The sequence below is a fragment of the Microbacterium sp. GCS4 genome (assembly GCF_001262495.1).
In the GTDB taxonomy this organism is placed as follows: Bacteria; Actinomycetota; Actinomycetes; order Actinomycetales; family Microbacteriaceae; genus Microbacterium.
The window spans coordinates 338,227-392,538 of sequence record NZ_LGYE01000001.1; the positions used below are offsets into that span (position 1 = coordinate 338,227).

A 54,312-nucleotide genomic window follows, 5' to 3' on the forward strand; every position below is an offset into this window, starting at 1 on the left:
GGCGCGAAGCCGATGATGGGCTCATCGCCGTCGATGCCGAGCGCGCGGATCTTGCGCACGCCCGCCTGCGCGTCCCCGGATGCGGATTCGGCACTCCACACGCTGCCTGCCAGCCGCAGGACGGCGAGCTCCGCCGGTGTGAACTCGATGTCACCGGGAAGGTCGTATTCCGCCTGAGGAATGCGATAGCGGGCCTCGCGGAGATCGTTGGGGTCTGCCTGATCGCCGAGCGTCTCGACGGGGACGCCGAGTGTCCGCAGCTCGTCCTTGTCGCGCTCGAACATCTTCTCGAGGGCGTCGGCGCGAGCGCCGGCATCCGCTCGCTGACGGTACCCCGACACGTTGTCGAGGATCTGCTGCTTGGTGAGCCCGATCTCCGTGGCCATGAGCGCCACGACGAGGTTCGTCAGGCGCTCCTCCGCGGGGATACGGGCGGCCATCAGCGCGCCGTCACCGCACCCAGGATGTCGATCACGTAGGCGAGGGCGGGACCGCTGTCGGACGCCGGAGTCACCACGAGCACCTGGGAGCCGACGGTCTCGCCGACGAGCGCCTGAGCGACCTCGGGAGCCGTGGAGGGAAGGTCGAGGCTGGGGTTCGCGCCCCACGTGGTGGTCTTGACCTCGCGGTCGTCCCAGCCCACGACAGTCAGGTTGAGAAGCGGCGTCTGGTCGGCCTCGACCTTCGCACCGTCGCCCTTGATGAGCGTCTGCGTCGTCAGCTCGTCAGGAGCATCCGTGTCCGGGATGATCACCCCGGGGGTGCCGTCCGCGGCGCGCACGACGGTGGGCATGTTGCGCGCGTCGTTGAACTGCAGAGCCCCATCGGCCCGCGAGGGGTACACCTTGAGGAGGTCGACGACGACGATCGCGGCGTCGCCGTCGTCGAGGCCCAGGCTATTGCGCGTCTCATCGGTCACGCCGTCCGCCGGGATGCCCGCGACGATCCGCGAGCCGCCGGTCGCGCACTCCAGCACAGAGGCGAGACCCGGGAACTGCGGTGCGAGGGTCGCGATGTTCGACAGGCTCTCGGAATCGTCGGCGTACGGCGACTGGAACACCATCTCCCCGGTCGTCGCACTGTAGATCGAGAGCTCGGTCGTCATGACCTGCGTCTCGTTCACGAGCGGGATGCCGTCGCCGACCACGATGTCCTCGAAGGACGTCTTCGGGAACTTGACCGGCGAGAACACCTCGACGTCCGGGGCGGACCCGAATTCGCCCTCGACCGTCACGGCGCTGGAGACGGCGTCCCCGTTGCCGGCGCGATCGCACGAGTCGCCGGCGAAGGACGGGGCGGCAGCGCACCCGCTCAGAGCGAGGGCGGCAAGGCTGAGGGTGGCCAGAACGGCGGACGTTTTACGCACGCGCTCCAGTCTATTCCGTCAGGGGCTCCGATTCGCGCGAAGCAGCAGCGATACGCGCGCCCTCCGCGGCCTTTCCGGCCTCCCGTGCCCGCTTGCGGAGGTTCTTGTCGGTGATCTCCCTGTCCCCCACCGCGCCCGGAGTCCAGGCCTCGACATCGGCATCGCCGTAGCTGCTCTTCGAGGCGCGACGCTTGACCGAGGGGGCGACGGCCCCCGGAGCCAGACGACGCGCCGTGAGCAGGAAGCCCGTGTGCGCGACCATCCGGTGATCGGGGCGCACCGCGAGACCCTCCACGTGCCAGCCGCGGACCATCGTCTCGGACGCGTCGGGGTCGGTGAAGAGGCCGGTGCCGCGGATGTACTCGGCGACCCGGGACAGCTGCGTGGCGGTGGCGACATAGCAGAGCACGACACCGCCGGGGGTGAGGGCGTCCGCCACCGCATCCATGCACTCCCAGGGCGCGAGCATGTCGAGCACGACCCGGTCGACCGTTCCATCCTCGAACTGCGCAGGGAGCTCCTCGGCGAGGTCCCCCACGATCACGTCCCAGGTCGAGGGCGTCTCCCCGAAGAACGTCTCGACGTTCGCACGCGCCACGTCGGCGAACTCCTCGCGTCGCTCGAACGAGACCAGACGGCCTTCGTGGCCGATCGCCCGCAGCAGCGAGAGCGACAGCGCACCGGAGCCCACACCCGCCTCGACGACCACGGACCCCGGGAACACGTCGGCCTGCATGACGATCTGCGCGGCATCCTTCGGGTAGACGATCGCGGCGCCCCGCGGCATCGACATCGCGAAGTCGCGCAGGAGCGGCCGCAGTGCCAGGTAGTCGTGCCCGGAGCTGTTCGCGACCACCGAGCCGTCCGGGAGGCCGATCAGGTCTCGGTGGCGGAGCACACCCTGGTGCGTATGCAGCTCGCCGTCCTCGCGGAGCGTGACGGTGTGCAGACGGCCCTTGGGACCCGTGAGCTGGACGCGGTCGCCCTCGCGGAACGGTCCGCTGGGTCGGTGCGCGCTGGTCGAGGTCATCGGGTGGCTCCCGTCATGGAGTTCTTGCGGTCGAACAGGTCGACGAGGTCTGCGGCGGTGCGGTCCTGCAGCGTCGGCCACAGCTCGTGCGCGCCCACATGGTCGAGCGGCACGATGTGCGGCACGCCCAGCGTGACGGCTCCCGAGGCGAGACCGGCACGGAGGCCGGTCGGCGAGTCCTCGATCACGACGGCATCCGCGATGTCGATGTCGAGCAACGACGCGGCCGTGAGGTACGGCTCGGGATGGGGCTTGGGGCGCGAGACGTCGTCGCCCGCGACCACGATGTCGAACGCGTCGAACTCGATGAGCTCTGCGACGCTCATGGCCATCCGACGCAGCGACATCGTGACCAGGCCCGTCGGGATCCCCGCGGCCTTGAGATCGAGAAGCAGCTCGCGTGCTCCCGGCCGGAACGGCACTCCCTGTGTGCGCAACGCGTCCTGCACGCCGTCGGTGAGCAGCGAGATGATGGCTTCCGCCTCCATGTCCACACCGGCGTTCTGCAGGATCACGGCGCTGTCGATCAGGCCGTTGCCGACGAGCTGCAGAGCCTGCTCATGGGACCACGTGCCGCCGAACGACTCCACGAGGGCCGTCTCCGCCGCCATCCAATAGGGCTCGGTGTCGACCAGGGTTCCGTCCATGTCCCAGAGGATCGCGCGGGGCTGTCTGCTCACCGGTCCATGTTAGCCGTGGCGCAGCCCGGTCCCCGCGCGGGCGGACTAGCCTGGAGGGATACCCCACCGGGTTCGCGAAGGGAGACCACCATGGACGTCCTCGGTTCGCGCATCATCATCGCCGCCTTCGACGGCTGGAACGACGCGGGAGAAGCCGCGAGCGGAGCGATCGCTGCGCTGCGTGAGATGAGCGAGTACGACCTCGTGCACTCGATCGACCCCGAGCTGTACTTCGACTACCAGTACACGCGCCCCGCCACGAAGATGGATGCCGAGGGACGCCGTCAGCTCACCTGGCCCGAAGCGGGTCTGTGGCGCCCTCGGGATCCAGGGCCGGGTCCCGAGTTCTGGGTGCTCACCGGCGCGGAGCCCGCGCGCACCTGGCAGGCGTTCGCCTCGGAGTTCGTCGACGTGGCGCTGCGCGACGACGTCTCGGGACTCGTGACGCTGGGGGCGATGCTCTCCGATGTGCCGCACACCCGCCCGATCTCGATCTTCGCATCGAGCCAGAACGAGCAGGTCCGTGAGGCCCATGGTCTCGAGCGCTCGCTGTACGAAGGGCCGGTCGGCATCCTCAGCGTGTTCGAGCACTTCGCCGAATCCGCCGGCATCCCCACCGCGAGTCTGTGGGCGAGTGTGCCGCACTACGTGGCGTCCGCCGCTCCCTCGCCCAAGGTCACGCTCGCTCTGCTCGACCGCCTCGAGGAGCTCACGGGTGTCGACGTGCCGCGCGACCATCTCCGCACCGAGGCGGCTGCCTGGGAGGCGTCCGTGGACGCCGCCGCGGCCGACGACGAGGATATGACCGAGTACATCCGTCAGCTGGAGCGCACGCGCGACACGTGGGACTCCCCCGACGCCTCCGGTGACGCGATCGCCCAGGCGTTCGAGCGCTACCTCAAGCGCCGTGGCGACGGCCCGTCCGACCGCAAGGGCTGACCGCAAAGGCTGACCGCCGCCTCGGGCGCGATCAGGGGGCGATGACGCCGGTGCCCAGCAGCACGAGCAGAACCGTGCCGAGCAGGATGCGGTAGATCACGAACGGCAGGAAGCTCCGCTTCGAGATGTAGTTCATGAAGAACGCGATCACGCCGAGAGCCACGACGAAGGCGATGCCGGTCGCCGCCAGCGTGTCTCCGAACGAGAAGAACGCCGGCTCGTCCCAGCTCTTGAACACCTGGTAGAAGCCACTGCCGAAGACCGCAGGGATCGCGAGCAGGAACGCGTAGCGCGCCGCGGCGGCACGTTCGTAGCCGAGGAACAGACCCATCGTGATGGTGCCGCCCGACCGCGACACACCCGGGATCAGTGCGAGCGCCTGTGCGAAGCCGTAGGCCACACCGTGCGGATAGGTGAGGTCCTCGAGCGTGCGGCGCTTGGCGCCGACGTAGTCTGCGACGCCCAGCAGGATGCCGAACACGATGAGCATGACGGCGACGATCCACAGCGACCGGAACACGCTCTCGATCTGGTCCTGGAAGAGCAGACCCAGGACCACGATCGGGATGCTGCCGATGATGATCATCCACCCCATGCGCGCGTCGGGATCGCTCTTGGGCGCCTTGCCGATCAGCGACCGGAACCACTGGCGGATGATGCGGACGATGTCGCGCCAGAAGAACACCACAACGGCCGCCTCCGTGCCGATCTGCGTGATCGCGGTGAACGCGGCACCGGGGTCCTCCCCCGAGGGCAGGAACGTCCCGAGGATGCGCAGGTGCGCGCTGGAGGAGATCGGGAGGAACTCGGTGAGTCCCTGGACGATGCCGAGGATGAGCGCTTCGAACAGATGCATGGAGGGCCTTACGGGGTGTCAGGTGACCGCGACGGACGCGGAAGCGCTCAGTAGGTGCGCAGCAGATCGGCCAGCACCTGCTGACCGAAGACAAGCGATTCTACGGGGACTCTCTCGTCGACCCCGTGGAACATGCCCGTGAAGTCGAGGTCCGCAGGGAGACGCAGCGGTGCGAAGCCGTAGCCCGTGATGCCGAGGTAGGCGAGTGCCTTGTTGTCGGTGCCCGCGCCGAGCAGATACGGGATCACCGGCACGCCCGGATCGTGTCGTCCCAGCGCGCCGACCATCGCGTCGACGAGTGCGCCGGCGAACGGCGTCTCCATCCCGATGTCGCGAACCACGGTCTGGATCTCGATGTCCTCGCCGACGATCTGCTGCAGCTCCGCGAGGACGTCGTCCTCGGTTCCGGGGATCACCCGCACATCGATCAGGGCCTCGGCGCGCTCGGGGATCACGTTGTGCTTGTACCCCGCCTTCAGCACCGTCGGGTTCGTCGTGGTGCGGAACGTCGAGCGCAGGAACGCCTCTGCGGGTCCCGCGGTCGCGGCCAGGGCGTCGGGGTCGTCGACGGGAAGCCCGCTGAGCTCGCTCAGGCCCTCCAGGAGCGCCTCGGTCGTCGCCGTGAGTCGGACCGGCCACCGGGTGCGCCCGATCGCCGCGACCGCTTCAGCGAGGCGTGTGACGGCGTTGTCCTCGTGCAGACGGCTGCCGTGCCCGGCGCGGCCCTTCGCAACGAGCCGGATCCAGATGAGGGCCTTCTCCCCCACCTGCAGGAGGTAGGCGCGACGGTCGTCGACCGAGATCGAATAGCCGCCGACCTCGCTGATCGCCTCTGTGGCGCCCTCGAACCACTCCGGGTGGTTCTGCACGACCAGCGCGGAGCCTTCGACTCCGCCGTTCTCCTCATCGGCGAAGAACGCGAGGATCAGATCCCTCTCCGGCTGCTCACCGGCCCGCAGGATGTCCGCGACGGCGGTGAGGATCATCGCGTCCATGTTCTTCATGTCCACGGCGCCGCGGCCCCACAGCATCCCGTCCTGCACGACACCCGCGAAGGGATCGACGGTCCAGTCCTCCGCCATCGCGGGGACGACATCGAGGTGTCCGTGCACGACCAGTGCCGGCTTGCCGCGGTCGCGGCCGGGGACGCGCGCCATCACGTTCGTACGACGCGGGATCGGCTCGTAGTACTCGACCTCGAGTCCGAGCCCTTCCAGATACGCGCCGACGTATTCGGCGGCCTCCCGTTCGCCCTTCGCGTCGCCGCCTCCGAAGTTGGAGGTGTCGAACCGGATGAGGTCCCGTGCGACGCGCACGACCTCGGGGAGGGACTCGTCGTTCATGTGGTCCAGGCTATCGAAGCACCGAGGCGCGCCCGGGCGGCAACGTCGGTTTCAGGGTGCGCTCCACGCCGTGCTAGTGTAAATCCTCGTTCGGCAACGAACATCCAACACCTGCGCGGGTGGCGGAATGGTAGACGCGCTACGTTGAGGTCGTAGTGCCCGATAGGGCGTGGGGGTTCAAGTCCCCCTCCGCGCACGGACAGGCCCCGGAAGATCATCGGATCTCCCGGGGCCTTCTTCGTTCCCGGATCTCGGCGGGCTCGCGTCGGATCAGACTGCGCCGACGCCGAACACGAGGCCGAGCACGTACGTGATCGCCGCGGCGCCGAAGCCGATGGCGAGCTGGCGCAGCGCTCGTCGGAGAGGCGGACCGCCGGACAGGATGCCGACCATCGCACCCGTCGAGAGCAGGGCGACTCCGACGAGGACGAGGGCGACGATCACCGCGGTCGCACCCTGCAGGCCGAAGATCCAGGGCAGCACCGGGATGATCGCCCCGGAGGCGAACAGCAGGAACGAGGAGATCGCGGCCGTCCAGTCGCTGCCGACGATCTCGTGGTCGTCCCCCGACCGCACGGGCACCGGTCCCGTCGCCGTGCGCTCGACGCCGGCGCGGGCGGCCGAGACGATCCGTCGAGCGCGCGCGAGCGCCTCCTCCTGGTCGATGCCCCGTGCACGGTACACCAGCGCGAGCTCGTTCTCGTCGATGTCGAGGTCGGCGGCCGTCGCGGCGGCGTCCTCGTTCGCCTCGGTCGCGGCGAGCAGCTCCCGCTGAGACCGCACGGAGACGAACTCCCCCGCCCCCATCGACAACGCGCCGGCGAGCAGGCCCGCGATGCCGCTGAACAGCACGAACCCCGAGCTCACCCCCGTCGCTCCGATGCCCAGCACGAGGGCGAGGTTGCTGACGAGTCCGTCGTTCGCTCCGAACACGGCCGCACGGAACGATCCGGAGAGCCTGCGACGCCCCCGGGCGGCGAGTCCCCGGACGACCTCGTAGTGAACCTTCTCGTCGGCCCGCATCGCGGGCGTCGCGTACTGCTCCGAGTCGTACGGCGACCGCGCCTCCGCGCTCTGCGCGAGCGCGAGCACGAAGATCGATCCGAAGCGCCCCGCCATCCAGCCGAGGAGCCGGGAGCGGAGCCCCGCGCTCGGCAACTTCGCGGGCTCTCCGCCGAGGAGATCGAGCCAGTGCTGCTCGTGTCGACGCTCCGCCTCGGCGAGGCTCAACAGGATCTCCCGCTCCTCCCCCGTGCGGCGGCTCGCGAGCTTCTGGTAGACCAGACCCTCTGCGCGCTCCTCCACGAGATAGCGAGCCCAGCGGCGTCGATCCGCCGCCGTCTCCTGAGCGGGTGCGGGACTGGTCATGCGGTCTCCTCCTCGGAGCGTGCGGGCGCTCTCCACGCTAGCGTCGTCGCTCCCGTGCGATGAGCCTGGGGCAGGGATTGCCAGGATTTCGGCGCGGTGAAGCCGACTCCGTCAGGAGCGCACCCGCTTGCGCAGCACGTCGATGCGCGCCTGCAGCTGGGTCACGGTCGCCTGCGCGACAGCGGGCCCTCCGCAGATGCGTCGCAGCTCGGCGTGCACAGCCCCGTGCGGCTCGCCCTTCTGGCGGGCGTAGAGACCGACGAGGCTGTTCAGGAGCTGCCTCTGCTCCTTGAGCGTGCGGTGCAGCGGGGCGGGCAGCGTGGTCGTCTCGGTCGGACTTGCGGACGCCTCACGCGCCTCCCGCAGACGCGACTGGCGCGCCTGACGCTGCATGAGCAGGTCGTGCACGTGCTCGGGCTCGAGGAGGCCCGGGAACCCGATGAACTCCTCCTCCTCGGGCGTTCCCGGTTCGGCGAGCTGACCGAACTCCTTGCCTTCGAAGACCAGGCGGTCGAAATGGGCGACCGAGGACAGCGCTTGATAGCTGAACTCCTGGGTGAGCGCGTCGGAGGCGTCGTCCTCGCGGTTGGCGCTCTCGAGCAGCGAGTCCTCGAGGCCGCCGTCGTCCTTCGACTGACGATCGAGCGCATGATCGCGCTGCTTGTCCATCTCGTTCGCAAGACCCATGAGCACCGGCACCTGCGGCAGGAACACGCTCGCGGCCTCGCCTCGGCGGCGGGCGCGCACGAAGCGTCCGATGGCCTGCGCGAAGAACAGCGGCGTCGACGACGACGTGGCGTACACCCCGACCGCGAGGCGCGGGACATCGACGCCCTCGGACACCATGCGCACCGCGACCATCCAGCGGTCGTCGCTCGCACTGAACTTCTCGATGCGCTCTGACGCGGTGGCGTCGTCCGAGAGGACGATCGTCGGCTGCTGTCGTGTGATGCTGTGCAGGATCTTCGCGTAGGCGCGAGCGACGGTCTGATCCGTCGCGAGCACGAGGCCGCCGGCGTCCGGAACGTGATTGCGGACCTCGGTGAGACGCCGGTCGGCTGCGGACAGCACCGCCGGCATCCATTCGCCCTCAGGGTCGAGCGCAGTGCGCCAGGCCTGAGAGGTGACGTCCTTCGTGTTGTCCTGACCGAGGTGCGTCTCGAGTTCGTCTCCCGAGCTCGTGCGCCACCGCATCTTGCCCGCGTACATGTGGAACAGCACGGGGCGCACGACGCCGTCGGCCAAGGCGCGACCGTAGCCGTAGTTGTAGTCCGTGCGGGAGATCCGCGCTCCGGACTCGTCGGGGTGGTACTCGACGAACGGGATCGGCGCAGTGTCGCTGCGGAACGGCGTGCCCGAGAGCAGCAGACGCCGCCTGGCCGGGCCGTAGGCGTCGCGGATCGCGTCTCCCCAGCTGAGAGCGTCGCCGCCGTGGTGCACCTCGTCGAGGATCACGAGCGTCTTCGCGTCCTCGGTCAGATGGCGGTGCACCGAGGACTTCGCGGCGACCTGCGCGTACGTCACGACCGCTCCGTGATAGTGCCGTGCGGGCGCCCAATGGCTGTTGCGGAAATGGGGGTCGAGGCGGATGTGCACGCGCGCCGCGGCGTCGGCCCACTGCGTCTTGAGATGCTCGGTCGGCGCGACGACGATCACGCGATTCACCTCGCCCATGCGCATGAGCTCGACGGCCAGGGTCAGGGCGAACGTCGTCTTGCCTGCGCCCGGGGTCGCGGCGACGAGGAAGTCGCGCTGATCCGCCTCGAAGTACTGCTCGAGGGCCTCCTGCTGCCAGGCGCGCAGCTTGTTGGCGGTTCCCCACGGGGCACGCTGAGGAAAGGACGGAGAGAGCATCGGAACAACGATAATCGCTCCCTCCGACATCGGCGCACGCCGTCGCCGGTGTCGGGAGGCGGAGTAGGCTCGGTCACTGCGCGACCTCCACCGACGGACGCGCGCGTTCGCGAAGGAGAGCTGGATGACCGACCAGGATTCGACTCGGACCCCCTATGTGGCCAACGAGACGCCGCATCCGTGGCGTCGTTTCGTCGCCGTAGGCGACTCGTTCACCGAGGGCATCGGCGACCCCGATCCCGCCGTGCCCGGCGGCAACCGCGGGTGGGCCGACCGCGTCGCCGAGGTGCTGTCGCAGGATGTCGACGACTTCGCCTATGCGAACCTCGCCGTGCGCGGCAAGCTCATCGCGCAGATCGTCGAGGACCAGATCGAGCCGGCGGTGGCGCTCCGCCCCGACCTCATCTCGATCTGCGCCGGAGGCAACGACGTCATCCGCCCCGGCACCGACCCGGACGCGATCTCGGTGCAGCTCGAGGATGCCGTGGCGCGGCTCTCCTCGACGGGCGCAGCCGTGATCCTCTTCACGGGGATCGACACCCTCTTCACGCCCGTGTTCCGCCCCTTCCGGGGAAAGGTCGCGATCTACAACGAGAACATCCGGGCGATCGCCGATCGCCACGACTGCATCGTCGCCGATCAGTGGGCGCTCAAGACCGTGCAGGACATGCGCTTCTTCGACGACGACCGGCTGCATTACAACGCGCTCGGCCACCACGAGATCGCACGGATGGTGTTGCGAGCCCTCAACGTGCCGAACGACCTCGAGTCGATGCAGCCCGAGACCATTCCGCTCCGGACTTGGCGGGAGGCCAGGGCGGAAGACCTCGGCTGGGCGCGAGAGCACCTCGTCCCCTGGGTGCTCCGCCGTCTGCGGCACCAGTCCTCAGGGGATCACGTCGCCGCCAAGCGCCCGGACGCGGCGCCCTACCTCTCCCTCTCCGACGAGAGCTGAGCCGGGTCGACCCGGCTCAGTCGTCGCCGAGCGCGTACAGCGCGACGGCTGCCGCGGAGGCGACGTTGAGCGAGTCCACGCCTCCGCGCATGGGGATCGTGACGACCCGGTCCGCGAATGCGAGCTCCTCCGCAGACAGGCCGTCGCCCTCCGAGCCCATCAGCAGCGCGACTCGATCCGGCCGCCGGCGCGCGTACTCGCGCAGGGAGACGGCGTCTTCCGAGAGAGCGAGCGCCGCGACCTCGATCCCCTCGGCGTGCAGAGCGGACACCGACTCCTGCCAGTCCGACATCCGCGTCCACGGCACCTGGAACACGGTGCCCATGCTCACCCGCACGCTCCGGCGGTAGAGCGGGTCCGCGCAGCGAGGGGCGACGAGCACGGCATCCGCGCCGAGACCTGCTGCGGCACGGAAGGCGGCGCCGATGTTCGTGTGATCGCCGATGCCGGCGAGGATCAGCACCAGTCGCGCGTCACGGACCACCGCGGCCACATCGGGAAGCACCGGTCGGTGCATGGCCGCGAGGGCGCCGCGGTGCACGTCGAATCCTGCGACGGACTCGGCCACGGCATCGGGGACCTCGTACACGGGCACGTCGACGTCGCGCATGATCGAGCGGATGCCGTCGGTCCATCGTCGTTGCACCATGACCGATCGCGGACTGTGGCCGGCTCGCACGGCCCGTTCGATGACCTTCGCGGATTCGGCGATGTACAGACCGTTGGCGGACTCGGTGCGCATGCGCAACGCGGTGTCGGTGAGGCCCCGATAGTCGTCGAGGCGCGGATCGTCGGGGTCGGTCACGAGGTGCAGGTCCACATCCCTACTGTGGCATCCCGCGCGCCGAGGTCGGCCGCCCGCATCCCGGTGTCGCCGCCACCGCCTAGACTCGAGGAGGAGGTCCTGTGAGCGCATCGAGTCCCGTCGAGCTGTCGGCCATCGTCGCTCGCACCGCAGAACTCCTCGCCGGCCGCAGGATCGCGCTCCTCACCGGGGCCGGCATCTCCACGGACTCCGGCATCCCGGCCTATCGAGGCGAGGGCTCCCGCACTCGCAGCGATCCCATGACGATCGACCGCTACCTCGGCGACGAGGCCGCGCGCCGTCGCTACTGGGTCGGCGGCCACCTCGGCTGGCGCGCGTTCGCCCGCGCCGAGCCGAACGCCGCGCACCGCGCCCTCGCCGCAATGGAGTCCACCGGCCACGTGACGGGCGTCATCACCCAGAACGTCGACGGACTGCACCTGCGGGCCGGAAGCTCGCACGTGATCGAAGTGCACGGCACCATGCGCCGCGTGACCTGCCTGCACTGCGGCCAGGTGTTCGACCGTCGCGACGTCGCGACGCAGATCGAAGACCTCAATCCCTGGATCACCGTCCCCGAGAACGTGAAGCTCGCGCCCGACGGCGACGTGCTGCCCGAGAGCACCGAGGGCTTCGTCGTGCCCGTGTGCACCGTGTGCGGCGGGATGCTCAAACCCGACGTGGTCTTCTTCGGCGAGTACGTGCCCCAGGACCGCTTCCGTGCGGCGGAATCGCTGCTGCGCTCGAGCGACGCGCTCATCGTCGCGGGGTCGTCGCTCGTGGTCAACTCCGGGGTGCGGCTGGTCGAACGCGCGCGACGCCGCAGCATCCCCCTCGTCATCATCAACCGTGAGCCGACACGTGCCGATCCGTGGGCGGACATCACCATCGCCGCCGGTACGGGCGACGTGCTCCCCGCCCTCCAGGAGCTCCTTCCATGACCCTCATCACGCTCGTCCGTCACGGCCAGACCGACTGGAACCTCGCCCGTCGCATCCAGGGCTCGACCGACATCCCGTTGAACGAGACCGGCCGGGCCGATGCCAGGACCGCCGCCGGCCTTCTCGCCGACACGACTCACCACGCCATCTACTCCAGTCCCCTCGTGCGTGCCCGTGAGACCGCGGAGATCATCGCGGACGAGCTCGGACTCGACGCGCCGCACCTCGTGCGGGACGTGCGCGAACGCGAGTTCGGCGAGGGCGAGGGCATGCTCGTCGCCGACTACCTCGAGCAGTACGGCGACTGGCTCGCCCCCGTGCCCGGCGCCGAGACGCTCGGCGCGGTGGCCGATCGCGCCCTGGCGGCCATCGACGCGATCGCCCGGGACTCCCGTCGTCGATCCGCACCATTGGCCGAGTCCGTCATCGTGGTGGCGCACGGCGGCGTGATCCGTTCGCTGATCGATCATGTCTCCGGGGGCACGCTCCCCCGCGTCGGCGATGTGCTCGCCAACGGATCAGTGCATCGTTTCGAGGCGTCGCCCGGCTCGCTCCGCCTCCTGGAGCACGCGATCCTCGTCTGAGCCCGCGGTCTGAGTCCGCGGTCAGTGTGCGCGGTTGATCACCGCGCGCGCATGCCGGAGCACGGGTTCGTCGATCATGCGGCCCCGGAAGCGGAAGACACCGCGTTCCGTCCCGGCGGCCGAGAGCACGTCTCGCGCCCAGGACACCGTCTCCTCATCGGGGGCGTAGGCCGCGCGGATCACGCCGACCTGGCTCGGGTGGATGCACGCCGTGGCGGCGAAACCCGACGCCGCAGCATCCTCCGCCTCGCGGCGCAGCCCGTCGATGTCGTCGATCGCGATGTGCACCGCGTCGATGGCCGCCTTCTCGTGCGCACCCGCCTCGATGAGCACACGAGAGCGGGAGTAGCGGGCGACGTCACGGTACATCCCGTCGGCGGTCCGACTCGCGGTCCCACCCAGAGACGCGACGAGATCCTCCGCGCCCCACATCATCGCGACGATCCGCGGATGCGCGGCGATCCGATCCGCGAAGTGGACGCCGCGGGCCGTCTCGCACAGGGCGAGCAGGTCGAATCGCTCGTCGAACGCCGATAGTGCGGCCGGATCCTCGGTCTTCGCGACCATCACGGTGCGGAAGTCCGTCTGCGACAGGGTCGACAGGTCGGAGACGAACGCCTCCGTCCCGGGGGCGTTCACGCGCACGATCACGCGATCCGGATCGAGGTCGGCGTCGATGAGGTTGCCGCGGGCGGTGGCCTTCGCCTCGGGGAGCACGGCGTCCTCGAGGTCGAGGATCACGGCGTCGGCCTTCTCGAGTGCGCCGCGGAAGCGCTCAGGGCGATCGGCCGGGCAGAACAGCAGCGCAGGTCCCAGAGCGAAGGTCATCGGTCGTCTCCCTCGGGGGCGCAGCGGACGAGGACCGATCGCGTCGCCGTGGCCACGACCGTGCCGTCCTGGTTACGGCCGGTGTGCGCGATCCGCACGATGCCCTGCCCCGGTCGGGAGGCCGACAGCCGCTTCTCGACCACGGTGCTCTCGGTGTAGAGCGTGTCGCCCGCGAACAGCGGATGCGGGAACGAGACCTCTCCGAATCCGAGCTGCGCGACGAGCGTGCCCTGCGTGAGCTGCGCCACGGAGGCGCCCACCATGGTCGACAGCGTCCACATCGAGTTGATGAGCCGCGCGCCGAACGGCTCCTGCGCGTCCGCGAAGGCCGCGTCCAGGTGCAGGGCCTGCGTGTTCATCGTCAGGGTCGTGAAGAGCACGTTGTCCGCCTCGGTCGCCGTGCGCCCGGGACGATGCAGGTAGCGGGCGTCGAGGGCGAATTCCTCGAACCACAGGCCGCGCTGCACGACGTCCTTCGTCGGCCCGTCACTGCTGTTCGGCTCTTCTGTGTGTCGCATGCCGTCCACGCTACCCGGCGAGCCCGAGGGCCCGAGCGATCACGAGAAGCTGCACCTCGGTGGTGCCCTCGCCGATCTCGAGGATCTTGGAGTCGCGGTAGTGCCGGGCGACCGGGAACTCGTTCATGAAGCCGTTGCCGCCGAAGATCTGGGTCGCATCGCGGGCGTTGTCCATCGCCGCCTCGCCCGCGACGAGCTTGGCGATCGCGGCCTGCTCGGCGAACGGCCGACCGGCGTCGCGCAGGCGAGCCGCATGGTGCCACGCCAGGCGGGCCGTGTGCACGCGTGCCCGCATCCGGGCGAGCGTGAACTGGGCGTTCTGGCGGGTGCTGAGCGCGCTGCCGAAGATCGTGCGACTCTTGGCGTAGTCCACCGCGGCCTCGAGGCATCCCTCCGCGGCGCCCGTGGAGAGAGCCGCGATCGCGATGCGTCCTTCGTCGAGGATGCTGAGGAAGTTGCGGAAGCCGCTCCCGCGTTCTCCGAGCAGGTTCGACTCGGGGACGCGGGCGCCGGTGAAGGTCAGCGGATGCGTGTCCGAGGCGTTCCAGCCGACCTTGTCGTAGGCCGCCTCGACCGTGAAGCCGGGTGTGCCGTTGGGCACGATGATCGTCGAGATCTCCTTGCGCCCCTCGGAGGACCCCGTCACGGCCGTGACCGTCACGAACCGGGTGATCGGCGTGCCGGAGTTGGTGATGAACTGCTTCGAGCCGTCGATCACCCACTCTCCGCCGTCCAGGCGCGCGGTGGTGCGCGTGGCACCCGCGTCGCTGCCTGCTTCGGGCTCCGTGAGACCGAAGCCCGCCAGGGCATTCCCCGCGAGCAGATCGGGAAGCAGCTCCTGCTTCTGCTGCTCGGTCCCGAAGCGGAAGACCGGCATCGCGCCGAGACTCACTCCGGCCTCGAGCGTGATGGCGATCGACTGATCGACACGGCCGAGCGCCTCGATCGCGATGCCGAGCGCCATGTAGTCGCCGCCCTGTCCGCCGTACTCCTCGGGGAACGGCAGCCCGAACAGCCCGAGGTCGCCCATCGCCGCGACCACGTCCATCGAGAGCGTGTGCGTGCGATCCGCCTCGTAGGACTGCGGCGCGACGACGGTCTCCGCGAACTCCCGCACCATCCCTGCGAGTTCGCGTTCCTCGTCCGTCAGCTGCTCGTTCATGCGCTCTCCTCCGTCGTGACTCGCGCGACCGCCTGGTCACGTCGTACCTGGTCTCCTACCGAGACGAGCAGATGCACCGTCCCGTCCCGCGGAGCGACCACCTGGTGCTCCATCTTCATCGCCTCGATCGACACGAGCGGATCGCCGGCCCTGACCACCGCTCCCTCCGTCGCATGCACGGCGACGACGCTGCCCGGCATGGGCGCAAGCCCCTCCGGGCCGCCGGCCGCGGCCTCCTGCTCGCGCGCAGCGAGCCGATGGCGAAGGCGTGCGCGGCGGTCCAGCGGGCGCAGACGCGCCGTGCGCCCGTCGGTGCTCACCCACACCGCCCCGTCCGCATCGACGGCCGTCGCGATCCCGGACCCCACGGATCCGGCTGATGCCGCCTCGATCACGTCGCCGCTATCGGTGAGGAACGCGAGAGTCGATGCAGTCGGATCGGAGAGCGAGAGCCACACCGATCCTGCCCGCTCGATCGCTCGTCGCGAGTGGGCATGCGCCGAATCGCTCTCCCGAACCCGAGCGGCAGCGGCCGACAGCATCTCCGGAGACGGCGCCTGCTCCGCGACCGGGAGCAGGGTCTCGATGATGCCGGTGTCGAGGTCGCCCGATTCGACGCGCGGATCTCGGCACAGCTCTCGGAGGAAGGCGATGTTCGTGTCGACGCCCAGCACGACCGTCCGACCGAGCGCATCGTCGAGGCGTCGGAGCGCGGTCGCACGGTCCTCCGCGACCGCGACGACCTTCGCGATCATCGGATCGTAGAACCCGGTCACCTCCGATCCCGTCTCGACCGCTGCATCCACCCGCACTCCCTCGGGGGCGTCGAACAGGAGGACACGGCCGGTCGACGGCAGGAAGCCGCGCTCGGGAGATTCGGCGTAGATGCGTGCCTCGATCGCGTGACCGTGCAGCGCGGGTCCCTCGTCGAGTGCGCCACCCGCGGCGACGTGCAGCTGCAGTGCCACGAGGTCGAGGCCGGTCACCTCTTCCGTGACGGGGTGCTCGACCTGGAGCCGGGTGTTCATCTCGATGAAGAAGACCTCGTCGGGACTGTCGGCGTCGATCAGGAACTCGACGGTCCCGGCCCCGACGTAGTCGACGCTCTCCGCCGCCTGGATCGCGGCGCGCAGCAGACGGTCCCGCGTCTCGTCCGGTATGCCGGCGGACGGCGCCTCCTCGATCACCTTCTGGTGACGACGCTGCAGAGTGCACTCGCGCTCCCCCAGCGTGATCACCGTTCCGTGGACGTCGCCGAAGACCTGCACCTCGATGTGGCGCGGACGGCGGATCAGTCGCTCGAGGATCAGCGCGTCGTCGCCGAATCCCGCCTTCGCCACACGTCGCGCGGAGGCGAGGGCGGCGCTGAGCCCGGTGGCGTCCGAGACGACCTCCATGCCCTTTCCTCCACCGCCTGCGCTGGGCTTCACCAGCAGCGGGTATCCGACGGCGTCGGCCTCTTCCGCGATCTCGTCGTCGGACAGCCCGCGGGCGTCGAATCCCGGGACCACCGGGACTCCCGATCGGACGACGTGATCGCGGGCACGTGCCTTGTCGCCCATGATCTGCAGCGCATCGATCCCGGGTCCGATGAAGACGATCCCGCTCTCGGCACACGCCTCGGCGAGGCCGACGCTCTCGGACAGGAACCCGTAGCCCGGGTGGATGGCCTGCGCCCCCGTGCGACGCGCAGCGGCCACGACGGCATCGATGTCGAGATACGACTCCGCCGCAGGGGCGGGCCCGATGCGCACGGCCTCGTCGGCCTCTCGGACGTGGGGGGCGTCGGCGTCGGCGTCGCTGTAGACGGCGACGCTGCGGATGCCGAGCGCCCGGAGGGTGCGGATCACGCGACGGGCGATCTCCCCTCGGTTCGCGACGAGCACGGCGGAGAAGGAGGAAGCGCTGGGGGTGGCGGGAGCGGTGTTCACGGGGATCACATCCGGAAGAGGCCGAAGCGGGGTTCGGGCAGTGGGGAGCGGGAGATGACGTCGAGCGCGAGTCCGAGGCGGTCGCGGGTCTGTGCGGGGTCGATGATCCCGTCGTCCCAGAGCCGCGCCGTGGCGTAGTAGGGCTCACCCTGGGTCTCGTACTGCGAGCGGATCGGCTGCTCGAACGCGACGCGCTCCTCGGCATCCCAGGATTCGCCGCGGGAGGCGAGCTGCTCCTCCTTGACGGTCGCGAGGACGGATGCCGCCTGCGGGCCGCCCATCACCGAGATGCGGCTCGCGGGCCAGGTCCACAGGAAACGAGGCGAGTAGGCGCGGCCGCACATCGAGTAGTTCCCGGCTCCGAACGAGCCGCCGATGATGACCGTGAGCTTCGGCACGCGGGTGCTCGCGACAGCCGTGACCATCTTCGCCCCGTCCTTCGCGATGCCGCCGGCCTCGGCATCCGATCCGACCATGAATCCGGTGATGTTCTGCAGGAACAGGAGGGGGATGCCGCGCTGATCGCACAGTTCGATGAAATGGGCGCCCTTGAGCGCGGACTCGCCGAAGAGGACGCCGTTGTTGGCCACGATCCCCACCGGGTGACCGTGCAACCGCGCGAACCCCGTGACGAGCGTGGTGCCGTACTCGGCCTTGAACTCGTGGAAGGTGTCGGCATCGATCAGGCGCTCGATCACCACGTGCACGTCATAGGCGGCGTTCACATCGACCGGGACGACGTCGTACAGAGACCCGTGCTCGGCGGGGGCGACCGAATCGACGACGTCCCAGGCGGGAGCGAGCGGCGCCGGGAGGGTCGCGACGATGTCGCGCACGATCTCGAGGGCATGCTCGTCGTCCTCCGCGAGGTGGTCGACGACTCCGCTGCGTCGCGCGTGGAGCTCACCCCCGCCGAGTTCCTCGGCGCTCACGACCTCGCCGATGGCCGCCTTCACCAGCGGCGGACCACCGAGGAAGATCGTGCCCTGTCCGCGGACGATCACGGTCTCGTCGCTCATCGCCGGCACGTAGGCGCCGCCGGCCGTGCAGGAGCCGAGCACCGCGGCGATCTGCGGGATTCGCTCCGCCGACATGCGCGCCTGGTTGAAGAAGATGCGTCCGAAGTGGTCGCGGTCCGGGAAGACCTCGTCCTGCTGGGGAAGGAACGCCCCTCCGGAGTCGACGAGGTACAGGCAGGGCAGCCGGTTCTCGAGTGCGATCTCCTGCGCTCGGAGGTGCTTCTTGACGGTGAGCGGGAGGTACGTGCCGCCCTTGACGGTCGCGTCGTTGCAGACGACCATGACGTGGCGGCCGTGCACGAGTCCGATGCCGGCGATGACTCCGGCCGCCGGCGCCTCTCCCCCGTAGAGTCCCTCGGCAGCGAGGGGCGCGATCTCGATGAACGGACTCCCCTCATCGAGAAGACGGGCCACGCGTTCCCGCGGGAGCAGCTTGCCGCGGGCGACGTGTCGCGCGCGCGAGGCCTCCGGTCCGCCGCGTGACACGGTGGCGAGACGGTCCCGCAGCTCTGCGGCGAGGGACTCCTGGGTATCGGGCATCGTGAAGTCCTCCTCGACCCACGTCGCGCCTCGGTAACGATCTGGCGCACTCGACGATATTCCGGTTAGTGTGCACTAACCCGTTGCATCAGGTTAGCGAGGATTAACTGAGATGACAAGCCCCGTCACGGCCCGCGACCGCGCCAAGGCCGAGCGTTCGGATGCGATCCTGCGCGCCGCCGCCCACCTGTTCGCCGAACGCGGATACAACGGTGTGAGCCTCGAGGACATCGGCACCGCCGTCGGCGTGTCCGGCCCCGCGGTCTACCGCCACTTCGCGGGCAAGCAGGCCCTGCTCGGAGCCGTGCTCGTCCAGGTCAGCGAGGACCTCGTCACCGGCGGCACCGACGTCGCCGACGCGGCCGTCGTCGACGACGCGCGCATGCGGGCTCTGATCGCCTTCCACGTCCAGTTCGCCCTCGGGCACGCCGACGTCATCCGGGTGCACGACCAGGAGGTCGCCCACCTCGCGGAGGACGACCGCGCCGCGGTCCGACGCCTGCAGCGCGCGTACATCGAACTCTGGATCCGCACCCTGGAGCCGCTGGTCGACGCAGCCCCCGAGGAGCTGCGCCTGCGGGTGCAGGCCTGCTTCGGTCTCATCAACTCCACGCCGCACAGCACGCGCGCCGCGGTCCGTCAGGACCCCGCCACCGCGATCGTGCTGATCGCGATGGCGGAGGCCGCGCTGCGCGCCGCTATCTGAGGAGCATCGCCCGCCCGGGCTCCTCCAGCACGTCGGCGACATCCTTGAGGAAGCGCGCCCCTTCGGCGCCGTCCACCAGACGGTGATCGAACGACAGGCTCAGCGTCATCATCTGGCGCAGCGCGATCTCGCCGCGATACTCCCACGGCTGACGTCGCACGGCGCCCACCGCGAGGATGCCGGACTGCCCGGGCGGGAGGATCGGGGTCCCCGCGTCCACGCCGAACACGCCGATGTTGGAGATCGAGAAGGTGCCGCCCGCCAGTTCGGCCGGTGACGTCCGCCCTGCTCTCGCCGTCGTCGCGAGTCGCGTGATCGCATCCGCGAGCTCCGGAAGGGTCAGCGCCTCCGCGTCGCGGATGTTCGGGACGATGAGGCCGCGGTCTGTGGCCGCCGCGATACCCAGGTCGACGTATCGGAACTGGACGATCTCTCCAGCGGACTCGTCCCAGCGAGAATTGAGCCCGGGCGTGCGTCCCAGCGCGAGGCACACGGCCTTGGCGATCACGGCGAGGGGCCCGATCCGGTGATCGGAGAGGGTCCTGTCCTCACGGAAGGATGCGAGCAGGTCCATGGTCGCCGTGACGTCGACCGTGTGGAAGACCGTCACGTGCGGAGCGGTGAAGGCGCTCTCCACCATCGCGGCCGCTGTGTGCTTGCGGACCCCGCGGATCGGGATGCGGACCTCGCGCTCCGCTTCGGGCGCTTCCCCGGCCAGGGACGCCGTGTACGCAGCTGCTCCAGAAGGCTGCGGACGCTCGGCGCCCTCGTCCGCCACGCCGGCGCGTTGCGCGTACGCCTCGATGTCGTCACGGGTGATGAGTCGGTCGCCCACGGTCGCGGCGACCAGCACGAGGTCGACGCCGAGACGCTTCGCGTAGGCGCGCACGGGCGGGGTCGAGCGCGGACGTTCGACGACCGTCTCGACGTGCGCGGTGGGCTCGGCATCGTGCGGAGCGGCCTCGAGCACGGCGGTGTCGGCGACCGGCACGGCACCCGCGCGGCGGGCACGACGCGCGGGACGACCGGATGCCGCCGGGGCCGCGCCGTACCCCACGAGGTTCGGCTGCGCCCTCTCCGTCTCGGCACCGCCACCTCCCGCATCCGCTCCGGGGCCTTCGTCGCCGGCGACGTCGAAGGCGATCAGCGGCGCGCCGACCGCGACCGTCTCACCCGCCTCTGCGTGCAACGTCGAGACGGTCCCTTCGTAGGGCGAGGGCAGCTCGACGACCGCCTTGGCGGTCTCCACCTCCGCAAGCGTCTGATTGAGCGCGACCGGGTCGCCGGGCGCGACGAGCCACTGGACGACCTCCGCCTCGGTGAGCCCTTCGCCGAGGTCGGGCAGTCGGAACTCGGTGATCATGCGTCTGCTCCCGTCAGGCTGTTCGGGCGATCGAGGACGCGATCCACCGCGTCGAGGATCCTGTCGAGATCGGGCAGGTGGTACTTCTCGAGCTTCGCGGGAGGATACGGAACGTCGTGACCGGTGATACGCAGCGGCGCGGACTCGAGGTACTCGAAGCAGCGCTCCGTGACGCTCGCGATCACCTCCGCCGCGACCCCCGCCTCGCGCGAGGCCTCGTGCGCCACGACGACGCGACCGGTCTTGCGTACGGACGCAGCGACCGAGTCGTAGTCCACGGGCGACAGTGAGCGCAGGTCGATGACCTCCAGGGAGATCCCCTCGTCCTCTGCCGCCTCCGCCGCCTGCAGCGCCGTCGCGAGCATCGCCCCGTAGGTGATGAGGGTGGCGTCCGAGCCAGCGCGCACGACCCGCGCGAGCCCCATGGGCGCGGCATCGGCCAGGGGAGCATCCAGGTCGACCTCCCCCTTGTGGTGGTACAGCCGCTTCGGCTCGAAGAAGATCACGGGGTCGTCGCTCGCGATCGCCTGACGCAGGCTGCGATAGGCGTCCTCGGGATTCGACACGGCGATGACCCGGAGGCCGGCGGTGTGCACGAAATAGGCCTCGGGGGACTCGGAGTGGTGCTCGGCCGCGCCGATGCCCCCGGCCCACGGGATCCGGATCGTGATGGGCATCTTCACGCGACCCTGCGTGCGATAGTGCAGCTTCGCGACCTGCGCCACGATCTGGTCGAACGCCGGATAGACGAAGCCGTCGAACTGGATCTCGACGACCGGGCGGTAACCGCGGAACGCCAGACCCACCGCCATCCCGACGATCCCGGACTCGGCGAGGGGTGTATCGATCACCCGCTGTGCCCCGAATTCGTCGAGGAGGCCGTCGGTGATGCGGAACACGCCGCCGAGCCTGCCGATGTCCTCGCCGAGCAGCACGACCTTGTCGTCGTCGCGCAGCGCCTGGCGCAGACCGGCGCTGAGCGCCTTCCCGAGCGTCATCTCGACCATGCTCAGGCCTCGCTCTCGAACGACGCCAGATATGCGGCGTACTCGTCCCGCTGGCGCTCGAGCCCCGAGTGCGGCTCTGCGTAGACCCCGTCGAACACCGCGAGCGGCGGCCTGGTCACCATGCCGAGGCACTCCGCGCGCATCCGGCGCGCGATGTCATCGGCCGCGGCCTGGGTCTCGGCGAGGTGCTCCTCGGAGAGTTCGCCGAGGGCGCGCAGATGCGCCTCCAGCCGGGCGATGGGATCGCGGCGGCGCCAGGACTCGAGCTCCTCCGCGTCGCGATAGCGGGTCGGGTCGTCGGCGGTGGTGTGCGGACCCATGCGGTAGGTCACAGCCTCGATGTACGCGGGGCCCGTGCCGGAGCGCGCGTGGTCGAGCGCCCAGCGCATCGCCGCCATGCAGGCGAGGACGTCGTTGCCATCGACGCGGACGCTGGGGATGCCGAAACCGGGCGCGCGGCCGGCGATCGGGTACTGCGACTGCACGGCCACCGGCTCGGAGATCGCCCAATGGTTGTTCTGACACACGAACACGACAGGCGCCTGGTAGGACGCGGCGAAGATCATGGCCTCGTTCACGTCGCCCTGACTCGTGGCCCCGTCGCCGAAGTACGTGACGGCCACCTCGTCCGCGCCGTCGTGGCGGATGCCGAGCGCATAGCCGACCGCGTGCAGGGTCTGTGCGCCGATGATGATCTGCAGCGGGGCGACACGGAGAGCCTCGGGGTCGTGTCCCGCGCCCTCCTCTCCACGCCACATCCGGACGTAGTCGCCGGGCTCGGCGCCGCGCGCGTAGATGACCCCGGTCTCCCGGTAGCTGGGGAAGACGTAGTCCTGCGGGGCGAGTGCACGGGCCGTGCCGATCTGCGTCGCCTCCTGCCCCTGGCAGGGAGCCCAGAGTCCGAGCTGCCCCTGGCGCTGGAGGGCGACGCCCTCCGCGTCGATCCGCCGAAGGACCATCATGTCACGATGCAGGGCACGCAGCTGCGCGGCGTCGACGTCGGCGACGTAGGGGTCGAGCTGCGGGTTCGCCACCCGCTGTCCGTCCGGGGTCAGGATGCGCTCGGAGAGCTCGAGATCCTGGGCGGTGTCGGCGATCGGCGTGATCTGCGGTGACATCATCGTCCTCCTCGTTCGTGGCCGTCCTCGTGGGACGCGGCACGCGGCGGCCGGCATCGTCACCGGCTGCTCCGAGCGTACGTCTGCTCAACACCTCGCTCAAGCAATGAAGAGTCGCTTGAGCATGTTGCTCAATTTGACCGGATCCGACCCTGCTACCCTTTGGCACTATGGCTGGACTCGACCGCATCGATCTGGAACTTCTCGCCGCTCTCGCCGATGATCCGCGGATCACGATCGTCGCGCTCGCCGAGAGCCTCGGGCTCTCCCGCAACACCATCCAGGCCCGCATGGCCCGCCTCGAGCAGACCGGCGTCTTCCTCTCGTACGAGCGGTCCTTCGCCCCCGACGTGCTCGGCTTCCCGCTCCAGGCCTTCGTCAGCATCGGCGTCAGGCAGACCGAGCTCCCGCGCATCATCAACGAACTCGCCCGCATACCCGAGGTGGTGCAGGCGCACGGTCTCAGCGGATCGATCGATCTCCTGGCCAGGGTCGCCTGCAGGGACGCCCGTCACCTGTTCGACACCGACGCGCGCATCCTCTCGATCGAGGGCGTCGAGCGCACCGAGACCTCGCTCGCGATGGGCGAGGTGATCCCGTTCCGGGTGGCGGGGCTCATCGGCCTCGCGCGACGGGAATCCTGAGGTAGCGACGGATCGCGCCGGCGGCCTCGGCCGGCGTCTCGTAGTGGATCAGGTGCCCGACGTGGGCGATCTCGACGAGCTCGGCATCGGCGAACCTTGTCGCGAGCTCCCGTTCGACCTCGATCGGCGTGATGTCGTCGCGTTGCGCGGCGATCAGCAGAGTCGGCACATCGATCGACGCCGCGTACTGGCTCACATCGTGCGACACGCTCGCGACGAAGGCATCGCGCAGCACGTCGCGGTCCGCGAACAGCGAGAAGTACGTGTCGTGCTGATCGTGGATGAAGCGACGCAGCACGGGATCCGATGTCTTGGCCATCGCGATGCTCATGACGCGGACGATGACGCGGTTGCGCAGCAGTGCGGTCCCGAGGCTTTCGGGCAGCCGCGCGCCGAGCGCGTAGTAGAGCACGGCGAGACGTGTCATGACGCCCTTCGGCCCCTCCAGCGCCGGCGCTCCGATCGGGTTCACCAGGATCAGCTTCGGGGTCTCGAGACCCGCGGCGACGGCCGCAGACGTGACGATCGAGCCGAAGGAATGCCCGAGGATCACGGCGCCGGGCGCGACGGAGGCCGCGAACTCCCGCAGCCAGGCGACGTACTCGTCGAGGTCGTACCGGGTTCCGGGCGCGGGTGTCGACTCACCGAATCCGGGCAGGTCGGGGGCGATCACGCACGCCTCAGGGAGGAAGGCGATCACGGATTCGAGGCCGTGGTGATCGCCACGGAACCCGTGCACCGCGAGGATCGTCGTCTCGGCGTCGTGCGATCCGTACACCCAGTACGCCGTGCGCGCGCCCCGCACCTCGACCTCATGGCGCTGCACCGTCAGGCGGCTCAGTCGATCGGCGTACGGCGAGGGCACGGGCATGGCCCCAGTCTAGGCGCGGCGACCTATCGCTTCGTGTCCTTACCCGGCTATGTCGGCGCTCCGTTCTACGGTGAATCCATGCCCCCGCTCCCCCCGCTCCCGTCCTGGGTCACCCGCGTCGCGGTGTTCGATCTCGAGACGACGGGAGTCGATGTCGAGACCGACCGCGTGGTCACCGCCCACGTGGGCCTGCTGGACGCCGGCGGTACCGAGATCGCCGCGCGGAACTGGCTGGCCGATCCGGGCATCCCGATCCCCGAGGGCGCCACGGCCGTCCATGGCGTGACCACGTCGCATGCGCGTGCCCTCGGACGGCCGGCTGCGGAGGTCGTCGAGCAGGTCACTTCCGCACTGCGCTCCCTGCTCTCGCAGGGTGTCCCGGTCGTCGCCTACAACGCCGCCTACGATTTCTCACTGCTCGCCCATGAGGCGCGCCGCCATGGGATCGTCCCTCTCGAGAGCCCCTCCCCGGTCGTCGACCCGCTCGTGATCGACAAGGCGTACGACCGCTACCGTCCGGGCAAGAGGACGCTGCAAGTGGTCGCCGATCACTACGCCGTCCCGCTCGACGACGCGCACGAGGCTGCAGCCGATGCTGTCGCCGCAGGGCGTGTGGCTCAGGCGCTCGCCCGCCGATTCGTCCTGCCGGAGACGCTCACCGAGCTGCACGACCGGCAGATCGGGTGGGCGCGCTCGCAGGCCGCGAGTCTGACGGAGTACTTCATCCGCGTGGGCCGTCTGGACCCCGACGACGCGATCGACGGCACGTGGCCGGTGCGCGGGCACCGTGCCGTCGATTCCGAGGACGGTTCGAGTGCACTTCTCCACCCGTGACGTGACCCGTGTCGAGGAGACGTGGCGCCAGTACGTCCCCTCGGCGACGCTGCACGATGTCGATCCGCAGCGCTTCCGCTTCGAGTGGCACTCGGAGGACCTGGGCGGGGTCGCTCTGGTGCGCTATGACCTCGTGGCGCAGGTGCATTCCACCGTCGAGCCGCAGGACCAGTTCCTCGCGTGTCGGGTCACCGGGCCGGACACCCGCCTGCACTCGGACCGGTACGACCTCGACCCGGCGCGCCCATGGATCTCGGACGGGCCGCGCGTGCACGCACGATGGGATGCCGGCGCACGCGTCACCGCACTCGTCTTCGAACGCACCGCCATCGAACAGGTGGGTCGCCGGATCACCGGCGACGACACCCTCGCGCTGCACGTGACGGATCCGGCGTCCGGCTCGGGGCATGCCGCAGCCGCCTGGGAGCGGACCGTCGCGTATCTCGAACAGAGCGTGGTCGACCTCGGCGAGGACGATGACGTCCTTCGCGCCGAACTCGCACGCCATGCCGCTACGGTGACCCTCGCGACTTTCGCCACCACCGCTCAGCGGCATCGCGTCCGGCCACCCCAGACCGGCCCCGCGCCCGCGACCGTCCGCCGCGCTCTGGATTTCATCGGGGAGAACGCGCACCGCCCCATCACGGTGGATGAGGTCGCCGAGGCCGTGCACATCTCCACGCGCGGCCTGCAGTACGCGTTTCGACGCTCGCTCGATCGCAGCCCCGCCGAATGCCTGCGTCAGGCGCGCCTCGACGGGGCGCACCGCGAGTTGCGTTCCGGGTCGACGAGGACCGTCGCGGAGATCGCACGGCGGTGGGGCTTCAGCCACCCCTCCCGCTTCGCTGCGGCGTATCGCGCGGAATTCGGCGTGCCTCCCTCGGTCACCTCGGGCGCCCATCGCCGATGACACCACGCGCACAGGCTGTGCGCGGCTGCGGCGCGCCCCGGTCTCCGAGAACGGGACCCGCTCGCTCGCACCGTAGATTCCGACGTATGGGATCCCTCTACTACGGCGACTCCGAGCCGATCCAGATCGAAGATCGAGCGCTCGCGCATCTGAAGGTCGTCGTCGCGACCAAGCTCCGCCGCAACGAGAGCTTCACCCTGTCCTGGCGTCACCCGGACGGACAGCCCCAGGGGCGATCGACGATCTGGTTGCACCCGTCGATCCCTTTGCGGTTCGTGTTCCAGGAGCCGGAGACACCCGAACTCAGTCGTCGATGGATCGAGGACCTCGCCCACACCGCGAACTCGAGCGGGGGCATCACCCTCGTCGACGAGCACCTCGAGACGCCGGAGCTGCCGGAGGCCGCGGATGTCCGGGAGACCGGATCGGACTGACGGCGAGGGAGCCGCCGTTCCGATCCGGCGCCTCAGAGCACGTCGTCTTCGACGACGCGATCCCGGACGACGCGGTCCCGACGGCCGCGTCGAGACACCAGCAGGATCAGACCGATCACGAAGGCCAGCGCTCCCGCAGCCATCAGGATGTAGCCGACCATGTCGAGGTCGATCCAGTCCAGTTGGACGTTGAGCGCGAAGACCAGTACCGCGCCGATCACGAATAGCAGGACTCCGGTGCCGATGGTCATGGTGATGCCTCCTCGGGTGGATTGACGGCCCGACACTGCCATCGCGGTCCGAGCGTCTGGAAGGGGCTTGACAACTCGGAGAACCCGGCGGGAATCGTGCAGGGCGAGAGAGAACGGTAGGGCGGGCGGGACTTGAACCCGCGATCGTTGGGTTATGAGCCCACTGCCTTAACCAGCTTGGCCACCGCCCCGTGAGACCCAGCCTAGCGGGCGCCGACGCTCAGGCCGGCGCCGCATCCTCGTGCGTGCGGAGGTGTCCGAGATAGACGTCCGCGTTCGCGATCAGGCCCTCGCGCTCCTCGTCGGTGAGCGCTCGACGGACTTTCGCCGGAACCCCGGCCACGAGCGAGCCCGCGGGCACCTCGGTGCCGCCGAGCACGACCGCGCCCCCGGCGACGAGACATCCCTCGCCGATCACGGCTCCGCTGAGGACGACCGCGCCCATGCCGATCAGCGCGCCGTCGCCGATGGTGCACCCGTGCACCACGGCGTTGTGCCCGATCGACACCTTCGCCCCGATGCGGACGGGGTGCCCGGCGTCCACGTGCACCGACACGTTGTCCTGCACGTTGCTGCCGGGCCCGACGACGATGCCCGCAGAATCCCCTCGCAGAACCGCGTTGTACCAGACGCTCGCCCCGGGTTCGAGACGCACGTCGCCGACGATGCGTGCACCGTCCGCCACGAAGGTCGCCTCGGCGATCGACGGGACCCTGTCTCCGAGGGCGAGAACGGATGCTCCTGATGCGACGCTCATGAGGCGAGCCTACCCTCGCATGCCCGGATTTCCGCGTGATCACGCGGAACTAAGCCGAGCCTTCACTTGCTTGCGGAATGAATCAGGATGAGTAGCGTTGTCTTCACCAGGTACGAAATGACCACTCCGGAGGAGTCACGATGAGCAAGGCACAGACCGTTTCCACCACCGCCAGCGACCCGACGGTCGCGGCCGCTGCAGCCCAGTTCCTCTCGCCGGTCGTCCTCGGCCTCCAGGCCCTCACCATCGACGGCAAGCAGGCCCACTGGCACGTCCGCGGCGCGAACTTCGTCGGTGTCCACGAGCTGCTCGACACGATCGTCGCCCACGCCGGCGACTTCGCCGACACCGCCGCGGAGCGCATCGTCGCCTTGGGCCTCCCGATCGACGCCCGCGTCGCGACCGTCGCCGCCAAGGCCGGCGCCACCGCAGTGCCCGCAGGATTCACGCAGTCCGATGAGCTCGTGCGCGCCGTCATCTCCGATATCGACGCGATCCTCGTCGACGTCAAGGCCGCGATCGACGGACTCGACGAGGTCGACCTCACGAGCCAGGACGTCGCGATCGAGATCATGCGGGGCCTCGAGAAGGACCGCTGGTTCCTCGTCTCGCACATCGCCGCGTAACGACCTGACCGAGAAGGAGGGCGCCGGGATCCGTCCCGGCGCCCTCCTTCTGCGTCGTCGAGCCGCTCAGGCGCGATGCGTGAGGCGTCCGCCGAGCACGGTCGCGGTCACCGGCATCCGGCGGAGCTCCTCGCCTGCCGCCACGAGCGGGTCGAGGCCGCACAGCGCGATATCCGCGACTTCTCCGGGCCGAAGGGACGACCGTACGCTCGCGCGCAGCGCGTCGCCGGTTCCCAGCGCCTCCTCGGGATGCCACGGCTCGCGCGCGTCGTCCGTGCGCTCGACGGCCGCTGAAATCGCCTGCCAGGGGTCGAGAGGAGCGACCGGGGCGTCAGACCCGAACCGCAACTCGACCCCCGCATCCTGCAGAGCGCGCAGCGGATAGCCGATGGATGTCTGCAACGCCCAGTGCGCACCGACGACGTCACGATCGTCGAGGGCATGCTGCGGCTGCACGCTCGCGATCACGCCGAGTCGCGCGAACCGCGCCAGGTCCGCATGGCGGACGAGTTGCGCGTGCTCGATCGTCCCCACGGCGCCGGTCATCGTGAAAGCGTCGAGCGCGGCGGTCACGGCACGGTCCCCGATCGCGTGCACCGCCACCGAGAGCCCCACGCCCGTCGCCCGGGTGAGAAGATCGGTCAGTTCGGCGGGCGGCACCGTCAGCACACCGAAGTTCTCGGGATCACCGGGATAGGAGTGCGAGCAGGCCGCCGTGCGCGTGCCGAGGGACCCGTCGCTGATGATCTTGAGCGCGCCCACGCGGATGAGGCCGCGGCCGGACTCGGGCGTGTCCTCTGCCTCGTGCAGCTCCCCCGTGCGCAGGCCCGCGGCGATCGCGCGTTCCAGGTCGAACGGGTACACGGCGAACTCCACGCGGTGGGAGGCGAACCCGTCGGCGATCCGCCGCGGCCATGCATCCGCGTTCCAGGCCATGTCGAAGTCGACGAGGCCGGTCACTCCCCGCTCCGCGGCCTTCGCACCCGCCGCGATCACGGCGCGGTCGCTGCGGTCGGGATCGACGGCGTTCAGGCGACGCGAGATCTCGAAGGCGTCCTCCTCTCGCAGCACGCCATCCGGGGCACGGAACCCCTCGCGTTGCAGCGCCGCCGAGTTGAGCCAGGTGCTGTGGACGTCGGCGTTGATCAGGTAGGTGGGGACGCTCCCCGTGGCCGCGTCGAGAAGGGAGAGGCTGGGGGCGCCGTTCCACAGGGCATCCCGGAACCCGGCTCCCACACGTCGGCCGTCCGGCAGCGGCGCGGCTCGCCCCATCATCGCCGCGGCCTCCCCCGCGGATCGAGCGCCTCCCAGGTCGACGCGCTCCGCGGCCAGCGCCCACTGCACCGTGTGCACGTGGTTGTCCCACAGGCCCGGAATCGCCCAGGCGCCGGCGGCATCCAGCACCTCTCCCCGCGCCGGAAGAGCACCCGACGGAGCGATGTCCGCGATTACGCCGCCCTCGAGGAACACATCGACCGGCTCGTCGTCCATGAGGAACTCGCTTCCGGGGCCCGCGATCCGCGCGGCCGTGATCGTGCCGATCCGCTCCCCTGGACCGCTCATCGACCGACCGCCGTGCGAGCATCCTGAGCGCGGCGCATCTCGCGAGCGAGCTCCGGCTGCGCGTATGGGCCGTCGCCTTCGAGCGCGGCGATCACGGTCTCGATGGTCTCCGCAGGCTTGTTCTGGCTCAGTTTGCGTTTCGCGACGACCCGGGTCGGGGTGAGTCGGAAGCCGACGGTTCCGGCGGCGAGCCTCGAGACGAACGCCTCGTCGTTCGGACGCTCCCACATCAGTCGCGGATCGGGCATCCGCGCCTCGAACTGCGCGACGAGCCGATCGAGCACCTGCAGGTTCTCCTCGTCGGTCAGGATCTCGGGCACACCCGAGAGATGGACCGCGGTGTAGTTCCAGGTGGGGACTGCCGCGACATCTCCGTACCAGCCGGGCGAGATGTAGCCGTGCGGTCCCTGGAAGATCACGAGCATCTCGCGCTCGCCCAGCCCGTGGATGAGGTCGTCCGGTCGGCCGACATGCGCGACGACCGTGAGGTCGTCGCGGTCTTCGTCGAGAAGCACCGCATAGTGCGACGACACGAGCCCGTCGGGACCGTCGCTGACGATCGTGGCCCACGGATTCGCGGCGATGACCCGCCGGATCTCGGGGACGTCGGCGAGGGTGAAGCTGGGGTTCTGACGCATCCCCTCAGCCTATGGCCGCGCGGTCAGGCCTGGCAGCGCGGTCAGGCCTGGCAGCGCGGACACCAGTAGAGCTTGCGCGCGCCGATCTCCTCGAGGGCGATCTCCGTGCCGCACACGCGACAGGGCAGACCGGCACGATGGTAGACCCAGTGCCTGTCGTCGCGGCTCGCCATCGCCGCCCGGTACTGCTCGGGCGACAGGTCGTCCATGGTCATCATCTGCCCGGTCTCGACGCCGATCGCGAGCAGGCGCACCCAGTCCCGCCACAGGGCGCGCACGACGTCCTCGGGCACCTGCTTGCCCGGGGTGTGCGGGTTCAGCCGTTGACGGTAGAGCATCTCGGCGCGGTAGACATTGCCGATGCCGCTCACCACGGACTGATCCATGAGCAGCAATGCGATCACGGTCTGGGTCTTGCGCACGGCCCGGACGAACCGCTCCTCGTTCTCGGTCGGATCACCCACGAGAGGGTCGGGTCCGAGCTTCGCGACGGTCGCGAGCATCTCCTCCGGGGTCTGCAGCACGCAGGCCGTGGGGCCGCGCAGGTCCGCCGCGGTGATGTCGGTCATGAGACGCAGGCGTACCTGACCGACGACGGGTGGCGGCCACTCCAGGCCCTCATCGGCGAGCCCCTTCGTCTGCTCGGACATCCGCACGTGCACACGCGTGCGGCGCGGGGCTCCGATCGAGGCGAGCGAGTTCTCCCCCGCATCGTCGAGGATCTCGTCATCGACCACGGTGCCGCGCTGGTTCGTCTGCCCCATGCGACCGTTCGCCGACGCGATCGTCGGATCGACGAGGATCTCCCCCGCGAAGTCCCACGCTCCGTAGAGCCCCAGGTGCACGCGGAGCCAGATCGCGCCGTCGAACTCGAGGAACATCTGCTTGCCGACCGCCTGGACGCTCACCGCCTCTCGCCCGTCGAGGACAGCCGCACCTTCCGCGAAGCGCCCCTGCGGGCTCGACGCGCGCACGGGCCTGCCGACGAAGTTCCGGTCGAACTGCCGCGCGATGCGGTGGACGGAATGCCCCTCGGGCATGTCAGGCCCGAGGATCCGGGAGCAGCGAGCCGTCGCGCTCGAAGTCCGCGATCTGGGCGATGCGGCGCACGTGACGCTCCTCGTCCGAGAACGGAGTCGCGATGAACGCGTCGATGAACGACGTGACCTCGTCGAAGGAGTGCTGACGTGCGCCGATCGAGATCACGTTGGCGTCGTTGTGCTGACGCGCGAGCTCGGCGGTCGAGATGTTCCAGACGAGTGCCGCGCGGACGCCCTCGACCTTGTTCGCGGCGATCTGCTCGCCGTTGCCTGAGCCGCCGAAGACGACTCCGAGCGTCTCGACGCCGGCTGCCTGATCGGCGACGACGGCCTGGGCGGCGCGGATGCAGAAGGCCGGGTAGTCGTCCAGCGCGTCGTACTCGATCGGTCCGTGGTCGACGACCTCGTGACCCGCGGTGCGCAGGTGCTCCTGCAGCTGCGTGGAGAAGTCGAGACCTGCGTGGTCTGTGGCGATGTGGATGCGCATGGCTCCCATCCTAGGAGCGCCCGTCGCCGGACCGACGCACGCTCGTCCGCGGGGTCAGGGCGCGACGCCGGCGGCGGCGGGCTTGAACCCGGCGCGGATGTTCTCGCAGCATCCGGGGCGGCACACGTCGAAGCCGCCGGGCAGCGAGGTGACGTGCGGCCGCTCCTCGTTCGGACGCCCCTCGATGCGCTCGAGGATCAGGTCGACGATGCCCGCCACGAACGACGGCGCGACGCCGGGTGTCGGGGTGCGGGTGAAGGCGAGTCCCGCCTCCTCGGCGGCCTCCGCTGCCTCCGTGTCGAGGTCCCAGAGCACCTCCATGTGGTCGCTCATGAAGCCGACGGGCACGACCGCGACGGCCGTGCGGCCGCGTGCGGGGAGCTCTCCGATGACATCGCAGACATCCGGCTCCAGCCACGGCTGCGACGCAGGGCCCGAGCGGGACTGGTAAACGAGCTCCCAGGAGACGTCGGCCGCGGCGGGGATGCTCTCGCGCACACGATCCATCACCCACGCTGCGACGGCGAGGTGCTGAGCCGCGTAGGCCCCACCGTCGCCCCAGTCGATGTCACGCGCGCCGGAGCGCTGGGCGTCCTCGGTCGGGATGCTGTGCGTCGAGAAGAGGATCTGGATGTCGGAGGCCGCAATCCCCTGCGCGAGGAAGCCCTCCACCGCCTCACGCACGCCGGTCTCGAAGGACTCCACGAAACCGGGGTGGTCGTAGAACGGACGGATCTTGTCGATCGTGACGGTCTCGCCGAGCCCGGTCTCCTCGAGCACCCGCGCGAAATCCTCGCGGTACTGGCGGCAGCTCGAGAAGGAGCTGTAGGCGCTCGTCGCGAAGGCGAGGAGCGTGGTGTGGCCGGCGTCGGCGGCCTCGGTCACGACCTCCTCCAGATAGGGGCTCCAGTTGCGGTTGCCCCAGTACACCGGCAGGTTCACCCCACGACGGGCCAGCTCTCCCTCGAGCGCCTCCTTGAGGATCCGGTTCTGCCCGTTGATCGGACTCACGCCGCCGAAGTGCCGGTAGTGATGGGCGACCTCTTCGAGGCGCTCATCCGGGATGCCGCGGCCACGCGTGACGTTGCGCAGGAACGGGATGACGTCGTCCTGACCCTCCGGCCCGCCGAAGCCCGCGAGGAGGATGCCGTCGTAGGCGACGGGCGTCGTCACGAAGGGCTCTCCGCCGGCAGCGGCAGCAGAGGCAAAGGGGACGGTGTTCGGCTCGATCGCAGTCACCTCTCCATCCTTTCATCTCTCGGGAGCGAGACAGGCCGCGATGCTGGCGTAGGCTGTCATGGTTGCCGTGGGTGCCAGCTGCGCCGGGTTACGGCAGCGTCCCCTCACCCCTGGGAGTACACCTGTGCCTGGAGAGAACCTCACCCGCATCGAAGCGCAGGAGCGCCGCGACGTCGTCGACACGCAGTCGTACGAGGTGTCCCTCGACCTGACGAAGGGCGCCGAGGTCTTCGGCTCCCGCAGTGTCGTGCGCTTCACCGCGACGCCCGAGAGCTTCACCTTCATCGACCTGATCGCGCGCGATGTCCGCGAGATCTCGCTCAACGGCGAGCAGCTCGACCCCGCGGAGGTCTTCGCCGACTCGCGCATCGCGCTCACCGGGCTGCAGGCCGAGAACGTCCTCGTGGTCGATGCCGACTGCCTCTACACGAACACCGGCGAGGGCCTGCATCGTTTCGTCGACCCGGTCGACGGAGAGGTCTACCTGTACTCGCAGTTCGAGGTGCCCGACTCCCGCCGTGTGTTCGCGGTCTTCGAGCAGCCCGACCTCAAGGCGACGTTCCAGTTCACGGTGACGGCTCCGGCCGCGTGGAAGGTCGTGTCGAACTCCCCCACGCCCGAGCCGATCCTGCACGACGACAGCTCGATCGCCACGTGGGGCTTCGAGCCGACGCCGCGGATCTCCTCGTACATCACGGCTCTCGTCGCCGGACCCTACGAGTCGACCTTCTCCGAGCTCACGAGCGCCTCCGGTCGGGTCATCCCGCTCGGGGTCTACGGCCGCAAGAGCCTCTGGCAGCACCTCGACGCCGACTACATCTTCGACAAGACGCGCGAGGGCTTCGCATACTTCGAGTCCAAGTTCGGCGTCCCCTACCCGTTCGCCAAGTACGACCAGCTCTTCGTACCGGAGTTCAACGCCGGAGCGATGGAGAACGCGGGCGCGGTGACCTTCACCGAGACCTATGTGTTCCGCAGCAAGGTGACGGATGCGGTCAAGGAGCGCCGCGTCGTCACGATCCTGCACGAGCTCGCCCACATGTGGTTCGGCGACCTCGTCACCATGAAGTGGTGGAACGACCTGTGGCTGAACGAGTCGTTCGCCGAGTGGGCGTCGACCATCGCCACCGCGGAGGCCACCGAGTGGACCGAGGCATGGACCACGTTCAACGCCATGGAGAAGACCTGGGCGTACCGCCAGGACCAGCTGCCGTCCACGCACCCGATCGTCGCCGAGATCAACGACCTCGAGGACGTGCAGGTCAACTTCGACGGAATCACGTACGCCAAGGGCGGGTCCGTCCTCAAGCAGCTCGCGGCATGGGTCGGCATCGAGGAGTTCTTCGCCGGTGTCTCGCAGTACTTCCAGAAGCACTCCTGGGGCAACACCGAGCTGAGCGACCTCCTCACCGAGCTCGAGGCCACGAGCGGCCGCGACCTCAGCACCTGGTCGAAGAAGTGGCTCGAGACCGCCGGCGTGAACACGCTCGAGCCGGTCATCGCGGAGGATGCCGACGGCACGATCTCCCGGTTCGCCGTGACCCAGACGGCTCCGGCCGACTACTCGACGATCCGTCCGCACCGCCTCGGCATCGGTTTCTACTCCCTCACAAACGGCGCTCTCGTGCGCAGTCACTACGCCGAGGTCGACGTCGACGGCGATCGCACCGAGGTCCCCGAGCTCGTGGGCCTGAAGCGCCCCGACCTCGTGCTGCTGAACGACAACGACCTGGCCTACGCGAAGATCCGGCTCGACGAGCGGTCACTGGCCACCGCGATCGCGCACCTGGCCGACATCAGCGACCCGCTCGCCCGCTCGCTGGTCTGGGGCGCCGCCTGGGACCAGACACGGGATGCCGAGACGGCCGCGTCCGACTACATCGATCTCGTGCTGGGCAACATCGGCCGCGAGACCGAGTCGACCACGGTGCGCACCACTCTCGCGCAGCTGCGCACCGCCGCGACGCTGTACGTGACGCCCGAGAACCGCGCCGCTGCCCGCCAGAAGGTCGCCGATGGCCTGTGGGCGCTCGCGGAGGGCGCGGAGGCCGGCAGCGACAGCCAGCTGCAGTTCGTCACCGCGTTCGCCGGCGCGCTCGTCACCCCCGAGCACGCGGGAGTCGTCGGTCGCCTGCGCTCCGGTGAGGACACGCTGCCCGGGCTCGAGATCGACGCCGACCTGAACTGGCAGCTGCTGGTCGGACTCGCCACGATCGGCGCGACCGATGCCGCGGCGATCGACGCGGCGCTCGCAGCGGACAACACGGCCAAGGGCGGCGAGTTCGCGGCTCAGGCCCGCGCCGCACTGCCCGACGTCGCCTCCAAGAAGGCGGCCTGGGCATCGCTGATCGAACGCGACGACGCACCGAACACCATCGTGCGCTCCGCGGCGCTCGGCTTCGTCCATCCGGCCGGCGCCGAGGTGCTCCGGGAGTTCGTCCAGCCGTACTTCGACATGCTGCTGCCGATCTGGGAATCGCGGACCTACCAGATCGCCCAGTACCTCGTCGTGGGCCTGTTCCCGACCGCGATCGCCGATGTCGCTCTGCGCGACACGACGCGCGCCTGGCTCGCGGAGCACCAGGATGCCGCCCCCGCTCTGCGCCGCCTCGTGCTGGAGAACCTCGCCGATGTCGAGCGCTCCCTCGCGGCGCAGTCGCGCGACGCGGAGGACTGAGTTCCACTGCGTCTCTCTCAGGCCTCTGCGCGGTGCATCCAGCCCGCGCAGAGGCCTGATCGCTACTCTGGGGAGTGATGATGATGCTGCCGTTCGAGACCGATCAACCCCCCGCTGAACCGCCGACCTGGTGGACGGACATGCTCAGCGTCCTCGGGGTCGTGGGCATGAGAGCCCTCAACGTCGCGATCATCATCGTCGCGTGCATTCTGGTCGCTCTCGCCCTGCGCGTCGTGATCCGACGGGTCGTGCACCGCATCGTCGACACCGCCAAGAGCAAGGCCGCGGTCGACGACACCCAGGCACTCGAACGTAGCCCCCTCGCCGACATGCGGCTCGTGCAGCGCACGCGCACCCTCGGCACGATCCTTCAGAACATCGTCAATGTGATGCTCGTCGTGATCGCGATAGTGCTGATCGTCAACGAACTCGACAACAGCCTCCTCGGCTCCCTCACGCTGCTGACCGCTGCCGTGGGCGCGGGTCTCGGCTTCGGCGCCCAGAACATCGTCAAGGACGTGCTGAACGGCATGTTCATCGTCGCGGAGGATCAGATCGGGATCGGCGACGTCGTCGATCTCGGACTCGCCTCGGGCGTCGTCGAGTACGTGAGCGTGCGCATCACTCAGGTGCGCGACGTGAACGGCACGCTCTGGTACGTCCGCAACGGCGAGGTCACCCGAATCGGCAACATGTCCCAGGGGTGGGCGCGCGCGATCATCGACCTCGGTGTGCCGTTGGACGTCGACATCGACCAGGTCGAGCAGGTCATGCTGGAGACCGCCCAGGGACTCGCCAAGGACCCCAAGTGGCGCACCCGCATCATCGAGAAGCCCGAGCTCTGGGGGCTGGAGTCGATCGGCGGCGAGGCGCTCGTCGTCCGCATCGTGATCAAGGCGCGGGCGAACGCCAAGGACGACGTCGCCCAGGAGCTGCGCAAGCGCCTTCGTGCGGCGTTTCTCGAGAAGGAGATCGCGCTGCCCAGCATGGCGACCGTGGTGCCGACGGGTCTCGACGGCGCCCGACGCGTGCGCGGCGCCAACCCGCCCAAGACGCGCCCCAACGCGGTGACCGGCGTGCCTGTCGTGCCTGACCGAGGCATCTGGCGACGCAAGAAGCAGCAGAACGACGACGGGAGCACGCAGAAGTGACGTTCTACGACGAGGTCGGCGGACGGGAGACGTTCGCGAAGATCGTCTCGGTGTTCTACCGTGAGGTCGCGCAGGACCCGGTGCTGAAGCCCATGTATCCGGAGGAGGACCTCGGACCTGCAGAGGAGCGCCTGCTGCTGTTCCTCGAGCAGTACTGGGGCGGGCCGACGACGTACGGCGAGACTCGAGGGCACCCGCGCCTGCGGATGAGGCACATGCCGTTCCGCGTCGATCCGGATGCGCGCGATCGTTGGCTGCGGCACATGCGCACGGCCGTGGACGAGGCGCACTTGTCGCCCCTGCACGAATCGACGCTGTGGGACTACCTCGAGCGGGCGGCGTATGCCATGGTGAACTCGATGGAGCGCTCCGGCATCGGCGCTGCCGCCGAGGGCCGCCCCACGCTCGAGACCCGCTCACGTCAGGAATCAACGGAGAACCCATGACGACCACGCCCCTGTCCGCCGACGTCCTCGTGATCGGATGGGGGCTGGCCGGCCTCGTGGCCGCATCGGAGGCTCTGGATGCCGGTCGCCGCGTGATCCTGCTCGACCAGGAGCCTCGCACGAACCTCGGCGGTCAGGCCTGGTGGTCGTTCGGCGGGCTGTTCTTCATCGACTCCCCCGAGCAGCGCCGAATGGGCATCAGGGACTCCCTGGCGCTCGCGACGCAGGACTGGTTCGGCACCGCGGGGTTCGACCGTCCCGAGGACGACTGGCCGCGTCGGTGGGCGGAGGCCTATCTGCAGTTCGCCGCGGGCGAGAAGCGCGCGTGGCTGCGCCAGCGCGGCGTGGGCTTCTTCCCCGTGGTCGGGTGGGCGGAACGCGGCGGATACGGCGCTCTGGGCCCCGGCAACTCCGTGCCGCGGTTCCACATCACGTGGGGCACGGGTCCCGGGATCGTGGCGCCGTTCCAGGCCTCGGTCGAACAGGCGGAGCGCGAGGGCCGCATCACGATCCTGCCGCGGCACCGGGTGACGGAGCTGAACGTCCACGACGGCGTCGTGACGGGCGCGAGCGGGTCCGTCCTCGCCCCCAGCGGCGCCCAGCGCGGCGTCGAGTCCTCGCGCGAGGTGATCGGGGACTTCGCGATCACCGCATCCGCGACGATCGTCGCCTCCGGTGGAATCGGCGGCAATCACGACCTCGTGCGCGCCGCGTGGCCCGCGCGCCTCGGAAACCCGCCCGAGCACATGCTCACGGGCGTACCCGCCTACGTGGACGGCTCCATGCAGACGGTCAGCGCCGCGGCGGGTGCACGCCTCATCAACGGCGACCGTATGTGGCACTACGTCGAAGGCATCCGCAACTGGGATCCGGTCTGGCCGTCCCACGGCATCCGCATCCTGCCCGGCCCGTCGTCGCTCTGGCTCGACGCCACCGGACGGCGCCTCCCCGGGCCGTTGTTCCCCGGTTTCGACACCCTCGGCACGCTCGAGCATCTGCGTCGCACGGGCTACGACCACTCCTGGTTCGTGACATCACAACAGATCGTGGAGAAGGAGTTCGCGCTCTCGGGCAGCGAGCAGAACCCCGACCTCACGGGCAAGGACGTCGGGCTGCTGCTGCGGTCGCGCCTCGCGAAGGGTCCTACCGGACCGGTGCAGGCGTTCCTCGACGAAGGAGAGGACTTCATCGTCGAGAACGACCTGGAGTCGCTCCTCGAGCAGATGCGACGGCACGATGGCGGCGACCTGCTCGACATCGACCATGTGCGTCGCGAGATCATCGCACGCGACCTCGAGATGGACAACGACTTCTCCAAGGACGCCCAGATCGGGATGCTGCGCTCGATGCGCGGCTACCGGGGCGACCGGCTGATCCGCACCGCGGCCCCGCACCGACTGCAGGATCCCGCGGCCGGGCCGATGATCGCCGTCAAGCTGCACGTGCTCACCCGCAAGTCGCTCGGCGGCATCACGACCGATCTGGACGGCCGCGCGCTCGACGCGCACGGCTCGCCGCTCCCCGGTCTATTTGCCGCGGGCGAGGCGAGCGGCTTCGGCGGTGGAGGTGTGCACGGGTATCGCGCCCTCGAGGGGACCTTCCTGGGCGGGTGCCTCTTCTCGGGACGCCAGGCGGGACGAGCCGCCGCGATCTGACCGCGTCGCTACTCGCCGACGCCGGTGTCGCGGACCGCGGTCATGCCGATGGCTGCCGGTCCCCGGGTCAGCACATGACCGCGTCGGAACGCCAGACGCGTCCAGCGCCCGGACGTCAGGACCGCGACGTCTTCTTCGCCGGAGATGAATCCGAAGGCGTCCGCGGCGAAGGCCACTCCACGCGGAAGGCCGAGCAGGTCTTCGTCGGGTTCCCCCCAGACGGCCGCGCGCAGCGCTCGCACCGCCTCTTCACCGGCGCCGTCCGTGGCCCCGCGTGCCACGGCGCTGATGCCCCATTGCGCGCGCTGAGCGACCACCGAGGCCGTGAGTCGTCCGAGCGGAGCCCACTCGCCTCGGGGCGGGGCGATGCCTGCCCAGGCGGGCGAGAGCCCGGTCTCGGGGAGATCGAGGACGCGGTCGTCGTCCGTCGCCGTGAGCGAGGCCACGACGATGTCGCATTCGAGTTCGGGATCGGCGTGCACGACGCGCATCCCGAGCACCGTCGGCGTGTGATCGAAGAGTCCGTGCGGCGCGAGGGCCGCGCCGGTGAGTGCGAGCACTCCGCGTGCGGCCTGGAGTCGGACGCCCTCGTCGGAGATCCGGGCAGTGCGCCCGAGGAACGTCAGGACGTCCTTGGTCGTCGGGGCATCGGCGAGGACGAGCTGCTGGGGCACAGCCTCTAAACTATCAACGCCAGCGGTCGCCCCAGCCGCGGGGAAGGACCTCATGACCGCCGATGCCCACGCGACCCGCACCGTCGAGCAGCTGCTGTCGGTCCTCGACCTCGATGCCGCACAGGCGCGGACCACGGAGGACATCTTCACCGGCCGCTCCCATCCGATGCCCTCCGGACGGATCTACGGCGGCCAGGTGCTCGCGCAGAGCCTGCTGGCCGCCGAACGCACGCTCCCCGAGGACCGCGCCGTCCACTCGATGCACGGGTACTTCCTCCGGCCCGGCGACGCCGCGCAGGGCATCACGATCGCGGTCGACCGCATCCACGACGGACGCTCGTTCTCGACGCGACGGTCGCAGGCGTACCAGAACGGCGTGCCGATCTTCTCGATGATCGCCTCTTTCCAGGACGAGGATCCCGGCGTCGAGCACGCCACCCCCATGCCCGACGGCGTACCGGAGCCGGAGAGCCTGCTCCCCGACGAGAAGCGCGTGGAGGGCCTCCCTCCCGGGACGGCCAGTATGCTCACGGATCGCGCCGCCGACGTGCGACACGTGGATTCGCCCCTGTTCCTCCCGAGCGACGACGAGCGCGTGCCGCACCAGGGCGTGTGGATGCGGATGCGGGCGCCGCTGCCGGACGACCCGCGGATCCACCGCGCCGCTCTCGCGTACCTCAGCGACATGACGATCCAGGAGTCGATCCTGCGCGCGCACGGCATCTACTGGGCGCTTCCGGGGCTCAAGGTCGCGAGCCTCGACCACGCGATGTGGTGGCACCGGCCTGCCCGGGTCGACGATTGGCTGCTGTACGTGCAGGAGTCGCCGAACGCGCGCGGCGGTCGCGGCCTCGCCCAGGGGCGGATCTACACGCGTGAAGGTCTGCTCGTGGCATCGGTGGCGCAGGAGATCATGGTGCGCGTACCGGAGACTCCCTGACCGCGGTCTGCTGAGCGAGGCTTTCTGACCGGCTCACACCCAACGGGTGCGGACCGAACCGAACGCATCCGGATCCAACGGTCCTGACGTACGAGCGTCAGCGGTGCGCGTACTCGATGGACGGGCCTACGTACGGCTCCCAGGCCTCGCGCATCTCCGGCGTCAGTCGCGTGGGCCGGCCGGTAGCCGCGTCCACGAGCACGATGACGGCCGTCGAGCGCGCGTAGATCGTACGGGGCTCGGCCGAGGGGTCGTTGTGCACCTCGTAGCACACCTCGACGCTGGATCCGCCGAGCTTGCCGAACCACATCTGCACCTCGAGCGGACGGCGCTGGTACGGCACCGGCGCGAGGTACTCGATCTCCTGGCGCGCGATGAGGGTGAGGATGCCCTCGTCGAGTCCCGAGTCGAGAACAGCCGTGGATGGAGCCTGCTCCCCCGGTCCCGCCCGCCAGAACGCTCGCACCCGCGCCTCCTCGAGCAGCTTGAGCATCGAGGTGTTGTTGACGTGGTTGAAGGCGTCCAGATCTCCCCAGCGCAGGTGGATGGGGATGTGCAGACGGGGCCCGGGGGTCGCTTCGGTCATGCGGATCAGTCGCGCGTGAGCTTGCGGTGCGTGGAGCGGTGGGGCTTCGCCGCGTCCGGTCCGAGGCGCTCGATCTTGTTCTCCTCGTACGCTTCGAAGTTGCCCTCGAACCAGTACCACTGGTCGGGCTTCTCGTCGGTGCCCTCGTAGGCGAGGATGTGGGTCGCGATGCGGTCGAGGAACCACCGGTCGTGGGTGATGACCACGGCGCAACCGGGGAACTCGAGCAGGGCGTTCTCGAGCGAGCTCAGGGTCTCGACGTCGAGGTCGTTGGTCGGCTCGTCGAGAAGCAGCAGGTTGCCGCCCTCCTTGAGCGTGAGGGCCAGGTTCAGTCGGTTGCGCTCACCGCCGGAGAGAACACCGGCCTTCTTCTGCTGATCCGGACCCTTGAAGCCGAACTTCGAGACGTAGGCGCGGGAGGGGATCTCCGTCTTGCCGACCGTGATGAAGTCGAGTCCGTCGGAGACGACCTCCCACAGCGTCTTGTCGGGGTCGATGCTCGCACGCGACTGGTCGACGTAGCTGATCTTGACGGTCTCGCCGATCTTGAGGTCGCCGCCGTCGAGAGGCTCCAGCCCCACGATCGTCTTGAAGAGGGTGGTCTTTCCGACGCCGTTCGGGCCGATCACGCCAACGATGCCGTTCGGCGGCAGGCTGAAGCTCAGTCCGTCGATCAGGGAGCGTCCGTCGAAGCCCTTCTGCAGCTTCTTGGCCTCGATCACGACGTTGCCGAGACGGGGACCCGCCGGGATCTGGATCTCCTCGAAGTCGAGCTTCCGGGTCCGCTCCGCTTCGGCCGCCATCTCCTCGTATCGGGCGAGACGCGCCTTCGACTTCGTCTGACGACCCTTGGCGCTGGAGCGCACCCACTCGAGCTCCTCCTTGAGGCGCTTCGCGAGCTTCGCATCCTTCTTGCCCTGGATCTCGAGGCGCTCGCCCTTCTTCTCCAGATAGGTCGAGTAGTTGCCCTCGTAGCCGATCAGGCGGCCGCGATCGACCTCGGCGATCCATTCGGCCACGTGGTCGAGGAAGTACCGGTCGTGCGTGATCGCGATGACCGCGCCCTTGTAGGCCTGCAGGTGCTGCTCGAGCCAGAGCACGCTCTCCGCGTCGAGGTGGTTGGTGGGCTCGTCGAGGAGCAGCAGGTCGGGCTTCTGCAGCAGGAGCTTCGCGAGTGCGACACGACGCTTCTCACCGCCTGACAGTGGCGCGATCGCGGCGTCTCCCGGAGGCGTGCGGAGCGCGTCCATCGCCTGGTCGAGCTGCGAGTCGAGGTCCCACCCGTCGGCCGCGTCGATCTCCTCCTGGAGCGTCCCCATCTCGGCGAGAAGCGCGTCGAAGTCCGCGTCGGGGTCGGCCATGAGAGCGGAGATCTCGTTGAAGCGATCGAGCTTCGCCTTGATCGCGATGCCGTCCTGGATGTTCTCCAGCACCGTCTTCGACTCGTCGAGCTCGGGCTCCTGCATGAGGATGCCGACCGTGAAACCCGGCGTCAGCTTCGCCTCGCCGTTCGACGGCGTGTCGAGTCCTGCCATGATCTTGAGGATCGTCGACTTTCCGGCGCCGTTCGGGCCGACCATGCCGATCTTGGCACCGGGCAGGAACGACATCGTGACGTCGTCGAGGATGAGCTTCTCACCCACCGCCTTGCGTGCGCGAACCATCGAGTAGATGTACTCAGCCACCGAAAACCGCTCCTTCTGTTGGCGTCGAAGATCGACACTCCAGCCTACCGGCCCAGCCGGAACTCACCAGTCGATGGCGCGCGTGGTGCCGATCAGGCAGCGTCCGCCGTCGAGCTGGGGCATGACGACGGCGACGGGCTCTCCCGTCGATGGCCCGACCTGACCGACCAGGCACTCGGAATCTCCCCATGCCACCGAGAACTGAAGACTCTCCGCCGCGTTGCCGACGGTCGACACATCCTGCGTGACCTGCATCGCGGCGCGGTCGAAGCCTGCGGCGATGAGAGCGTCGATGTATGCGCGGCCAGCGCCGCGTTGATCCGTCGCCCACACCTCAGCCGTGACCGCGCTGAACAGCGGAAGGTTGTCGTCGGCGCTGCCGTCTGCGACGAAGACGGGGCCTTCCGGCGTGGCGGTCGGACTCGGCGCCGCCGTCTCGGCATCCGGCGACGGCACCGCGTCGCCGGTCGGCCCACAGGCCGCCAGTAGGAGGGCTGCCCCGAGAGCAGTGAGAGACAGCATCACGCGCGTCGCGGAGGAAGCCGATCGTCGAAGCACGCCCCGAGTCTACGGGGCGTGCTCCTGCTCACGGACGTGGGCGAGGCCGCGGCGCGTCCCGTCGGTCGATATCACCGCGGAGCGCCGACACCCTCTGCTTCCTGCGTACGCGCCGAGTCGTCCCGTCGCGAAGACAGCGCGGGATCCGCCCACGCGACGTAGACGTCGAGCGCGTCTCCATCCCTCTCACTCCCGTCAGTCGCGGGGTCGTGCGCCGACGGAGTATCGTCTGCGGCGTCGGACATCGCCTCTCCGCCACCACGGCGCGCTCCCTCGTCGTTGCTCGCGCGCGGCGTCCTGCGGTAGTTCGCGGTACCCCACTTGAGATCGTGGCCGATCGCATCGGCGTCGATGTCGACGCTCGTCCCCTGCTTGCCGTTGTTCTCCCAGGCTCGGATCTTCAGACGCCCGACGACGATCACGCTGTCGCCCGCGCGCAGCGATGTCTTGACGTTCTCGGCGAGCCCGCGGAACGCGGCGACCGAGTACCAGTTGGTGGCCACCTCGACCCACGTCTGCGTCGCGTCGTCGAAGCGACGATGCGAGCTGGCCAGCCGGAAGTTGGTGACGGGCACGCCTCCGGCCGTCCTCCCCTGAGTCGGATCGGTCGCCACATTGCCCACGATGGTCACGATGTCCTGCATGTCTGCTCCTCTGTGATCCGGGTCTGATCGCCCGGGTGCTGACATCCTGCGCGCCTCAGCCGACGCCGCGAGACCCGGACCCCGCGATATGTGGACGGTCGGCGCACGTCCCCCGATGTGGAGAGCGAGTCGCCGCGACTGCCATCTACGCCGACTCCAGGGAATGTCGGTGGTCGGCCATATGTTCGAATCAGAGAGGAGAACCGATGTCCCACACCACGAGCACGACGCTTCCCGAGGTCCCGTACGCCACTCCGCAGCTATCGTCTCGGCGCGAGCACCTGATCCGCGCATCCGCTCATTTGTGGCGTGTGCAGGATGCCTCCGGGCGCGTCCTCGGACACCTCCGTCTCGCCAGCGACCCGCTCGGCGTGCGCTACCGCGCAGAGCGACTGCACCTGCCGACGGCGACGTTCCGCCTCGTGGGGGATTTCTGGCGAGCCGATGACGCGGTCGCCGCGCTCCGCAACGGGTGAATACGCACCGGACAGGGCAGACCAGGACTTCGAGTGTCCAAGAATGCGGATTACGTGCCCCCGGCAGGATTCGAACCTGCGACCAAGAGATTAGAAGGCTCCTGCTCTTTCCCCTGAGCTACGGAGGCGGGCACTCTACGGTACCGCGCCGGAGCCCGATGTCGGAGCCGTCGATAGGATGTCGGCATGGTATCTGCGTCTGAGAACGACCGGCTCGTCTGGATCGACTGCGAGATGACCGGACTCGATCTCTCCGTGGACGAGCTCGTCGAGATCGCGGTCGTCATCACCGACTTCGAGCTCAACCCGGTCGATCCGGGGTTCCAAGTGGTCATCCGGCCGAGCGACGCTGCCCTCGCGCACATGAACGACTTCGTCACCGCGATGCACGAGAACTCCGGGCTCATCACCGAGATCACCGACGGAGTCTCGCTCGCAGAGGCCGAGGAGCAGACTCTCGCGTACATCAAGCGCTTCGCACCCGTCGAGCGCAAGGCGCCGCTCGCCGGCAACACGATCGGCACCGATCGCATGTTCCTCGCGAAGTACATGCCGCAGGTCGACCACTGGCTGCACTACCGCAACGTCGATGTCTCGAGCATCAAGGAACTGTCTCGTCGCTGGTATCCGCGCGTGTTCTTCCAGGCCCCGGCCAAGGACGGCGGGCACCGGGCACTCGCCGACATCCTGGAGTCGATCCGCGAGCTCCGGTACTACCGCGAGGCCGTGTTCGTCGACGAGCCCGGTCCCTCGAGCGACGACGCACGCGAGATCGCGAGCCGCACCGTGTCAGAGTTCACCCCAAACATGTAATAGACTCGTCTGGTTGCCGATTCCGATCGGCGCATGGTGGGTATAGCTCAGCTGGTAGAGCGCTGGCTTGTGGTGCCGGATGTCGCGGGTTCGAGTCCCGTTACTCACCCCAGGAAGGCCCGGGTCTCAGACCCGGGCCTTTTCTTTCCATTCGGAATACCCCTAGGGGGTATATGGTTCTGGTCAGGGACGAAAGGACGGAGCTCCACCATGTCGCACGACCACGCAGGCCACTCAGGCCACGCCGAACCTACGAGCCACGCCGACCCCACACGCCACGCCGATCACACGAGTCACGCCGCTCATTCGGGCCATGGCGGCCATGCCGGACACACCGAGCGTTTCCGACGCCTGTTCTGGATCATGTTGGCCGTCTCCCTTCCGGTCGTCGCCACCTCCCCGATGTTCGCCATGATCTTGGGCTACGAGGTGCCGGGCCCGCTGCAGTGGATCGCGCCGATCCTGGGCTCTGTCATGTACTTCTGGGGCGGGTCCCCGTTCCTCACCGGCGCAGCCGCTGAACTCAAAGCCCGCCGTCCCGGGATGATGCTGCTCATCGGGCTCGCGATCACGGTGGCGTTCCTCGCATCCTGGGGCGCGTCGCTCGGACTGCTCCATCACGAGCTCGAGTTCTGGTGGGAGCTGGCACTCCTGATCGTCATCATGCTGCTGGGGCATTGGATCGAGATGCGATCCCTCGCACAGACCACCAACGCGCTGGACTCGCTCGCGGCGCTTCTGCCGGACGAGGCGGAGCGCATCGAGGCCGACGGCACCACGCTGGTCGCGCCGTCCGACCTTCGCGTCGGAGATGTCGTGATCGTCCGACCCGGCGGACGCATTCCCGCCGACGGGCGGATCGTTCAGGGTGCCGCCAGCGTCGACGAGTCGATGATCACGGGCGAATCCCGCCCTGTCGATCGGGCGATGGGCGACGCCGTCGTCGCCGGCACGGTGTCGACGGACTCCGGCATCCGCGTCGAGATCACCGCTGTCGGCGCGGACACCGCTCTCGCCGGAATCCAGCGGCTGGTCAGCGAGGCGCAGGCGTCCTCGTCGCGCGCCCAGCGGATCGCCGATCGCGCGGCCGCATGGCTCTTCTGGTTCGCCCTGGGGTCGGCCCTCGTCACCGCGATCGTGTGGACGGTGCTGGGCCTGCCCGATGACGCCGTGATCCGCACGATCACGGTGCTGGTGATCGCCTGCCCGCACGCCCTCGGACTCGCGATCCCGCTGGTCGTGTCGATCGCGACCGAGCGCGCCGCGCGCGCCGGCATCCTCGTGAAGGACCGGCTCGCGCTCGAGACGATGCGGACTGTCGACACCGTGCTGTTCGACAAGACCGGCACACTGACGAAGGGCGCGCCCACCGTGACTGCCGTCGAGACCGTCGTCGGCGTCGCGGAGGACGACGTGCTGAGGCTCGCTGCGGCGGCGGAGAGCGACTCGGAGCACCCGCTCGCCCGGGCGATCGTCGACACCGCGAGGCGGCGCGAGCTCGCTCTTCCCACGGCTGCGGACTTCACCTCCTCCCCCGCTGTCGGAGTGCGGGCGCAGGTCGACCGTCGCCTCGTCGCCGTCGGCGGACCGCGCCTCCTCGACGAGGAGCGACTCGCAGAACGCCCGATCGCGGCGGCGTGGCGCGAAGAGGGGGCGATCATCCTGCACGTCGTGGCCGACCACCGCGTCATCGGCGCTCTGCGGCTCGCCGACGAAGTGCGAGCCGAGTCCGTCGAGGCCGTCGCTGCGCTGCGCGGTCAGGGCATCGAGGTCGTGATGCTCACGGGTGACGCTCAGGCCGTGGCCGAGCACGTCGCAGAGGCGCTCGGCATCCACCGCGTCTTCGCGGGCGTGCGCCCCGAGGACAAGGCGTCGACGGTGCGCGAACTGCAGTCCGAGGGTCGCACGGTCGCGATGGTCGGTGATGGTGTCAACGATGCTCCCGCTCTCGCGCAGGCGGATGTCGGGCTTGCGATCGGCGCCGGCACCGACGTGGCGATCGCATCCGCCGGCGTGATCCTGGCGAGCGACGATCCGCGCACGGTCGGCTCTGTGATCGCACTGTCGCGGGCGAGTTATCGCAAGATGACGCAGAACCTGTGGTGGGCGGCCGGCTACAACATCCTGTCGGTGCCGCTCGCGGCCGGAGTGCTGGCACCGTGGGGCTTCGTCCTGCCGATGTCCGTCGGCGCTGTTCTCATGTCGCTCTCGACGATCGTGGTGGCGCTGAACGCCCAGCTCCTCCGACGACTCGACCTGCGTCCGCACGCGCTCCCGGAACGACCGCACTCGGTCGACTGACGACGGAGGCGGCGCCGGAAGCGATGGCGCGTGGACCCTAGAATTGCCACGTGTCGCCCGCCGTCTAGTTCTCCCTCCTCGCCGCGTGCGTGGTCATCAGCTTCACTCCGGGAGCAGGCGCGATCAACACGATGTCGAACGCGCTGAGCCAAGGCTGGCGGCGCTCGATCTGGGGAATCATCGGACAACAGCTCGCCCTGATCGTGCACGTCGTCATCGTCGCAGCCGGCGTCGGACTCATCGTCGCCCGCTCCGAGATCCTGTTCACCGTCATCCGCTACGCGGGGGCGGCCTATCTCGTGTACCTCGGCGTCCGCCTGATCCTCACGCGTCCGAACCTGCGCACGAGCCCGGAAGACGAGGTCGACGCACGAGAGGGACACTGGTCGATGATCCGGCGCGGCTTCTGGGTGAACCTCCTCAACCCGAAGGCGATCGTCTTCTTCCTCGCGTTCATCCCCCAGTTCGTGCGCCTCGACGAACCGCAGCTCCCCCAGTACGTGACCCTCATCATCACGGTGATCGTCGTCGACGTGCTGGTCATGTGGGGGTTCTTCGCCGCGGCGGCCCGCCCCTTCCGTCGGCTCACACGTTCCGCCCGCGGTCAGCGCACGCTCAACAGCGTGTTCGGCGCCCTGTTCATCGGTGTCGCCGCGTTGCTGGTGTTCCTTCATTGACCGCCGGCGACCGTCCCCGAGGTGCGCGTCATAGGCTGTAGGCGATGGAGATGGATGCTGCTGCCTTCGAAGAGCTCGTGATCGACGAGCTCGACCGACTGCCCGACGACATGGTCGAGGGACTCGACAACGTCGCGTTCGTGGTCGAGGACCGACCGGAGGACGGCAGTCTCGATCTGCTCGGCCTCTACGACGGACTGGCGCTGACCGAGAGGACCCAGTACGGGATGGGCGAGCTTCCGGACAGGATCGTCGTGTATCGCGAACCGCATCTGGCCGCGTGCGACGACGAGGACGAGTTGCGCGATGAGGTCCACACGACCCTCGTGCATGAGATCGCGCACTTCTACGGCATCGATGACGAGCAGCTGCACGAGCTGGGGTGGGCATGACCCCGCTCGCGAGCCCGGACATCGATCAGGATCTGGACCTTTCGGCTGCTCCGATGGACCCCTGGGAGGTCGTCGTCTGGAACGATCCGGTCAACCTGATGAGCTATGTCGTGCGGGTCTTCCGCACGTACTTCGGCTACTCGACCGATCATGCGACGCGGCTCATGCTCTCGGTTCATCACGACGGGCATGCGATCGTCTCGACGGGCCCCCGCGAGACCATGGAGGTGCATGCGCAGGCCATGCACGACTACGGACTCTGGGCCACCGTGCGGAAGGTCGGCTCGTGAGCGCGACGATCGCGATGCGGATGGCGCGGATCGAGGGCATCCAGTTGTCGAGGTTGGTGGATGACTTCGTCGAACTCGTCGGATCGGACCGCGATCTCTCCGACCCGGCAGTGAATCGGCTCGCGCCGGATGCGTACCCGGGCGATGCAGAGGCCGCGCGGGAGTTCCGCGAGGCGACCCGCGCAGACCTCTTCGACCGCCGACTGCACGATGCCGAGGTCGTGCGTCATGCGTTGTCCGCCGTACGCACCGACGACGAGCTGACCGAGGCCGAGGCGTTCATCGAACTCGATGTCACGCTGACGGCGGCGGATGCGGATGCCTGGCTGCGCACGCTCGCGGCGCTGCGTCTCGTGATCGCCGCTCGACTGGGCATCGAACGCGACGACGACCATGACCCCGAGGACGCGAGATACGGCATCTACGACTGGCTCGGATACCGTCTCGAGGTCATCGTCCAGGCTGCCGACGAGCTCGACGGATCCTGAGCACGGCGCCGGGCCTCTCAGGGGATCGTAACGATCCGGGTCGCGAGCGATCGGGGATCGTCCCTTCGCAGGTGCGACTCCTCCTGGCGGGCCCAGCGGTCCCAGTGCGGTCGATAGGTGTCGCCGTCCCGTGCGAGCGCCCGCCGCTTGCGCGACTCGACGCCGGAATCGACCCAGATGCGCACGTCGGCGATCGCGGCTGTGGCGGGTGTCAGGATGCCGCTGCCTTCGACGAGCAGGCTCAGCGACGGGTCGACGGCGTGGCTCTCCGCATCCCGCTCGTGCTCCCAGTCCCAGCGGTTCCACGTTCCGAGCAGGCCCCGGCCGTGCGGGCGGAGGATGCCGTCGAGAGCCCGCTCCACGCCCGATTCGAGGCCGTCCCAGCCGGGGTAGATCGAGTCGAGTGCGATGAGCTGCACGCGGCCGCGCACCGGCCACCGGTCCACCAGGAGTCTCGCGAGCGATGTCTTCCCCGCCCCACTGCGTCCGTCGACGAGCACCACCGGGTTGGTGGCGGCCACCGCACGGATGTCCGCGACGATCAGTGTCGCGGCGTCATCGAGAGCCGCCGCGACCGGATCGTCACTTCTTGAGCGCACGGATGATGCGGGAGAGCGCGCGTCCGGCGACCCAGACGAACGGCACGGCGACGACGAGCAGGGTCACGATGTTGGGCTCGAACCGCAGCCCTTCCTCACGACGCACGTAGACGCCCACCGGAACGGAGATGCCCCCGCCCCCGCCGCCTTCGGCGCCGTCGCCGCTGCCCCCGCCGAAACCCGAGTACGTGAAGGCGACGGGTGTGATGCTCACTCCGTCGACGTCCTGCGGTTCGCCGTAAGCGCTCTTGACGCCGAAGTCCGCTGCCTGCTTGCCGAGTTCCAGTGCGATGTTGGGCATGCGTCCACGCTAGTCCAGGACCCGGCGAAAAGCAGGGTCAATCGACGCCGTGGTCTTGGGGATGCCGAGCGGCGCCGCGCCCGTCGCCTCTCCCGATGTGCCTCGCCCGCGTAATGGACGCGTTGCCGAAGCGTGCGACGGCGTCATCCATCGCGCCTTCCACGCGACGCCAGTCCTCGTCGTCGTCCCAGAGCGCGATTCCGCCGCCACCCGCGGGCCGGAGGTTCTCCGCGCGGACGCCCACGAGTCGGATGGGATCACGGCGATCGATCTGTGCGAACAGGCCGCGCGCGGCCTCGCCGATGCGCTGCCCGACCGCGGTCGGCTCCGGCAGCGTCTGGGAACGCGTCAGCGTGCGGAAATCGTCGAACCGCACCTTGATCGACACGGTCGCCGCTTCCCACTCCGCACGGCGCAGTCGAGCGGCGACGCGATCGGCGAGTCGCATGAGCTCCGCCCCGAGGAAGATCCGGTCCGTGACGTCGACGTCGAAGGTCTCCTCGTGGCCGATGCTCTTCTCTATGCGCTCGGTCTCGACCGCGCGTGCGTCCTCCCCGCGGGACAGCGCGACCAGACGGGAGCCGAGCGCAGGACCGACGGCGCGATCGAGCATGTCGCTGGAGGATTCCCGGATGTCGCGGATCGTGCGGATGCCGCGCCCCTCCAGCGCCTCTGCGGCCTTCGGCCCCACGCCCCACATGGCTCGCACGGGCCGTGGATCGAGGAACGCCTGCGTGTCGCGGGCTGCGATCACGAGCATCCCGTCGGGCTTGGCGATCGTCGACGCCATCTTGGCGACGTGCTTGGTCGCTGCGACGCCGACGCTGCACGTGATGCCCACCTCCGCCTGCACGCGGTCGCGCACGAGCTGCGCGATCTGCGCGGGGCTCCCCCACAGCCGGCGTACGCCCTGCACATCGAGGAACGCCTCGTCGACCGAGAGCGGCTCGACGAGCGGGGTGAAGGACTCGAAGATCGCCATGACCTGGCGCGAGACCTCCTGATAGCGGTGGAAGTGCGGGGGCACGATGCGCGCGGTCGGGCACAGTCGCACCGCCTGGGACACCGGCATGGCTGAGCGCACGCCGTAGCGTCGCGCTTCGTAGGAGGCGCTGGACACCACGGACCGACCGTCCGGGGAGCCGATGATCAGCGGCAGTCCGTGCAGACTGGGGTCGTCGAGCACCTCGACGGCCGCATAGAACGCGTCCATGTCGACGTGCAGGATGCGGGTGCCGGTGTCGTCGGCATCGGCGGACGACACCATCCGCCCTCTGCCGTCACCGTGACCCATGAATCCATTGTCCCTCGGGCCGGGGACAACCGGTCCGGCGGACCCGGCGACCCGCGGGCCGTCGAGTCCGCCGACAGATCACTGTGCCGCGCGCTCCAGGACCAGTTCGCGCACGCGTGCGGCGTCGGCCTGGCCCTTCATCGCCTTCATGACGGCGCCGATCACGGCTCCCGCCGCCTGGACCTTGCCGTCCTTGATCTTCGCGAGGATGTCGGGCTGGGCCGCGAGCGCCTCGTCGATCGCGGCGATCAGCGCGCCGTCGTCCGAGACGACCGCCAGACCACGGGCATCCACGACCTGCTGCGGCGTGCCCTCGCCGGCGATGACGCCCTCGAGCACTTGACGCGCCAGCTTGTCGGTCAGCGTCCCCGCATCCACGAGTTTCTGCAGCGCGGCGACGTTCTCGGGCGAGACAAGGTCGGTCGCATCCTTCTCCCGCGCGTTCGCGAGGCGGGTGATCTCGCCCGTCCACCACTTGCGCGCGGAGGCGGGCGTCGCACCGGCGGCGACGGTCGCCTCGACGACCTCGACGAGACCGCCGTTGCGGACGTCCTGGAACTCGAGGTCGGTGAACCCCCACTCGCCCATCAGGCGGCGGCGACGCGCGACCGGCTGCTCCGGCAGGGCGGCGCGCAGTTCCTCGACGAGCTCGCGCGCCGGCTGCACGGGCAGCAGGTCGGGCTCGGGGAAGTAGCGGTAGTCGTCGGCATCCGACTTCGGACGTCCCGGCGATGTCGTGCCGGTGTCCTCGTGCCAGTGCCGCGTCTCCTGCGTGATGGTGCCGCCGTCGGCGAGGATCTGCGCCTGGCGCTGGATCTCGTAGCGGACCGCACGCTCGACCGAGCGCATCGAGTTGACGTTCTTGGTCTCGGTGCGGGTGCCGAGCTTCTCGACTCCGCGCGGACGCAGCGAGACGTTCGCGTCGCAGCGCAGGTTGCCGCGTTCGAGTCGCGCCTCGGAGATACCCAGGCCCCGGACGATGTCGCGGATCGCGGCCACGTAGGCCTTCGCGACCTCGGGTGCGCGGTGCTCGGCGCCGAAGATCGTCTTGGTGACGATCTCGACGAGCGGCACTCCCGCTCGGTTGTAGTCGACCAGCGAGTACTCGGCGCCCTGGATGCGTCCGGTCGCGCCGCCCATGTGGGTCAGCTTGCCGGCATCCTCCTCCATGTGCGCGCGCTCGATCGGGATCGTGACGAGCGTGCCGTCCTCGAGTTCGACCTCGACCGACCCCTCGAACGCGATCGGCTCGTCGTACTGCGAGATCTGGTAGTTCTTGCCGAGGTCGGGGTAGAAATAGTTCTTCCGCGCGAAGCGACTCGACTCGGCGATCGAGCAGCCGAGCGCGAGGCCGAGGCTGATCGACGAGCGGATCGCCGTCTCGTTGACGACCGGAAGCGATCCGGGCAGGCCGAGGTCGACCGGGGCGATGAGCGTGTTCGGCTCGGCCGCGTGGTAGAGCTCGTTGGCCGGGTTCGGCGCATCCGAGAACATCTTCGTGTTCGTGTTGAGCTCGACGTGCACCTCGAACCCGAGGACGGGCTCGAACAGCTCCAGCGCCTTGTCGAAGTCCATGAGCTTGGCAGCGGCCATCAGCGGGTCCCTCCCACGAGCTGGGGTGCACGGGTGAGGAGCGGTGCTCCCCACGAGTCGACGAGCAGGGTCTCGAGGGCGGCGCCCACCTGGTACAGCCGCGCATCCTCACGGGCCGGGGCGATGAACTGGATGCCGACGGGCAGTCCGTCGTCCGAGGCGAGACCGCTGGGGATCGAAATGCCGGGAACACCGGCGAGGTTCACCGGGATCGTGGTGATGTCGTTCAGGTACATCTGCAGTGGGTCGTCGATCTTCTCGCCGAGCTTGAAGGCCGTCGTCGGAGCGGACGGCGTGGCGATGACGTCGACGTCGGCGAACGCGTTCGCGAAGTCCTGCTGGATCAGGGTGCGGACCTTCTGCGCGCTGCCGTAGTAGGCGTCGTAGTATCCCGCCGAGAGCGCGTAGGTGCCGAGGATGATGCGGCGCTTGACCTCGTCGCCGAAGCCCGCGTCGCGGGTCGCGGACATGACGTCCTCGACGGTCGGGTTGCCGTCGGGCGTGACCCGGAGGCCGAAGCGCACGGAGTCGAACTTCGCGAGGTTGCTCGACGCCTCCGCCGGGAGGATCAGGTAGTACGCGGCGACGCCGTATTCGAAGTGCGGCGCACCGACCTCGACGATCTCCGCTCCCTGGGCCTCCATCAATGCCAGCGCGCTGCGGAACGACTCGGCGACGCCGGGCTGGAAACCGCTGTCGGGGAGCTCGCGGATCACGCCCACCTTGAGGCCCTTGAGGACGTCTCCGCGAGCGCCGTCCCGGGCCGCCTGGGCGAACGACGGCCACGCGTCGGTGAGCGAGGTGGAGTCCTTCGGGTCGTGTCCCCCGATCGCGTCGTGCAGCAGACCAGCGTCGAGCACGGTGC

Annotated in this window: 57 protein-coding genes and 4 tRNA genes (2 of these 61 cut by a window edge); 24 read left to right on the forward strand and 37 right to left on the reverse strand. The window is 69.3% G+C overall.

Going from position 1 to position 54,312, the window contains the following annotated elements:
- The 4 genes in view from AKH00_RS01735 to AKH00_RS01750 are tightly spaced (at most 10 nt apart) and all read right to left on the reverse strand, a layout consistent with a single transcriptional unit that may run on beyond the window.
- A protein-coding gene (locus AKH00_RS01735; RefSeq protein WP_050720994.1) for a helix-turn-helix transcriptional regulator crosses the window boundary here: on the reverse strand, nt 1–440 show its 5' portion. 553 nt of this gene lie to the left of the window's left edge; the window shows 440 of its 993 coding nt (coding positions 1–440); it begins with the start codon at nt 438–440; its stop codon lies beyond the left edge, outside the window.
- Nucleotides 440–1,366 (reverse strand): hypothetical protein, encoded by a 927-nt coding sequence (locus AKH00_RS01740; RefSeq protein ID WP_050720995.1) that lies wholly within the window; start codon nt 1,364–1,366, stop codon nt 440–442. Before AKH00_RS01740 ends, AKH00_RS01735 begins: the two co-directional genes overlap by 1 nt.
- Before the next feature lie 10 nt (nt 1,367–1,376).
- Nucleotides 1,377–2,396 (reverse strand): tRNA (adenine-N1)-methyltransferase, encoded by a 1,020-nt coding sequence (locus tag AKH00_RS01745; protein ID WP_050720996.1) that lies wholly within the window; start codon nt 2,394–2,396, stop codon nt 1,377–1,379.
- Nucleotides 2,393–3,076, reverse strand: a complete 684-nt coding sequence (locus AKH00_RS01750; protein ID WP_268768098.1) for an HAD family hydrolase — start codon at nt 3,074–3,076, stop codon at nt 2,393–2,395. The genes AKH00_RS01745 and AKH00_RS01750 overlap by 4 nt, the downstream gene beginning before the upstream one ends.
- A gap of 90 nt (nt 3,077–3,166) precedes the next feature.
- Here AKH00_RS01750 and AKH00_RS01755 point away from each other — a divergent pair, with 90 nt between their 5' ends.
- On the forward strand, nt 3,167–4,015 hold the full coding sequence (locus AKH00_RS01755; RefSeq protein WP_050720998.1) for a PAC2 family protein: 849 nt from the start codon (nt 3,167–3,169) through the stop codon (nt 4,013–4,015).
- Between the two features lie 31 nt (nt 4,016–4,046).
- Here AKH00_RS01755 and AKH00_RS01760 read toward each other — a convergent pair whose 3' ends face one another.
- Nucleotides 4,047–4,871: an undecaprenyl-diphosphate phosphatase gene (locus AKH00_RS01760; RefSeq protein WP_050720999.1), complete on the reverse strand. Its 825-nt coding sequence runs from the start codon at nt 4,869–4,871 to the stop codon at nt 4,047–4,049.
- Between the two features lie 47 nt (nt 4,872–4,918).
- Complete coding sequence (locus AKH00_RS01765; protein WP_050721000.1) at nt 4,919–6,214, reverse strand: M20/M25/M40 family metallo-hydrolase; 1,296 nt, start codon at nt 6,212–6,214, stop codon at nt 4,919–4,921.
- Between the two features lie 113 nt (nt 6,215–6,327).
- Between AKH00_RS01765 and AKH00_RS01770 the strand changes: the two genes are divergently transcribed.
- Nucleotides 6,328–6,410 (forward strand) — tRNA-Leu (locus AKH00_RS01770).
- A 74-nt stretch (nt 6,411–6,484) separates the two neighbouring features.
- Here the strand turns inward: AKH00_RS01770 and AKH00_RS01775 are convergent.
- Entirely contained in the window at nt 6,485–7,582 is a 1,098-nt protein-coding gene (locus AKH00_RS01775; protein ID WP_050721001.1) for a VIT1/CCC1 transporter family protein, read from the reverse strand.
- Between the two features lie 111 nt (nt 7,583–7,693).
- Nucleotides 7,694–9,436 carry a DEAD/DEAH box helicase gene (locus tag AKH00_RS01780; RefSeq protein ID WP_200903782.1) on the reverse strand — a complete coding sequence of 581 codons (1,743 nt, stop codon included), beginning with the start codon at nt 9,434–9,436 and terminating at the stop codon, nt 7,694–7,696.
- Between the two features lie 124 nt (nt 9,437–9,560).
- Between AKH00_RS01780 and AKH00_RS01785 the strand changes: the two genes are divergently transcribed.
- Nucleotides 9,561–10,391, forward strand: a complete 831-nt coding sequence (locus AKH00_RS01785) for an SGNH/GDSL hydrolase family protein (RefSeq protein ID WP_050721003.1) — start codon at nt 9,561–9,563, stop codon at nt 10,389–10,391.
- A 16-nt stretch (nt 10,392–10,407) separates the two neighbouring features.
- Here AKH00_RS01785 and AKH00_RS01790 read toward each other — a convergent pair whose 3' ends face one another.
- Entirely contained in the window at nt 10,408–11,211 is an 804-nt protein-coding gene (locus AKH00_RS01790) for a TrmH family RNA methyltransferase (RefSeq protein ID WP_050721004.1), read from the reverse strand.
- Nucleotides 11,212–11,297: 86 nt separating this feature from the next.
- Here AKH00_RS01790 and AKH00_RS01795 point away from each other — a divergent pair, with 86 nt between their 5' ends.
- Entirely contained in the window at nt 11,298–12,137 is an 840-nt protein-coding gene (locus tag AKH00_RS01795; RefSeq protein ID WP_050721005.1) for a Sir2 family NAD-dependent protein deacetylase, read from the forward strand.
- Complete coding sequence (locus AKH00_RS01800; protein WP_050721006.1) at nt 12,134–12,721, forward strand: histidine phosphatase family protein; 588 nt, start codon at nt 12,134–12,136, stop codon at nt 12,719–12,721. The genes AKH00_RS01795 and AKH00_RS01800 overlap by 4 nt, the downstream gene beginning before the upstream one ends.
- Before the next feature lie 21 nt (nt 12,722–12,742).
- Here AKH00_RS01800 and AKH00_RS01805 read toward each other — a convergent pair whose 3' ends face one another.
- From AKH00_RS01805 to AKH00_RS01825, 5 genes are read right to left on the reverse strand one after another with little or no spacing between them, the layout of a single operon-like run.
- Nucleotides 12,743–13,549: an HpcH/HpaI aldolase/citrate lyase family protein gene (locus AKH00_RS01805; protein WP_050721007.1), complete on the reverse strand. Its 807-nt coding sequence runs from the start codon at nt 13,547–13,549 to the stop codon at nt 12,743–12,745.
- Nucleotides 13,546–14,067 (reverse strand): MaoC family dehydratase, encoded by a 522-nt coding sequence (locus AKH00_RS01810; RefSeq protein WP_050721987.1) that lies wholly within the window; start codon nt 14,065–14,067, stop codon nt 13,546–13,548. The genes AKH00_RS01805 and AKH00_RS01810 overlap by 4 nt, the downstream gene beginning before the upstream one ends.
- 10 nt (nt 14,068–14,077) lie before the next feature.
- The gene (locus AKH00_RS01815) at nt 14,078–15,229 is read right to left on the reverse strand and encodes an acyl-CoA dehydrogenase family protein (RefSeq protein ID WP_050721008.1); all 1,152 of its coding nucleotides are present in this window, start codon (nt 15,227–15,229) and stop codon (nt 14,078–14,080) included.
- On the reverse strand, nt 15,226–17,160 hold the full coding sequence (locus AKH00_RS01820; protein ID WP_050721988.1) for an acetyl/propionyl/methylcrotonyl-CoA carboxylase subunit alpha: 1,935 nt from the start codon (nt 17,158–17,160) through the stop codon (nt 15,226–15,228). Before AKH00_RS01820 ends, AKH00_RS01815 begins: the two co-directional genes overlap by 4 nt.
- A 5-nt stretch (nt 17,161–17,165) precedes the next feature.
- Entirely contained in the window at nt 17,166–18,719 is a 1,554-nt protein-coding gene (locus tag AKH00_RS01825; protein ID WP_082297347.1) for a carboxyl transferase domain-containing protein, read from the reverse strand.
- Nucleotides 18,720–18,831: 112 nt separating this feature from the next.
- Between AKH00_RS01825 and AKH00_RS01830 the strand changes: the two genes are divergently transcribed.
- Entirely contained in the window at nt 18,832–19,425 is a 594-nt protein-coding gene (locus AKH00_RS01830) for a TetR/AcrR family transcriptional regulator (RefSeq protein ID WP_050721010.1), read from the forward strand.
- On the opposite strand, the gene AKH00_RS01835 is transcribed toward AKH00_RS01830, so the two are convergent.
- From AKH00_RS01835 to pdhA, 3 genes are read right to left on the reverse strand one after another with little or no spacing between them, the layout of a single operon-like run.
- Entirely contained in the window at nt 19,418–20,788 is a 1,371-nt protein-coding gene (locus AKH00_RS01835; RefSeq protein ID WP_050721011.1) for a dihydrolipoamide acetyltransferase family protein, read from the reverse strand. The genes AKH00_RS01830 and AKH00_RS01835 overlap by 8 nt on opposite strands.
- Nucleotides 20,785–21,795 carry an alpha-ketoacid dehydrogenase subunit beta gene (locus AKH00_RS01840; protein ID WP_050721012.1) on the reverse strand — a complete coding sequence of 337 codons (1,011 nt, stop codon included), beginning with the start codon at nt 21,793–21,795 and terminating at the stop codon, nt 20,785–20,787. Before AKH00_RS01840 ends, AKH00_RS01835 begins: the two co-directional genes overlap by 4 nt.
- Before the next feature lie 2 nt (nt 21,796–21,797).
- Nucleotides 21,798–22,913 (reverse strand): pyruvate dehydrogenase (acetyl-transferring) E1 component subunit alpha, encoded by a 1,116-nt coding sequence (pdhA, locus tag AKH00_RS01845; protein WP_050721989.1) that lies wholly within the window; start codon nt 22,911–22,913, stop codon nt 21,798–21,800.
- A gap of 170 nt (nt 22,914–23,083) precedes the next feature.
- Between pdhA and AKH00_RS01850 the strand changes: the two genes are divergently transcribed.
- Entirely contained in the window at nt 23,084–23,557 is a 474-nt protein-coding gene (locus AKH00_RS01850) for an Lrp/AsnC family transcriptional regulator (RefSeq protein ID WP_050721013.1), read from the forward strand.
- Here AKH00_RS01850 and AKH00_RS01855 read toward each other — a convergent pair.
- Nucleotides 23,529–24,428: an alpha/beta fold hydrolase gene (locus AKH00_RS01855; protein WP_050721014.1), complete on the reverse strand. Its 900-nt coding sequence runs from the start codon at nt 24,426–24,428 to the stop codon at nt 23,529–23,531. The two genes, AKH00_RS01850 and AKH00_RS01855, sit on opposite strands and share 29 nt — an antisense overlap.
- A 78-nt stretch (nt 24,429–24,506) precedes the next feature.
- Between AKH00_RS01855 and AKH00_RS01860 the strand changes: the two genes are divergently transcribed.
- The 3 genes from AKH00_RS01860 (at nt 24,507) to AKH00_RS01870 (ending at nt 26,606) form a co-directional block, all read left to right on the forward strand.
- Nucleotides 24,507–25,262: an exonuclease domain-containing protein gene (locus AKH00_RS01860; protein ID WP_050721015.1), complete on the forward strand. Its 756-nt coding sequence runs from the start codon at nt 24,507–24,509 to the stop codon at nt 25,260–25,262.
- Entirely contained in the window at nt 25,243–26,172 is a 930-nt protein-coding gene (locus AKH00_RS01865; protein WP_050721016.1) for a helix-turn-helix transcriptional regulator, read from the forward strand. The genes AKH00_RS01860 and AKH00_RS01865 overlap by 20 nt, the downstream gene beginning before the upstream one ends.
- A gap of 86 nt (nt 26,173–26,258) precedes the next feature.
- The gene (locus tag AKH00_RS01870; protein ID WP_050721017.1) at nt 26,259–26,606 is read left to right on the forward strand and encodes a DUF7882 family protein; all 348 of its coding nucleotides are present in this window, start codon (nt 26,259–26,261) and stop codon (nt 26,604–26,606) included.
- A 32-nt stretch (nt 26,607–26,638) separates the two neighbouring features.
- On the opposite strand, the gene AKH00_RS01875 is transcribed toward AKH00_RS01870, so the two are convergent.
- The 3 genes from AKH00_RS01875 to AKH00_RS01885 all read right to left on the reverse strand — a co-directional run bounded on the left by AKH00_RS01875 (nt 26,639) and on the right by AKH00_RS01885 (nt 27,614).
- Complete coding sequence (locus AKH00_RS01875; protein ID WP_050721018.1) at nt 26,639–26,857, reverse strand: DUF6458 family protein; 219 nt, start codon at nt 26,855–26,857, stop codon at nt 26,639–26,641.
- A 117-nt stretch (nt 26,858–26,974) separates the two neighbouring features.
- Nucleotides 26,975–27,048: transfer RNA gene (locus tag AKH00_RS01880), tRNA-Ile, on the reverse strand.
- Between the two features lie 29 nt (nt 27,049–27,077).
- The gene (locus AKH00_RS01885) at nt 27,078–27,614 is read right to left on the reverse strand and encodes a gamma carbonic anhydrase family protein (protein WP_050721019.1); all 537 of its coding nucleotides are present in this window, start codon (nt 27,612–27,614) and stop codon (nt 27,078–27,080) included.
- A gap of 140 nt (nt 27,615–27,754) precedes the next feature.
- Here AKH00_RS01885 and AKH00_RS01890 point away from each other — a divergent pair, with 140 nt between their 5' ends.
- Nucleotides 27,755–28,240 carry a Dps family protein gene (locus AKH00_RS01890; RefSeq protein ID WP_050721020.1) on the forward strand — a complete coding sequence of 162 codons (486 nt, stop codon included), beginning with the start codon at nt 27,755–27,757 and terminating at the stop codon, nt 28,238–28,240.
- A 66-nt stretch (nt 28,241–28,306) separates the two neighbouring features.
- Here the strand turns inward: AKH00_RS01890 and AKH00_RS01895 are convergent, their stop codons facing one another.
- From AKH00_RS01895 to AKH00_RS01915, 5 genes are read right to left on the reverse strand one after another with little or no spacing between them, the layout of a single operon-like run.
- Entirely contained in the window at nt 28,307–29,803 is a 1,497-nt protein-coding gene (locus AKH00_RS01895) for an amidohydrolase (protein ID WP_050721021.1), read from the reverse strand.
- Nucleotides 29,800–30,441 carry an FMN-binding negative transcriptional regulator gene (locus AKH00_RS01900; protein WP_050721022.1) on the reverse strand — a complete coding sequence of 214 codons (642 nt, stop codon included), beginning with the start codon at nt 30,439–30,441 and terminating at the stop codon, nt 29,800–29,802. Before AKH00_RS01900 ends, AKH00_RS01895 begins: the two co-directional genes overlap by 4 nt.
- A gap of 41 nt (nt 30,442–30,482) precedes the next feature.
- The gene (locus tag AKH00_RS01905; protein WP_050721023.1) at nt 30,483–31,481 is read right to left on the reverse strand and encodes an Fpg/Nei family DNA glycosylase; all 999 of its coding nucleotides are present in this window, start codon (nt 31,479–31,481) and stop codon (nt 30,483–30,485) included.
- A 1-nt stretch (nt 31,482) separates the two neighbouring features.
- On the reverse strand, nt 31,483–31,968 hold the full coding sequence (locus AKH00_RS01910) for a ribose-5-phosphate isomerase (protein WP_050721024.1): 486 nt from the start codon (nt 31,966–31,968) through the stop codon (nt 31,483–31,485).
- Nucleotides 31,969–32,022: 54 nt separating this feature from the next.
- Nucleotides 32,023–33,207, reverse strand: a complete 1,185-nt coding sequence (locus tag AKH00_RS01915) for a ferrochelatase (protein ID WP_050721025.1) — start codon at nt 33,205–33,207, stop codon at nt 32,023–32,025.
- A gap of 124 nt (nt 33,208–33,331) precedes the next feature.
- Here AKH00_RS01915 and pepN point away from each other — a divergent pair, with 124 nt between their 5' ends.
- The 4 genes from pepN (at nt 33,332) to AKH00_RS01935 (ending at nt 39,136) form a co-directional block, all read left to right on the forward strand.
- Nucleotides 33,332–35,884, forward strand: coding sequence for an aminopeptidase N (pepN, locus tag AKH00_RS01920; RefSeq protein ID WP_050721026.1), 2,553 nt, complete (start codon nt 33,332–33,334; stop codon nt 35,882–35,884).
- Between the two features lie 80 nt (nt 35,885–35,964).
- Nucleotides 35,965–37,035, forward strand: a complete 1,071-nt coding sequence (locus AKH00_RS01925; RefSeq protein ID WP_050721990.1) for a mechanosensitive ion channel family protein — start codon at nt 35,965–35,967, stop codon at nt 37,033–37,035.
- Complete coding sequence (locus tag AKH00_RS01930) at nt 37,032–37,481, forward strand: globin (protein WP_050721027.1); 450 nt, start codon at nt 37,032–37,034, stop codon at nt 37,479–37,481. Before AKH00_RS01925 ends, AKH00_RS01930 begins: the two co-directional genes overlap by 4 nt.
- Nucleotides 37,478–39,136: an FAD-binding dehydrogenase gene (locus AKH00_RS01935; RefSeq protein WP_050721028.1), complete on the forward strand. Its 1,659-nt coding sequence runs from the start codon at nt 37,478–37,480 to the stop codon at nt 39,134–39,136. Before AKH00_RS01930 ends, AKH00_RS01935 begins: the two co-directional genes overlap by 4 nt.
- 8 nt (nt 39,137–39,144) lie before the next feature.
- On the opposite strand, the gene AKH00_RS01940 is transcribed toward AKH00_RS01935, so the two are convergent.
- On the reverse strand, nt 39,145–39,810 hold the full coding sequence (locus AKH00_RS01940) for a hypothetical protein (RefSeq protein WP_050721029.1): 666 nt from the start codon (nt 39,808–39,810) through the stop codon (nt 39,145–39,147).
- A 52-nt stretch (nt 39,811–39,862) separates the two neighbouring features.
- Here AKH00_RS01940 and AKH00_RS01945 point away from each other — a divergent pair, with 52 nt between their 5' ends.
- Complete coding sequence (locus AKH00_RS01945) at nt 39,863–40,750, forward strand: acyl-CoA thioesterase (protein ID WP_050721030.1); 888 nt, start codon at nt 39,863–39,865, stop codon at nt 40,748–40,750.
- A 97-nt stretch (nt 40,751–40,847) separates the two neighbouring features.
- Here AKH00_RS01945 and AKH00_RS01950 read toward each other — a convergent pair whose 3' ends face one another.
- The 4 genes from AKH00_RS01950 to AKH00_RS17540 all read right to left on the reverse strand — a co-directional run bounded on the left by AKH00_RS01950 (nt 40,848) and on the right by AKH00_RS17540 (nt 44,223).
- A complete protein-coding gene (locus tag AKH00_RS01950) occupies nt 40,848–41,336 on the reverse strand; it encodes an acyl-CoA thioesterase (protein WP_050721031.1) in 489 nt (162 codons plus the stop codon).
- Nucleotides 41,337–41,341: 5 nt separating this feature from the next.
- On the reverse strand, nt 41,342–43,021 hold the full coding sequence (gene ettA / locus AKH00_RS01955) for an energy-dependent translational throttle protein EttA (RefSeq protein ID WP_050721032.1): 1,680 nt from the start codon (nt 43,019–43,021) through the stop codon (nt 41,342–41,344).
- A 63-nt stretch (nt 43,022–43,084) separates the two neighbouring features.
- Nucleotides 43,085–43,579, reverse strand: a complete 495-nt coding sequence (locus AKH00_RS18080) for a DUF6993 domain-containing protein (protein ID WP_235556655.1) — start codon at nt 43,577–43,579, stop codon at nt 43,085–43,087.
- Between the two features lie 71 nt (nt 43,580–43,650).
- On the reverse strand, nt 43,651–44,223 hold the full coding sequence (locus AKH00_RS17540; RefSeq protein ID WP_082297348.1) for a single-stranded DNA-binding protein: 573 nt from the start codon (nt 44,221–44,223) through the stop codon (nt 43,651–43,653).
- A gap of 206 nt (nt 44,224–44,429) precedes the next feature.
- Between AKH00_RS17540 and AKH00_RS01970 the strand changes: the two genes are divergently transcribed.
- Nucleotides 44,430–44,699: a hypothetical protein gene (locus tag AKH00_RS01970; protein ID WP_050721033.1), complete on the forward strand. Its 270-nt coding sequence runs from the start codon at nt 44,430–44,432 to the stop codon at nt 44,697–44,699.
- Nucleotides 44,700–44,754: 55 nt separating this feature from the next.
- On the opposite strand, the gene AKH00_RS01975 is transcribed toward AKH00_RS01970, so the two are convergent.
- Nucleotides 44,755–44,827: transfer RNA gene (locus AKH00_RS01975), tRNA-Arg, on the reverse strand.
- A 58-nt stretch (nt 44,828–44,885) separates the two neighbouring features.
- Here AKH00_RS01975 and orn point away from each other — a divergent pair.
- From orn to AKH00_RS02010, 7 genes are all read left to right on the forward strand, one after another.
- Nucleotides 44,886–45,512 (forward strand): oligoribonuclease, encoded by a 627-nt coding sequence (gene orn, locus AKH00_RS01980; RefSeq protein ID WP_050721034.1) that lies wholly within the window; start codon nt 44,886–44,888, stop codon nt 45,510–45,512.
- 36 nt (nt 45,513–45,548) lie between these two features.
- Nucleotides 45,549–45,624 (forward strand) — tRNA-His (locus AKH00_RS01985).
- A 251-nt stretch (nt 45,625–45,875) separates the two neighbouring features.
- Nucleotides 45,876–47,813 (forward strand): heavy metal translocating P-type ATPase, encoded by a 1,938-nt coding sequence (locus AKH00_RS01990; protein WP_050721035.1) that lies wholly within the window; start codon nt 45,876–45,878, stop codon nt 47,811–47,813.
- An 89-nt stretch (nt 47,814–47,902) separates the two neighbouring features.
- Nucleotides 47,903–48,490 (forward strand): LysE family transporter, encoded by a 588-nt coding sequence (locus tag AKH00_RS01995; RefSeq protein ID WP_235556656.1) that lies wholly within the window; start codon nt 47,903–47,905, stop codon nt 48,488–48,490.
- A 44-nt stretch (nt 48,491–48,534) separates the two neighbouring features.
- Nucleotides 48,535–48,882, forward strand: coding sequence for a metallopeptidase family protein (locus tag AKH00_RS02000; RefSeq protein ID WP_050721036.1), 348 nt, complete (start codon nt 48,535–48,537; stop codon nt 48,880–48,882).
- Complete coding sequence (clpS, locus tag AKH00_RS02005; RefSeq protein WP_050721992.1) at nt 48,879–49,172, forward strand: ATP-dependent Clp protease adapter ClpS; 294 nt, start codon at nt 48,879–48,881, stop codon at nt 49,170–49,172. The genes AKH00_RS02000 and clpS overlap by 4 nt, the downstream gene beginning before the upstream one ends.
- Nucleotides 49,169–49,660, forward strand: coding sequence for a DUF2017 family protein (locus tag AKH00_RS02010; RefSeq protein WP_235556657.1), 492 nt, complete (start codon nt 49,169–49,171; stop codon nt 49,658–49,660). The genes clpS and AKH00_RS02010 overlap by 4 nt, the downstream gene beginning before the upstream one ends.
- 17 nt (nt 49,661–49,677) lie before the next feature.
- Here the strand turns inward: AKH00_RS02010 and AKH00_RS02015 are convergent, their stop codons facing one another.
- From AKH00_RS02015 to gatA, 5 genes are all read right to left on the reverse strand, one after another.
- Entirely contained in the window at nt 49,678–50,259 is a 582-nt protein-coding gene (locus tag AKH00_RS02015; protein ID WP_082297350.1) for a hypothetical protein, read from the reverse strand.
- Nucleotides 50,243–50,560 (reverse strand): hypothetical protein, encoded by a 318-nt coding sequence (locus AKH00_RS02020; RefSeq protein ID WP_050721037.1) that lies wholly within the window; start codon nt 50,558–50,560, stop codon nt 50,243–50,245. The genes AKH00_RS02015 and AKH00_RS02020 overlap by 17 nt, the downstream gene beginning before the upstream one ends.
- A 37-nt stretch (nt 50,561–50,597) precedes the next feature.
- Nucleotides 50,598–51,854 (reverse strand): DNA polymerase IV, encoded by a 1,257-nt coding sequence (dinB, locus tag AKH00_RS02025; protein ID WP_050721038.1) that lies wholly within the window; start codon nt 51,852–51,854, stop codon nt 50,598–50,600.
- A gap of 78 nt (nt 51,855–51,932) precedes the next feature.
- A complete protein-coding gene (gene gatB, locus AKH00_RS02030) occupies nt 51,933–53,447 on the reverse strand; it encodes an Asp-tRNA(Asn)/Glu-tRNA(Gln) amidotransferase subunit GatB (protein WP_050721039.1) in 1,515 nt (504 codons plus the stop codon).
- A protein-coding gene (gene gatA / locus AKH00_RS02035; protein WP_050721040.1) for an Asp-tRNA(Asn)/Glu-tRNA(Gln) amidotransferase subunit GatA crosses the window boundary here: on the reverse strand, nt 53,447–54,312 show its 3' portion. Its footprint extends 652 nt past the window's final position; only the last 866 of its 1,518 coding nucleotides appear in the window; its start codon lies off the right edge, out of view — the gene reads right to left on this strand; its stop codon occupies nt 53,447–53,449. The genes gatB and gatA overlap by 1 nt, the downstream gene beginning before the upstream one ends.

What these genes read in the sequence shown, in the direction of transcription:
- AKH00_RS01990 (WP_050721035.1), top strand. Translation starts at nt 45,876, where the DNA reads ATGTTGGCCGTCTCCCTTCCGGTCGTCGCCACCTCCCCGATGTTCGCC.
- AKH00_RS02020 (WP_050721037.1), bottom strand. Translation starts at nt 50,560, where the DNA reads ATGCCCAACATCGCACTGGAACTCGGCAAGCAGGCAGCGGACTTCGGC.
- AKH00_RS01970 (WP_050721033.1), top strand. Translation starts at nt 44,430, where the DNA reads ATGTCCCACACCACGAGCACGACGCTTCCCGAGGTCCCGTACGCCACT.
- dinB (WP_050721038.1), bottom strand. Translation starts at nt 51,854, where the DNA reads ATGGGTCACGGTGACGGCAGAGGGCGGATGGTGTCGTCCGCCGATGCC.
- AKH00_RS01900 (WP_050721022.1), bottom strand. Translation starts at nt 30,441, where the DNA reads ATGCGTCAGAACCCCAGCTTCACCCTCGCCGACGTCCCCGAGATCCGG.
- AKH00_RS01800 (WP_050721006.1), top strand. Translation starts at nt 12,134, where the DNA reads ATGACCCTCATCACGCTCGTCCGTCACGGCCAGACCGACTGGAACCTC.
- AKH00_RS01830 (WP_050721010.1), top strand. Translation starts at nt 18,832, where the DNA reads ATGACAAGCCCCGTCACGGCCCGCGACCGCGCCAAGGCCGAGCGTTCG.
- AKH00_RS02000 (WP_050721036.1), top strand. Translation starts at nt 48,535, where the DNA reads ATGGAGATGGATGCTGCTGCCTTCGAAGAGCTCGTGATCGACGAGCTC.
- AKH00_RS01905 (WP_050721023.1), bottom strand. Translation starts at nt 31,481, where the DNA reads ATGCCCGAGGGGCATTCCGTCCACCGCATCGCGCGGCAGTTCGACCGG.
- AKH00_RS01925 (WP_050721990.1), top strand. Translation starts at nt 35,965, where the DNA reads ATGATGCTGCCGTTCGAGACCGATCAACCCCCCGCTGAACCGCCGACC.
- AKH00_RS01910 (WP_050721024.1), bottom strand. Translation starts at nt 31,968, where the DNA reads ATGCGCATCCACATCGCCACAGACCACGCAGGTCTCGACTTCTCCACG.
- AKH00_RS01810 (WP_050721987.1), bottom strand. Translation starts at nt 14,067, where the DNA reads ATGCGACACACAGAAGAGCCGAACAGCAGTGACGGGCCGACGAAGGAC.
- AKH00_RS01835 (WP_050721011.1), bottom strand. Translation starts at nt 20,788, where the DNA reads ATGATCACCGAGTTCCGACTGCCCGACCTCGGCGAAGGGCTCACCGAG.
- AKH00_RS01760 (WP_050720999.1), bottom strand. Translation starts at nt 4,871, where the DNA reads ATGCATCTGTTCGAAGCGCTCATCCTCGGCATCGTCCAGGGACTCACC.
- AKH00_RS01765 (WP_050721000.1), bottom strand. Translation starts at nt 6,214, where the DNA reads ATGAACGACGAGTCCCTCCCCGAGGTCGTGCGCGTCGCACGGGACCTC.
- orn (WP_050721034.1), top strand. Translation starts at nt 44,886, where the DNA reads ATGGTATCTGCGTCTGAGAACGACCGGCTCGTCTGGATCGACTGCGAG.
- clpS (WP_050721992.1), top strand. Translation starts at nt 48,879, where the DNA reads ATGACCCCGCTCGCGAGCCCGGACATCGATCAGGATCTGGACCTTTCG.
- AKH00_RS01840 (WP_050721012.1), bottom strand. Translation starts at nt 21,795, where the DNA reads ATGGTCGAGATGACGCTCGGGAAGGCGCTCAGCGCCGGTCTGCGCCAG.
- AKH00_RS01815 (WP_050721008.1), bottom strand. Translation starts at nt 15,229, where the DNA reads ATGAACGAGCAGCTGACGGACGAGGAACGCGAACTCGCAGGGATGGTG.
- AKH00_RS01850 (WP_050721013.1), top strand. Translation starts at nt 23,084, where the DNA reads ATGGCTGGACTCGACCGCATCGATCTGGAACTTCTCGCCGCTCTCGCC.
- AKH00_RS01950 (WP_050721031.1), bottom strand. Translation starts at nt 41,336, where the DNA reads ATGACCGAAGCGACCCCCGGGCCCCGTCTGCACATCCCCATCCACCTG.
- AKH00_RS01885 (WP_050721019.1), bottom strand. Translation starts at nt 27,614, where the DNA reads ATGAGCGTCGCATCAGGAGCATCCGTTCTCGCCCTCGGAGACAGGGTC.
- AKH00_RS01745 (WP_050720996.1), bottom strand. Translation starts at nt 2,396, where the DNA reads ATGACCTCGACCAGCGCGCACCGACCCAGCGGACCGTTCCGCGAGGGC.
- AKH00_RS01855 (WP_050721014.1), bottom strand. Translation starts at nt 24,428, where the DNA reads ATGCCCGTGCCCTCGCCGTACGCCGATCGACTGAGCCGCCTGACGGTG.
- AKH00_RS01775 (WP_050721001.1), bottom strand. Translation starts at nt 7,582, where the DNA reads ATGACCAGTCCCGCACCCGCTCAGGAGACGGCGGCGGATCGACGCCGC.
- AKH00_RS01875 (WP_050721018.1), bottom strand. Translation starts at nt 26,857, where the DNA reads ATGACCATCGGCACCGGAGTCCTGCTATTCGTGATCGGCGCGGTACTG.
- pdhA (WP_050721989.1), bottom strand. Translation starts at nt 22,913, where the DNA reads ATGTCACCGCAGATCACGCCGATCGCCGACACCGCCCAGGATCTCGAG.
- gatB (WP_050721039.1), bottom strand. Translation starts at nt 53,447, where the DNA reads ATGGCCGCTGCCAAGCTCATGGACTTCGACAAGGCGCTGGAGCTGTTC.
- AKH00_RS01860 (WP_050721015.1), top strand. Translation starts at nt 24,507, where the DNA reads ATGCCCCCGCTCCCCCCGCTCCCGTCCTGGGTCACCCGCGTCGCGGTG.
- AKH00_RS01935 (WP_050721028.1), top strand. Translation starts at nt 37,478, where the DNA reads ATGACGACCACGCCCCTGTCCGCCGACGTCCTCGTGATCGGATGGGGG.
- AKH00_RS01755 (WP_050720998.1), top strand. Translation starts at nt 3,167, where the DNA reads ATGGACGTCCTCGGTTCGCGCATCATCATCGCCGCCTTCGACGGCTGG.
- AKH00_RS01780 (WP_200903782.1), bottom strand. Translation starts at nt 9,436, where the DNA reads ATGCTCTCTCCGTCCTTTCCTCAGCGTGCCCCGTGGGGAACCGCCAAC.
- AKH00_RS01825 (WP_082297347.1), bottom strand. Translation starts at nt 18,719, where the DNA reads ATGCCCGATACCCAGGAGTCCCTCGCCGCAGAGCTGCGGGACCGTCTC.
- AKH00_RS01945 (WP_050721030.1), top strand. Translation starts at nt 39,863, where the DNA reads ATGACCGCCGATGCCCACGCGACCCGCACCGTCGAGCAGCTGCTGTCG.
- AKH00_RS01870 (WP_050721017.1), top strand. Translation starts at nt 26,259, where the DNA reads ATGGGATCCCTCTACTACGGCGACTCCGAGCCGATCCAGATCGAAGAT.
- AKH00_RS01890 (WP_050721020.1), top strand. Translation starts at nt 27,755, where the DNA reads ATGAGCAAGGCACAGACCGTTTCCACCACCGCCAGCGACCCGACGGTC.
- AKH00_RS01805 (WP_050721007.1), bottom strand. Translation starts at nt 13,549, where the DNA reads ATGACCTTCGCTCTGGGACCTGCGCTGCTGTTCTGCCCGGCCGATCGC.
- AKH00_RS01785 (WP_050721003.1), top strand. Translation starts at nt 9,561, where the DNA reads ATGACCGACCAGGATTCGACTCGGACCCCCTATGTGGCCAACGAGACG.
- AKH00_RS17540 (WP_082297348.1), bottom strand. Translation starts at nt 44,223, where the DNA reads ATGCAGGACATCGTGACCATCGTGGGCAATGTGGCGACCGATCCGACT.
- AKH00_RS01895 (WP_050721021.1), bottom strand. Translation starts at nt 29,803, where the DNA reads ATGAGCGGTCCAGGGGAGCGGATCGGCACGATCACGGCCGCGCGGATC.